Origin of the sequence: Xenorhabdus sp. PB30.3 (genome assembly GCF_963895965.1) — a bacterium.
Classification (GTDB): Bacteria; Pseudomonadota; Gammaproteobacteria; order Enterobacterales; family Enterobacteriaceae; genus Xenorhabdus; species Xenorhabdus stockiae.
The window spans coordinates 1-57,671 of sequence record NZ_CAWQMW010000144.1 but is presented as its reverse complement, the minus strand read 5'-3'; the positions used below and the strand labels follow the sequence as shown (position 1 = coordinate 57,671).

At 44.8% G+C, this 57,671-nt stretch carries 17 protein-coding genes and 6 pseudogenes (1 of these 23 running past the window's edge); 17 read left to right on the top strand and 6 right to left on the bottom strand.

Annotated elements, in window-relative coordinates; genetic code table 11:
* Positions 1-788, top strand: partial view of an MFS transporter gene (locus tag AACX38_RS13785; protein WP_228863036.1) — the 3' portion only. Its footprint begins 421 nt before the window's first position; only the last 788 of its 1,209 coding nucleotides appear in the window; its start codon lies off the left edge, out of view; the stop codon is at positions 786-788.
* A gap of 175 nt (positions 789-963) precedes the next feature.
* Here the strand turns inward: AACX38_RS13785 and AACX38_RS13780 are convergent, their stop codons facing one another.
* A complete protein-coding gene (locus AACX38_RS13780; RefSeq protein ID WP_228863035.1) occupies positions 964-1,638 on the bottom strand; it encodes an FMN-dependent NADH-azoreductase in 675 nt (224 codons plus the stop codon).
* Positions 1,639-1,753: 115 nt separating this feature from the next.
* On the opposite strand from AACX38_RS13780, the gene AACX38_RS13775 reads away from it, so the two are divergent.
* From AACX38_RS13775 to AACX38_RS13745, 7 genes and pseudogenes are all read left to right on the top strand, one after another.
* The gene (locus tag AACX38_RS13775; RefSeq protein WP_228863034.1) at positions 1,754-2,641 is read left to right on the top strand and encodes a LysR substrate-binding domain-containing protein; all 888 of its coding nucleotides are present in this window, start codon (positions 1,754-1,756) and stop codon (positions 2,639-2,641) included.
* Between the two features lie 78 nt (positions 2,642-2,719).
* Positions 2,720-2,836, top strand: a pseudogene (locus tag AACX38_RS13770) (IS1 family transposase); the annotation flags it as partial.
* 673 nt (positions 2,837-3,509) lie between these two features.
* On the top strand, positions 3,510-7,958 hold the full coding sequence (locus AACX38_RS13765; protein ID WP_228863033.1) for a hypothetical protein: 4,449 nt from the start codon (positions 3,510-3,512) through the stop codon (positions 7,956-7,958).
* Positions 7,951-9,213, top strand: a complete 1,263-nt coding sequence (locus tag AACX38_RS13760) for a hypothetical protein (RefSeq protein WP_228863032.1) — start codon at positions 7,951-7,953, stop codon at positions 9,211-9,213. Before AACX38_RS13765 ends, AACX38_RS13760 begins: the two co-directional genes overlap by 8 nt.
* A gap of 15 nt (positions 9,214-9,228) precedes the next feature.
* Positions 9,229-9,885, top strand: coding sequence for a hypothetical protein (locus AACX38_RS13755; protein ID WP_228863056.1), 657 nt, complete (start codon positions 9,229-9,231; stop codon positions 9,883-9,885).
* 4 nt (positions 9,886-9,889) lie between these two features.
* Positions 9,890-12,364 (top strand): pentapeptide repeat-containing protein, encoded by a 2,475-nt coding sequence (locus tag AACX38_RS13750; protein ID WP_228863031.1) that lies wholly within the window; start codon positions 9,890-9,892, stop codon positions 12,362-12,364.
* A gap of 64 nt (positions 12,365-12,428) precedes the next feature.
* Positions 12,429-17,555, top strand: coding sequence for a type I polyketide synthase (locus AACX38_RS13745; protein ID WP_228863030.1), 5,127 nt, complete (start codon positions 12,429-12,431; stop codon positions 17,553-17,555).
* 241 nt (positions 17,556-17,796) lie between these two features.
* Here the strand turns inward: AACX38_RS13745 and AACX38_RS20790 are convergent.
* A pseudogene (locus AACX38_RS20790) lies at positions 17,797-17,880 on the bottom strand (IS1 family transposase); the annotation flags it as partial.
* A gap of 409 nt (positions 17,881-18,289) precedes the next feature.
* Here AACX38_RS20790 and AACX38_RS13740 point away from each other — a divergent pair.
* Both AACX38_RS13740 and AACX38_RS13735 read left to right on the top strand, forming a co-directional pair.
* Positions 18,290-18,544, top strand: a pseudogene (locus tag AACX38_RS13740) (transposase); the annotation flags it as partial.
* A 216-nt stretch (positions 18,545-18,760) separates the two neighbouring features.
* The gene (locus AACX38_RS13735) at positions 18,761-41,173 is read left to right on the top strand and encodes a non-ribosomal peptide synthase/polyketide synthase (protein ID WP_339385683.1); all 22,413 of its coding nucleotides are present in this window, start codon (positions 18,761-18,763) and stop codon (positions 41,171-41,173) included.
* A gap of 192 nt (positions 41,174-41,365) precedes the next feature.
* On the opposite strand, the pseudogene AACX38_RS13730 reads toward AACX38_RS13735, so the two are convergent.
* Positions 41,366-41,754: pseudogene (locus AACX38_RS13730) on the bottom strand (transposase); the annotation flags it as partial.
* On the opposite strand from AACX38_RS13730, the pseudogene AACX38_RS20785 reads away from it, so the two are divergent.
* The 4 genes and pseudogenes from AACX38_RS20785 to AACX38_RS13715 form a co-directional block, all read left to right on the top strand.
* Positions 41,754-41,950 (top strand): annotated as a pseudogene (locus tag AACX38_RS20785) (IS1-like element transposase); the annotation flags it as partial. The pseudogenes AACX38_RS13730 and AACX38_RS20785 sit on opposite strands and share 1 nt — an antisense overlap.
* Positions 41,951-42,032: 82 nt before the next feature.
* Positions 42,033-43,067, top strand: a complete 1,035-nt coding sequence (locus AACX38_RS13725) for an IS110 family transposase (protein WP_228863028.1) — start codon at positions 42,033-42,035, stop codon at positions 43,065-43,067.
* 231 nt (positions 43,068-43,298) lie between these two features.
* Positions 43,299-43,376 (top strand): annotated as a pseudogene (locus tag AACX38_RS13720) (IS1 family transposase); the annotation flags it as partial.
* 365 nt (positions 43,377-43,741) lie between these two features.
* A complete protein-coding gene (locus AACX38_RS13715) occupies positions 43,742-44,740 on the top strand; it encodes a tyrosine-type recombinase/integrase (protein ID WP_370630591.1) in 999 nt (332 codons plus the stop codon).
* A 128-nt stretch (positions 44,741-44,868) separates the two neighbouring features.
* Here the strand turns inward: AACX38_RS13715 and AACX38_RS13710 are convergent, their stop codons facing one another.
* Positions 44,869-45,969, bottom strand: a complete 1,101-nt coding sequence (locus AACX38_RS13710; RefSeq protein WP_228863027.1) for a hypothetical protein — start codon at positions 45,967-45,969, stop codon at positions 44,869-44,871.
* A 726-nt stretch (positions 45,970-46,695) separates the two neighbouring features.
* On the opposite strand from AACX38_RS13710, the gene AACX38_RS13705 reads away from it, so the two are divergent.
* The gene (locus AACX38_RS13705; protein ID WP_228863026.1) at positions 46,696-51,756 is read left to right on the top strand and encodes an RHS repeat domain-containing protein; all 5,061 of its coding nucleotides are present in this window, start codon (positions 46,696-46,698) and stop codon (positions 51,754-51,756) included.
* A 140-nt stretch (positions 51,757-51,896) separates the two neighbouring features.
* Here AACX38_RS13705 and uspE read toward each other — a convergent pair whose 3' ends face one another.
* Both uspE and AACX38_RS13695 read right to left on the bottom strand, forming a co-directional pair.
* Positions 51,897-52,841 carry a universal stress protein UspE gene (gene uspE, locus AACX38_RS13700; RefSeq protein WP_228863025.1) on the bottom strand — a complete coding sequence of 315 codons (945 nt, stop codon included), beginning with the start codon at positions 52,839-52,841 and terminating at the stop codon, positions 51,897-51,899.
* 124 nt (positions 52,842-52,965) lie between these two features.
* Positions 52,966-53,721 (bottom strand): FNR family transcription factor, encoded by a 756-nt coding sequence (locus AACX38_RS13695; RefSeq protein WP_228863024.1) that lies wholly within the window; start codon positions 53,719-53,721, stop codon positions 52,966-52,968.
* Positions 53,722-54,087: 366 nt separating this feature from the next.
* Between AACX38_RS13695 and AACX38_RS13690 the strand changes: the two genes are divergently transcribed.
* Together AACX38_RS13690 and AACX38_RS13685 are read left to right on the top strand one after the other, a co-directional pair.
* Entirely contained in the window at positions 54,088-54,984 is an 897-nt protein-coding gene (locus AACX38_RS13690; protein WP_228863023.1) for a dimethyl sulfoxide reductase anchor subunit family protein, read from the top strand.
* A gap of 307 nt (positions 54,985-55,291) precedes the next feature.
* Positions 55,292-57,256, top strand: coding sequence for a pyridoxal phosphate-dependent decarboxylase family protein (locus AACX38_RS13685; RefSeq protein WP_228863022.1), 1,965 nt, complete (start codon positions 55,292-55,294; stop codon positions 57,254-57,256).
* Positions 57,257-57,671: the final 415 nt, after the last annotated feature.

Sequence of the window (57,671 nt, the reverse complement as noted above, 5' to 3'; positions counted from 1 at the left end):
CAGTGCATCTCCAGGGTAGAGCACTGGCTATCGTAGGAGTGGGTCAACCTATTGCTCTCTGTTTCGGAGTACCTTTGGGGACATGGTTAGGAAGCCTATTTGATTGGCGCGGCGTGTTTTGGGTTATGTCAGCCCTCGCGTTAATATTAATAGGTTGGGTGAGTACAACACTTCCGAATTTTTCAGGACAAAAATCCACCAATCGCCAGTCGGTGAGGAAAATATTCCTGCTTCCCGGTATTCGTTCGGTATTGTGGGTTATCTTTTTGTGGATATTGGCGCACAATATTCTTTATACTTTTATTTCTCCCTATCTGGGGTCAGTTGGTCTCGGAAATTATGTAGACATGGTTCTGCTATTGTTTGGTATTTCATCAACTTTTGGGATTCTGATCACCGGTGTTTGGATAGATCAAGCATTACGCTTACTGACAATGTTTAGTCTGACTGGCTTCGCTTGTGCCGCTATTTTGCTTATTGCAGGAAATACTCACGTCTGGATAGTTCTTTTAGGTATTACGCTTTGGGGCATAACTTTTGGTGGTGCTCCAACATTGTTACAGACAGCAATCGCTGATGCTGCTGGTGATGATGCAGATGTTGCCCAATCGATGTTAGTGACAGTTTTTAATCTTGCTGTTGCTAGTGGAGGGTTAATCGGAGGAGGGTTACTTCAACAGATAGGACCTTCATCATTTGCAATCACTATGTTTGCTTTGGTAATACTGAGTATTTTAGTCGTTTTTCAGGCTAAACCTTATGGATTTAAACCCGGACCTCGGGTTTAAGACTAAAACGGAACACGAATGTAAGCCGTAACCGAACCTCCATTACATCTGAATAACGGCGATGCTCTGCATACCTAAAGCATCGCCGGACTAGATATTTCACTGTGCGAAAACTGGGATATGGATACTAATCCCTTGAGATGGATATTTGAATAATAAAAAATTTAAATTGGAGTTAAACACAATTTCCTAACATCGAAACAAGGTTATCTACAGTATTTTCTGCCAGTTTGATAGAATCGGTCAGTCTATGATCTGCAAACTCGTCATACTCAATGGCCGCTTCATGAACATCAGTCACTCCAATGTATGCAAAAGCAGTACGTACTGATGCTTCTACGTGATTATGATTAGCGAGGCGGCCGTCCTGCTGATACCCATAATCACCACGTGAGGAGAGAATCACCAGGCGTTTTCCTGAATTTGCTAACAGTGGCCAATAAGGTTCGCCACTTCGGTTTCGATCAAATCCGAATGTGCGTCCTACTCGCACAATATTGTCAATATATGCCTTGAATTGTGCGGGAGGTCCAAAGTTATACATCGGAATGCCAGCTACAATGAGATCAGCACGTAATACCTCGTTGATCAATACATCACTCATTCGAAGCTCTTCTTTCATCCACTCCTCACGGGCATGTTCGGGAGTGAAAGCTGCATGTATCCATTTACCGGTGACTGGCGGTGGTGCTTCCTGACCCACATCTCGGTAAAGCACTTTAGTTTCGGGATGTAAGCTCAACCATTGTTGTACGAAACGAGCGGTCAAGCGACGAGTATGCGATCCGTGAGAAGTTTTGTCAGAACATCCGTAGCGTGCACTTGCATCAATGTGTAATAGTGTGGTCATGTGAGTTCAAGCCTTTACAAATGATATTTATTCAAGTATCACTAGCTTCTACTCAATCGTATTGACTGACAAACGATATATCTTCAACCAATAGATGATATAATATCACCCATATATGACTATGCGACTTCCTTCTTTAACATCACTTCGTGCCTTTGAGGCTGCAGCGCGTTTACGTAGTTTCAAGAAGGCGGCTGAGGAATTATCTGTCACTGCGACGGCGATCAGCCACCGAATCCGGGTCTTGGAAGAATATCTCGAATGTCCCTTATTCCTGCGCAAAGTGCGAGCGGTTGAATTAACACCAAATGGACTGACACTATTTACTGCGGTGAATAGTGGTTTTGAAACCATCTCCACAGCGATTAAGCATATACAAAAACCTCGTCGGCAATCAGTCATGTTATCGACGACACCTGCATTTGCCACTAAATGGCTAATACCTCGACTATCATTGTTTCAGAGTGCACATCCTGACATTGATCTACATATTCATACATCCAACACGCCTGTAGATCTCAATGCCAGTACAGTAGATTTGGCGATTAGGTATGGTCTTGGTCAGCATGTTGGTGTAGTCGGTACATTGCTTCTTGAGGATCATTTTGCACCTGTCGCTAATCCAGCACTTCTTGAGACGATAAATCAAGATATTTCACAATGGCCTTTAATTCACTTCGATTGGCATCATTCTTTACCAATAGAGCTAACATGGATTGCCTGGGCTCAAGCCACCGGGCTTAAACCATCTGATTTATCCACCGGTATTCGGTATTACGAGGAAAGTCATGCTATACAAGCAGCTATCGCAGGTCAGGGTGTGGCACTGTTAAGTTTATTATTAATAGAAGAAGAGCTAAGACTAGGGGTACTGCAGATTGTTGCCGAACCTTCTCTAAAGGGGATGGCTTATCATGTTCTCAAAAGCAATCACTATCCAGTATCTGAGGCTGCTACTATCGTGGAAGATTGGTTGCTACGCGTGGCTCACCAGACACTGTAAACCCATTGTTCAGAAAAAGCCTGCAAAGCCATTTCTTCTGTTGGAGCCTGATAAATCTAATGGGGTAAAGGGGGAGTCGGTCACCAACGCTATCGCTGTTTCTCTTGTAACCGAACCTGTCAACTTGAATATGCCTACCGCGCGTGCCAAGCGGGTATCAAAAAACAAATTATTGATCTGGCCATGTCTAAGTCACCGGAAATACATAATAAAATCATCGGCACTTTCATTGAAAGTGAATACTACATTTAACACAAATCAACAGATTGAATATACGACCTTTAAAGGGCGTTTGGATAATGTGATAACGTTGTAACCGCTAAATTAACGTGATACAGAATTCTGAACGCCCTCTTAATTTATGAGGCTAATTTATTTAAATACCTTCTTAATTTATGAGATTGATTTATTTAAATACCCTTTTAATTTATTTGAGGGGTTTATTTAAAGGTTTGTTTTATTATTGAAGATAGGTTTTATAATTTTAGAGGATTATTTTTATTCTTAATTTAATTCATACTAATAACGTCGAATAATAAAGATTTAAAATTGAAACCATTAATTGGCTAGAATTGAAAGTTGGCTATACGTCACATAAATGTCGTCTTTAACTGATGAAAAAAGGGTGAAGTCGCATTAATGTTATTAATTGCGTAGCTTAAATGTCACATTCAATTGATTTTTGTAAAGTAGATAAATCTTTTTCTACTTAGTTTCAGGTGCTTATCATTTTAAAAAATATGTCTATAGGAGGATGTATTCATTCTCATGGGGATTGTTTTTTCGGGATTTTTTGCCGAATTATTTATACGGTTATTGAGTGTTTATTGTAATAACGAAAATAGTCATTTAGAGAGATGAAATACAAATGAAAACGCATATTCTACATTTTGACCTAGCTCAAAACCATTTACGTACCCAATCCAGTCAATTAAATCTTTGGGTTGGTGAATATAATATACCGTTGCAAGAACATGATGAGTCAAGTTTAGCCAGAGCAGCTGGAGAAAATCCTGCAATAGATATGGTTCTGCGTTACGGTTCACACAATATCAGCCATTTCGCGGAGATACCTGAACACTATTTTTTACCTCATCACGTTACGCTAATTAAAGTGGTTGGTGATAAATCCGGGCCTTATCGTTCTTCATTACCGGTTCTTTATCATCTTTCTTATCATATTCCCAATGCTCATTTACATCGTTATGCCAAACGTAACAGAGAAAAACTGGCAGTAAATAATATAGAGATGGCTTTGCCGGGTAAACTTAGTGCTCTCGGTGTTAATAGCCAACATGTAGCGCGAAATTCTATTCATTACGCCGATTTGTGGGTTGCGACTAATGAAATTAAAACACCGTGGGATATTGCTTGCTCTATTGTATTTTCCCATCCGGAATTGTCTAACAGTCAGGCTTATGCAGCATCAATTGTCACTCATGCACATATTGCCCCACCACAGGCAATAGACCCACTGCAATATAACCGAGTTTATGAACTGGCTATATCAATATCGAGTCAGGGACCTGCGACAGAGACAGGCGGTTTTGCCACTTATGGCCAATTGGTTGCCCCTGATGGCAGTGCAATGTTTTACGAATTTGACTGGGTAGGTCAAGACGGACAGGTGATTTTCGCCGAAGGTGATCCGGTGATGCAATATAACCTATCGGATGAAACGGAGAATTATTCTGGCTCGCCAGCATCTAATGCGCTGAAAACTTCTCATAATGATGGTCGTCTGCAAAATCATAATTGGAGTGTCAGCCAAAGTGCGTCTCTGGACGTCGCTGAATTCAAAGATCAGGCAGCAGCATTGACGATTAAGCGGGGCACCAACCAAATTTGGACTGCCACTAATCGTACTCCTAATCACGGTATGGATGTGTATGCCGACAGCATCCGTTACGATAGCAGCCAAAGTCATTTTTCCATTGATTTTAAGAACAAATACTTACGTCAGCTAGGTGTCTATATTCAGTTCTTTAAAGACACTAAGATGGAACAGCCGATCGATAATCCAAAGGTTGACGGTAATTGGCCGTTTTATTTCCCTCAAGAGCTGGCGGCATTATTTGAAACGCCATCACAAAAAGCCCTTGGTGTGTTGGCTAATGTCAATACGATCATGGGGATTCCGATGCCCACTGATCCCACTAACTTTGGCTTGCCTTGGCCAGCTGAAGCTCAGGCGGCTAAATTTTTGTTTGGTGGTTTGGGAACTTCCCGCTGGGAAGACCCGATTATCTGGCCGGGTGTGATTTTAACTGGCATGTTCCAGTACGGTATTCCGGCCCTGATGATGTTGGCTGGTGCCGCAGTAACTAACACTCAGTGGTATAAAAATTTTATTTCCGATAAGGATAGTGTTGCTGCATTAGCCGCTGTTGCCTTCCCGTTGATTGGTGGTGGGGCAGCTGTCGGAGCAGCGTTATTCAATACCAAGAAAGTGCTAACCAGTTTAGCCAGTATTGCCATTGGTATTTTGGCCAAAAAAGGGATGGAAGCATTAGCCACTTATGTTACCGCCCAGATAGCAGCCAGTGCAGCCGCTCAGGCGGTTCCTGTGGTGGGTTGGGCGTTTCGGCTCGCTTCAATTGCGCTAGATTTTGCGCAGATTGCAGTGACGACGGGGGAGTTGCTTTCCACACCAGCTACCCTGGAAGTGGATATCAAGCGCCAGATGACTTTGGCTTTTACCCTGCATCCCGATCCTGCTCATGGTGAAGCGGGCCGCCCGGAAACTGCAATCTGGCCGCCGGTGGCAGTACAGTGTCAGGTAACCGTTGAATATACCAACGGCACCTACTATACCCAGACTATTCCATTACCCGCGACAGGTTCCAATACACCACTATCTTTTAATTTCAATTCGGTTGGCTGGGGTGGAACACTCAAAATCAAGGCTAATGTCTATTCAGCCACTGGCTGGTTAGCGGGGAGCTACACCAGTGATCTGCTGAATGCGCAGCCAGATGACCCTAATGAAGGCATCATGCGCGTCAGCGGTAATATAAAAGAGATGTTGGTACCGCTGACTCAGGTGACTCAATACGAATATTGGGAACAGTTGTCTTACGATAGCGGTAAAAAAGAGTACCAGTGGATTGAAGGCAGCGTACCGTTGGAAACCCAGTCTTCAACTAATTGTAGCAATGTAGGTAATAACATCTGCAAGCTGGTCAATATGACAATCCTGAATTCAGATTATCAGGTTGGTTATTGTTATCAGGCTTCTGGGCAGGATATTCCACTGGAAGATCCATTAAGTCCACCCAATAGCGGCCAGATGTACGTGTTGCAAAACATTTCCACTTTGGGCAACGACTCGTTGAATAAACGTCTGAAATTATCTGCGGTAGGTTTCAAAGTACAACCACTGATCAGTTATAACAGTTTTGGCGAAGGACCAGACGAAAAAACCATCACGCCTTATAACTTTATTATTGATTCACGGTTTGGTGAATATCACTTACGTCGGGTGGACCTGCGTGATGGCAGCCATAATTTTGGTCTGACGGATAATCCGCTTTCGTGGGGGACTTTCACCATTCCACATCTTGATGCAATGGTGGTTCACCCGAGCGGCTATGTCATTGCTGTCAGTTGGCAATATAGCAAGATGCAGATCCTGACGCTGGGTGATCAGGGCTATCCGGATGATCAGGCTCCAGCGGCACAAATTGTCTCTGGAGAAGGGGTTCGGCAAGGGCTAACTCATGGGCCAATTGCCCTGACCGTAACGCCAGATGGCCGCATACTATTATTGGAGACAATCAATACCCGTATTCAGGCGTTTGATACTAAAGGGAACCCATTCGCGAGTTTTGCGGGTGCAACACTGTTTCAACTTGCTACCGCTGATTATCAGGCAACACTGGATGCTCAGAAGTTTTCCCCGGCATTACAACAAGCATTTCGTGAGCAGGGGCTGACATTTCTGTTCAGTGACAGTGATCCAAACTTTATACGTTTGCTGAATGCTGGAGTACTGGACGAGCAGATTATTAACACCTTTGCACATGATGGGATCTATCTAAGTTATAACCAGACCGCAGACGGTAATATTGACCCAGTTGGCAGCACAACAGTTGACGTGATACAGCAAGGGCAGAGCTGGTTGGTATATGATCCGCAGAAACCCGCGACTTACACGCTGACCGCTCAGGGACAAACGGTATCTGTATATAACGATTTGAGTAATGTACGGGTTATCGCTATCGGTCAAGGTGTCAAATGGCAAATTGATGATCTTAGCAGCGCTCGATCCTGGCTGTTAACCCTTAATGCAACGAATCCTGCTCAGATTACGGTAGCGGATTATCTGTCCTATATGTCACTGAATAAGCCAGCCGGGATTACGTATCTGGATGTTGCGGTTGAGGAGAAGGGATATATTTATGTCTTGTCATACCGTAACGAAGGGCGGGACCCAACGGATTATATCCTTGATATCTATAATCCTGACGGTACTTTCCTGGTAACTGTCCCTGATTCGACCTTAGTGCCTGATCCAGCTAAACGCCAGCATATTGTTGCCGGACATCTGGCGATAGATTCGTTCCGTACTCTGGTAGCGATGAATTACGGCAAATTCCTGGGTGAAAATCAACGTACCCAACCACAGATCAGCCAGTGGAAGCCAACTACACCAATATTCGATCTGGGTATCGATCAATTACCGATATTCCAGCAACACGATATGGATAAAATCCGCGCAGTTTTTGCTGACAACAAACACCCTCTTAGTAACAAGGCAACGATCGAAACTATCAATGAAAATGGTTATTTCATCATTACTGATGTTAGTACCCGTTACCCAGTTATTTGCACCGTGGATGGCGATAATCAGCAGATTATTTCTGTTTACAGTTTCTCGGAGAGAACTATGCCATTAAAAATTTATAACTCAGGATTTAAAGCGGTTTTGCAATTATTAGGTATCCCAGAGATCGATGTAACGGAGAAAGTCGTTGTTGTATCTTCGTCGCAAGGCTCTTTACGGCCTGACGACCCACTGTCACTGGCTCCTTCTTATACGGCAGAAGTATCGTCAGCATCGGAGCTATTAACCCTTTCTGGTATCCCCCCTGTTGAAGCGCCGATATCCTTTCCGGCAACCGTTGATGTTTTTGCGATTGCTGAACTGGAGATTGCTGATGACGGGGTTCTGAACATTAGCAATCCGACTTCAAGACCGATAGTGGTGGTGGTTGACACTTTGGTGCTTAAGCAAGGTGGGCAACTGATATGTGACGCCTCTGTGATTCTAAACGTACAAACTTATACCCAAACTCAGGAGAACTCCCATGAATAAAATGAAAACGGTTAACGAAACTTTGGCTGAATTGCGTGAGCATTATCATTTGACCAGTACCGAGCGGCAGCCGAAGCAATTGAACACTTCGGACTTTGACGGGCCGGTGATATTTTCTAACGATCCGAAAATAGCCACTGTGCCACCCGCATTCTTTACCGTACAAACCATACAAGAATTGAAGGAACTGGGGGGTGTGCCTGACAGTGAGTATGGACCAGGCGGAATGGAACCCCATCATCCGCTACCTGAACCCTATTCTGCTGAACGGTTGGCAAATGTCACCGGTAATCATGCTGATATATGTAAAGCTTTCCGCGCTTATATCTATGGTTATTCTCCTTTGGTCAAAGATTATGAAGATATTCTGAACGCTAAACGTTTCCCGATGAAAGTCGCGTTATACAGTGGTGAAGATATCGTTGTTACTGCCAGTAATCCATTGATTGTTGGAAGTAAAGATAGTCACGGAGAACCTGTTAACTTAAGTTTTAATAAGATAACGATTCAACCTGGCGGTAAAGTTATTTATCTCACCAATGGCACGGTTCAGGCGAACGAAGTAATCATAGTTAGTACCTTAGGAGGTACAGATAATGATGGCCCGAGCATTGAAAATATTGGAGGGAACGGAGGCAATGGCGGGAGCGGAAACAGTGGCTCCAATGGGAAAGACGGCAGTAATGGTAACTCCGGTAAAGATAATAAAAACTCCTGTGCAATACAGGCTACGTCAGGTACTGCGGGTGGCAATGGTACTGATGGCGCCAGAGGAAGTGACGGCGAGAAAGGAGGAGATGCAGCGGATGTCAATTTTAAAACCGGTACCATCACAGGCTTTGTGAATATGCTGACACAAGGCGGTAATGGTGGTAATGGCGGTAATGGTGGTAACGGTGGTAGTGGCGGGAGAGGAGGGAATGGCGGTGGCTCTACCAGCGAATGTAGGGCTGGAAACGGCGGTAATGGCGGTAGTGGAGGCGATGGTGGTGCCAGCGGTAATGGTGGTAACGCCGGTAACGGCGGTAACATCTATTTTACTTACAACGAAGGGGGGAGCGCATCCTTTAAGGCCAGGGCAATTGCTGGCAATGGTGGTTCTGGTGGCAATGGTGGTTCTGGTGGTGTCGGCGGCGGCGGCGGTACTGGTTATTCCAGTGGTAGCTCAGGTAAAAATGGTATATCTGGGAGCTCAGGAATTGCCGGAAAAGCAGGTACCGTAGGCTCAGTTTATGTCAACGGCAAAAAACAATAACGGCAAGGAGGAGTCATGGTCGCAGATATTCAAATTTTGGGTACTAATGGCGTGAAAGGTGCCGATGGAGCCAATGGCGCTGATGGTCTACGGGGGGTTGATGGTCAGAATGCTGCTCGTCGTAAGCCAGCCACTGCCGGTAGCAATGGTGGAAATGGTGGAAATGGTCAGAGTGGCCAGGATGGTCAATCAGGTTCTGGCTGGTGGTTTGCCCTGCGTTGTACCCGTTTTGACGTACAGGATGTAGTGCGTATTAGCAATAATGGCGGTAACGGTGGTGATGGTGGCATAGCGGGTTACGGTGGTAATGGGGGTGATGGCGGCAATGGTGGCCGTGGTAATTCATCATCGTCAGGGAAACTCGGTGGTGTTGGTGGTAACGGTGGCAATGGGGGAAATGGCGGCAATGGGGGAAATGGCGGCAATGGAGGTAATGTTTGGGTCAGATATATCCAGACTAGCTTACCAAAACCGGTAGCTGCCACCTCTAATGGCGGGAGTGGAGGGTTCGGGCAACCCGGAGGTGCTGGGGGGATTGCCGGGCGCGGTGGGGTAAATGGTGACGGTTCACATGCAGCCGATGGAAAATATGGTATTGGAGGGATTAGCGCCAGCGGTGGTCAGGCTGGGAGAGCTGGGAAGGTTTCTGTAAATCAATTGCTGCAAGGATAATGACATGAGCGAATCTAGATCTTTTGCTGGCAAATGGCAATTTGCTGCGGCTTCTGGCCAACTGATTACTGTTCAGGACGATGGTACGCTTCTCCTGTCAGCCAAGCAATCAGGGGCGATGAATCAAATGATTAATGCTTATGGCATGACTAGCTTTTGGTTACAGGCTGGCAATGGTCAATATCTGGCCGCGAGCGGCAATACTCCTCAAGCTAATCAACCGCGCACTGGTACGGTTGCTGAGATCCGGTTGGAAGAGGTTGGAGGATCTGGATTTCGCCTGCGTCGTATCAGTAGCAGTGGTGACAGTTATTTGGTGGCACAACAATCTGGGCTGATTTGGCAGACAGTCACTGGCAGTCCGCCTCTGTCAGCCCAATTTACTCGTACTATTGTGACAAAGGACCTGGAATTCCTCAAAGAATGGGGGGCAATGGGAGCCGATCTGCGTTTTGCTTATCTCGCTAAAGAGAATTTGAATGAAATGGTGATGATGGCCGTCGATTTGTCCAATGCTGACCTGCATGGTTCGACATTGCTTGACGCTGATTTAACTAATATCAAAGTTGATGATTGTAATTTTAATGGTTGTGACTTAAGCAAGACTGATCTAACGCATATTCATGGTAAAAATGCGCTTTTTGAAAAGTGTATCGTCGGTAGTGATACCAATATGCCTGACGCTGAGCTACCGAACGCCATTTTCCGTGGCTGTAAGAGCAGCGGTGGTCAGCCGATATTGAATCGTCTAAAAGCGCCCGGTGCGGATTTCTCTGGAGCGTTGTTACCTTCGGTAATAATGGAGAATGCTGATTTATCTCAGGCGAATCTGGTTAATGTTGATCTCAGCGGAGCCAGTCTGGCTTCCTGCAATTTTACCGCGGCGATCATGACGTTGGTGAATTTGCAGAATACCACTTTGCAAACCTCGAATTTTAGTCAAGCCACGTTAGTGGGGACGGATTTTACCGGGGCGAATATCAATCATGTTAATTTCAGTGGCGCAAATCTGACCAACGCACGATTATCGTTAACCACCGGTTATAGCCAGCTTAACCTCAGCGACAGTACCTTATTAGCGACGGTGCTGACAAAGATGAACTTGGTTGATGCCACGATTACCGCTAAAACAGATTTTACTCAGGCGCAGATGGATGGCGTTAATCTGAGCCGCCAGAAGCTGGACCAAGTCATATTCCTGATGGCATCGATGAAAAAGGCAAATCTGGATTTTACGTCACTGAATGGCGCAGTTCTGGTCGGTGCTAATCTGGCCGGCGCCACTGTTCTGGGGAATGTCTCTTTAGTTGGCGCGAATTTATCTAATGCGAGTCTGGAGAATGTTGATTTAACTGGTGCTCAATTTGGTGCTTTATCCACAGTGACACATTTGGATAAAGCCGATGCTCAGACACTGGATAATCAGCAACTGCCTGAACGGTTACGTCAAATGTTGTATCAGGGAAAGATATTGGTTAATGGTCAGGCAGAGGTGTTAGTTCGTCATCCGGGCCAGAACTGGCTGGTGGAACATGATGGTAAACCGTTATTTATTCACTATCAGGATGGGCAATTAAACGTTGCGCAAGATAATGGCGGTAATGCGGCAATTCTTGCCAACACATTTATGCCTAATGCTATCCTGACTGGCGCTAATCTGTACGCAGTTGATATGTCTGGCGCTCATTGGTACGGCAGTAACGCCAGAGCCGATAACGCCAATTTGGAACAGGTCAATTTGTCGAATGCTAACTTAGCGACAATGAATTTCACTCAGGCTCGATTGTTTGGTGCGAATTTGTCCTATGCTAGTCTGGTGAATACTGATTTCAGCAAGGCAATGTTAGAACCCACCGAAGGTCTTAAGCCGGCATCTCTGGCCTTTGCTTCAATTCAAGGCACTATCTTTACGGAAGCTAAATTGACCGGCGCTAATCTGACCAATGGCGCGGTGGCTTTACCGTTTGAGGAAACAGGCAATAAGTTAACAGGTGTACCTTTATTCAGTGCGGCGCTTGAGCTGATGAGTTCATTAAATAGTGGCACAGTCTCAAAAGAGTTGCGTCAGATATTCACTGATAACGGCTACAGCCTGTTATCTAATGCCAAAATCATTGAAAAGCAAAGTGATCAATATTGGATTATCTCCAACCAGCCGCCAGACACCGATCTGAATTATCGAGGATATTGTAACTTTATGGTGATTCGGGTGAGTGAAGTTGGTAATAACCATCTGCAAGTTTGTGGTGGAGCGCCATTACGTATCATCCGTACTGCGGCTGACAATACATTGCAACCGGTTAATGTCGCTTTTGGGGTGACAATTGATATCACTCAGGCAATGGATGGAGCCACCACCTGCCCAAGTGGTTTGCGTTATCAGTTACTCAATACGGGCATCAGCTATCAGTCATTGATGACACCGGGGTTACCACCTCATCCGCCAAAATGTATTCCCAGTCCGACGACTTGGTGTTGATAAGTAAACACGATGATCTGGCAAACAACTAATCGGAGCAAAGAATACCATTATGGATATTAATATGATGAGAAGCGATAATATGCCGGTTGCCATTATCGGTATGAGTTGCCGTTTCCCGGGAGGTGTTAGCTCTCCAGAGGAATTCTGGCAGCTGTTGTGTGGTTCAAGTGACGCAATTACCCCAGTCCCTCCTGAACGCTGGTCAACTCAGGCTTATAGTTCCCGAGATCGCAATTTGCCGGGGAAAATGGTGGCGCGAGAAGGCGGATTTATCACTGATGTTACCGGTTTCGATGCGGCGGTGTTTGATATCAGTAATACAGAAGCGCCTTTTATCGATCCACAGCATCGTTTGATGTTGCAGGTGACATGGGAAACGCTGGAACGGGCGAGAATAGCGCCAAAATCGTTGGCGGGTCAGGCGGTTGGTGTCTATATCGGTGCTTTCACTCATGATTATATGCACCTGCAATTTACTGATTTGCGTCAGGCTACCGGTTATACCTCAACCGGTGCAATGGGAACCATGTTATCAAACCGGATATCCCATGCGTTTGATTTTCAAGGACCATCCTTGACTATTGATAGCGCCTGTTCATCGTCCCTGTTAGCGGTCCATTTGGCTTGTGAAAGTTTGCGGCGCGGAGAATCACAACTGGCGCTAGCGGGTGGCAGCCAGTTAATGTTGATGCCTGATTTTTCGATAGTAGAAAGCCGTACTGGTTTTCTATCATTAACCAACCGCTGTCATAGCTTTTCAGCTAACGCTGATGGTTATGTGCGTAGTGAAGGCGTCGGTGCTGTTTTGCTGAAACCTTTGAATGCGGCTTTACAGGATGGCGATCCCGTTTTGGCGGTGATCCACGGTTCAGCTGCCAATCAAGATGGCCGCACTCCCACGATTACTCAGCCAAGTAGCACCGCACAACAACGAGTGATTCGGATGGCCTGTGCTCAGGCGGGGATTTCCCCGGAAGAGATTGATTATATTGAGGCTCATGGTACTGGGACTGGGGTGGGTGATCCGATAGAAGCAGAAGCACTGGGGCTGGTCTGTCGGCCCGAACCGACAGACCGCCCATTGTTGATTGGGGCGTGTAAATCCGTAATTGGTCATACGGAAGCTGCGGCGGGCATTGCTGGATTAATTAAAGCGGTATTGTGTTTACAACGAGGACAGGTACCGGGCAATTTACATGCCGAGCCACCTAACCGCCACATTCGTTTTACTGAGTTGGGATTGCAAGTTCCACAGCAGTTAACTCCATTGCCTGAAGGAAAAGTAATAGCAGGGGTGAATTCCTTTGGTTTTGGCGGAACGAATGTCCATGTGGTGTTAAGTAATAATGCAGAATCTTCCGTACAACTTCGAACGACGCAAGGGCAAGCTTTCATACTGCCATTGTCTGCGCAGTCTGAGTTTTCTCTGAAGCAACAAGCTCAGAGCATTGCTGATTTGCTGCAACAGCAGCCAGATATTGCCCTTGATGATTTGTGCTATAGCTTGGCGACGACTCGTCACCGCTTTCTGTTACGTAAGGGGATCGCATTCAGTAACCGAGAACAGTTGCGACAGCGGTTGACTAATCTGAATGTGTCGTCGGAGCATAACAATAAAAAAGTTGATCGTCTGGCTTGGATATTTGCGGGTATTGGCAGCGAAGATTGGCAAGATTCTATCGCTTGGTTTCAGCAATTTCCCGAATTTACAGCACAATTCGAACGTTGTGAGGCAATTTGGACGGGATTTTCTGCACCTTCCTTATATGCGGCATTGATCTCTGCCGATGAACTGATAGAGCCGCCAATGCAGTTTGCTGTACAAATTTCAATGGCTGCGCAGTTGCAGAAGTGGGGGTTCAAACCAGCGGCGTTACTTGGTCATAGTTCCGGTGAAATGGCGGCTTGTTATCTGGCGGGAATTTATGATCTGACGCAGGCACTGACACTGTTACATCAGCGTTATCATTATCTGGAACGTGTGTTGAATAAAGGCGGCGGATTATTAATCGTGGCGGCAACAGTTGATCAGATATTGCCTCATTTGTCTGCCCCCGGTGCCGAGCCTGCCGTGGTGATAGCAGGGCGTAATAGCATCAATCGTTGCTTACTGTCTGGGCCTATAAGTGAATTAACCGCGGTTGCTGAGCGCTTAAAGCAGCAGCGTATTGCCAGTAGTTGGCTTAATTATAGAATTGCTTCTCATTCCCATTATATAGAGTCAATCAGGGCTGGGTTGACTGCGGATGCGGCAACCGTTCCCGCGGCAGAACCTTTGTTGCCAGTGTTTTCATCAGTCACCGGGGAGTTGATTAATGGAAAGTTGAGTCCCGAGCATTGGGCTGACAATGTCGTCTCGTCACTCCGTTTTGACGATGCGGTAGAAAACATGCTCAAAGCGGGTTTCCACCATTTTCTGGAAGTTTCACCTAAATCACTACTGAGTGCAGGATTAAAGGATTGGAGCCAGCCTTATCGAGGGCAGGTGTTTGCCTGTCGCTCAGGGCAGAACTGGCCACAACTGTTAGGACAGCTGTTTGAAGCTGGGGTTGAACCGGACTGGCGGACTCTGATGCCTACCGCTTGCCCAATTGATCTACCCACTTACTCCTGGCATCAGCAATCTTATTGGCATGAACCAGAGATTAGCCGTCGCCGCCGATTACGTATATTGAGCGGTGTATTATTGGGCGAAGCTCAGCCGGGTAGCGAGAGTTGGCAATCTGAGTTAGCTGTAGAACAAGTGCCTTGGTTACTCGATCATGTTGTCATGGGAAATGCAATGTTTCCGGCTGCGGGCTATATTGAAACAATGTTGGCGGCGGCTCGTATCTGTTTTCCTGACGTTGGATTAGCGCTTGATAATATTGTGTTGCAATCGGCTTTACTGCTAGTGCCAGGCATACAATTCAGGTTAAAGACACAGCTAGATCGCCAGCGAATGGAAGTGCAAGTACACATTACCCGTAATCTGGATGAGAGTGTACATTACCAACTTGCAGCCAGTGCACAGGTGAACATCGTTGTACCGGGGGCTACTGCTTGTGCTATTCCTCCATTAGCGGTAAATGATCGCTATCCTTGCATGTGGAACCAAGAGATGTTGTATCAGGCATTTCAACATCTACATTTCAGTTATAGTGGTGTTTTTTGTACTCTGCGCCATGCGCTTATTGGTAAAGAAGAAACAATCTGTGAGATTGAATTACCACCTGCACCGGAGGGAATGAATTTTCACCCAGCGGCTTTGGATGGCATCTTCCAATCATTGTTGGCGATTCAGTCTGCTGATGTTCACGCGCCAATTCCTGCCAACGAGTTCCGTATCCCGGTCAGTATTCAGCATTTGCGTATCAATGGTAAATTGTCAGGTCGGGTTCATGCCCATGCCCGAAATACTAAGCAGACGCAACAACAATGGATTGGTGATATTGACGTCTATACTGATAGCGGTATGTTACTTTGCCAGATCAGCGGTTTTTGCGTTCAGCTTGTTGGTAATAGAAAAAACAGCTTGTCTGCCAAACTGCACAATCTGGTTGTCGGCCAACCACAGTGGCGTAAACTGCCAGCTCAGCCATCAACAGAGTCTGTGACGCAATGGGCTATCCTTGGGGGTGAAAACGCTCTGGCAGAAGAGTTAGTTGATGAGTTGCAACGCCGTGGTGGATGTGCCTCGTTATATTCTGGTCTGCCTGACAGTTATCAGAAAACTCAAGAATTAGTTGATACTCTTCCTGTTGAAACCGAAAGGATCCTAATCCTCTGGCCGTTGCAGGCTCCGCAGATGGCTTATCATTCGTTGATACATTTGTGTGCAGCGCTGGCCGAGCGGTCGATAAAACCACGTTTGTGGATAGTGACTCAATGTGCTCATCAAATTACCGAGCAGGATCAGCCCGATCCATTTGCCGCTGCATTATGGGGAATGATGCGCGTTATTGGTCAACAAGAAGCAACCGCATTATGGGGGGGGTTACTGGATATTGACAGTATCACGGCTCCAGCCAAATGGTGGGACGCGCTATTGATAGGTGATGGCGAGGATCAATTAGCTCTGCGCCATGACCAGCGTTATGTGCTACGCCTTGTGCCATTACCTGAAATACCCGCGCTACCACCAGTGCGTTTTCGTCCAGATGGCTGCTATCTGCTGACTGGTGCTTTTGGTGATATTGGGCGTCAATTGATTCCCTGGATGGTACAACATGGTGCTCAACATTTGTTATTGATTGGGCGTCGTCTTGCCCTTGATGCGGCTGATCGAAAGTTATTGGAAATGCTACATCAACAAGGGATAGAGGCTAATTATCTGTCGGTTGATCTCAGTGATGTGGAAAGGACCCGCATTTGTTTGGCTGAGTATCGACAACAAGCCAGCCAGCCGCTGCGTGGGGTGATTCATTGTGCTGCACATGTTGAAGATCAGGGATATCGTGAACTCAGCCCCGAGGCGTTTGATAGAGTATTTGCCACTAAAGCATTAGGTGCCTGGACATTACATCAGGCGTTGGCTGATGCACCTTTAGAGCATTTTGTTATGTTTTCCTCGTTGGGGGCATTATTGGCTTTGCCGGGTATGGCATCTTATGCAGCGGCTAACGCTATGTTGGATAGTCTGGCCTGTTTACGGCGTCAGCAAGGTTTACCTGCGTTAAGCCTTAATTGGGGGCCATGGGAAGCGGGGATCGCTTTGCGGGATAGTCGAACGCTGCCAATATTGGAAAATAGTGGCTTACAGCCATTTGGCTCAGAGGAGGGATTAGCTGTTTTAGAGCGCTTGTTTGCTCGGATTGAGCCGCAACTGGTGCCATTCTTGACGAATTGGTCAAATTTACTGTCCAGCCAGATGCGTCACCTACCGCTATTGCGTGATGTTCAGCAAGAAAATGTGGTTCAGACTTTACCCATAGAAGCGTCGCTTGCAGTGAGTGATCTGGACGATGTTGTTAGCTTGCTACAAACCTTTTGTGGTGAGATTGTTGGGACGTCAACAGAAGTATTCCATCCCGATCTGCCTTTGACTAACAACGGTATTGATTCATTGAATGGTTTAATGTTGGTACAAAAAATCAATAATCAATTACGTTTGGATATTCCGCTGGAATTGTTGTTAAGTGATAAGCCGCTGGCTGAACTTGCATCATTGATTACATATCGATTGCAAGTTAAGGCAATTACGAAGTAGGAACAACCTTCGGATTGTTTAAGAATAGCTAACTCAGAGACACGTAGTTGTGATTTGGTTTCAATAGGAAACTTATCGGACTACGGTGTCTCTAATGTTCTATTCGGGAAGATTTTTTAATCTAATTGAATATAAATCCCATTTGTTTTTTTCGTCACACCGTCATGGTTGAAGAGGGGGCTACACTGGCAAACATCTTCTTTGCGGTAGAGCCGGGTCATGCTCCCAATAGTTAGATCTCTTATGAAATAGAGTATTCACGCTCAATGAACGTACCGACCACTTTGTCATGCATCTCTTCGGATTTGGAATAACCGCATGACCGACAAAAGAGAGTTAGTTGTACCAATGTGATTACCAAATAAGACTTAATCTGACACTATTGATGATGAGTGAGATCTAACCAGACAGGCGGCTTTGTGCCAGAAGCAAACGTATTACCTTTTGTGTCGCTTCCCTCACCACAGGCTAAAACCTCCTATAACAACTAGTTACATATCCAATAATCAAGTATGAGTATATTTCAGAACAATTCGCGGACTGCGTGTATACATTTTGTCGGAAGTCATTTGCAGCCCAAGCTTCAATATCCATTGAAAAACCGGTATAACGACGTTAAGTTGCTATGAGTCAAAATCGCCAAATAAGGTGGTTTTGTGGCTTATGTCTGGTCACGTTGGCACTGTGGCTGGCATGACAAAATGGCTTCATCGTCAGAGTTTCAGCTATAAGAAAAAGATATCGCTAGAGTTTTCAACATTGAATTGCATTATTTGCCGCCTTACAGCCCGAATATCAATCCCATAGAACGATTATGGAAGTATGCCAATGAACAGGTACGAAACTATGTCTATTTCCCGGATGCAAAAACGATTCGTGAAACACTCGCCGTTTTTTGCATATTACCTTGCCAGAAAAAGCGAAAGCACTGACCGCCAGAATAACTAACTGATAAATTTAATATTTTAAAACCTGCATCTTCAAGTTAAGTGAGTATAGTTTTTTGAAGACAAAAACTAACAATTAAACAATAACTATCTTTCATGAGGATGAGTGTTGAAAGGTTGCAAGATTATTTGTAAGGGCATCATGAGAAATTATGCTGCGTTCTAACGTGGAGGTTAAGGCTAGTAAAATCACCAGCCTTATTCATTTTGTACTATCAACTATGATTAACTTGTAATCGGAATACACTCATATAATTAATGATGAGAAAAGCGGCAGATCATGTTAGTCCAGATTTCTATCCCCTCCATCCTGCTCAGGAAAATGTGTTTTACGAACAAATTCTTTATGAAAATAGCGCGATACATACCCTAAATTGGTATACATTAATAGAGGAAAATGTTGATATCACCCTGTTACAAAAAACATGGAATTTGCTATATCAGCATATCGATACTTTACGTTTACGTATATTTATTAATATTGACAATGAAGCGGTTCAATACATTCAGGAACAAAGCACGCCTGTGTTAATCAATGAATACGATGTTTCAAGGCTGCCTGATCCTGAAAATAGCGCGCTTCAGTGGATGAAGCAACAAACCAATACCCCTATAGATTACTTAAATGAAATACCCTACCAATTCACATTAATCCGCCTGAACAATGAAAAAAATTACTTTTTCACAATATTCCACCATATTTTTATTGATGGTGTCGGATTATACCGATTTCACGAATATGTTTATAAGTTGTATAGATGCCTTAAGAATGGAACATCTACAACGTGGTTATCTGAAATTCCGAAATATCTTACGACAGTAAAAAAAACAAGAGAGTATTTGAGTAATTTTAATTATGAATCTGACAAAAATTATTGGCTGGATTTTTTAAAGAAAAATGAAATATACCAATTAAAACCTTATTACCAGAAAACAGGCACTGATCATAAAACACTAACATTTCCCCTCTCAGTTAAAAATGAATTACGCGCTTTTTGTCATGAAAATAACATAAGCATATCTGGCGTTTTTTATAGCCTTATCTCTATTATCATGGCTAAATTAACAGGGCAACAAGAGCTGGTTTTCAATACAACAACACACGGAAGAACAACAAAATCTGAGAAATATATTGTCGGGATGCAGGCAAATATGTATCCGATACATTGCCTTATTTCACAAGATTCTCTTATTGTTGAACAAGTTAAGAAGATCGAATCAGCACTTAAAAGTAGTCATCGCCACGGGAAGTTCCCCAGTTCACATTTCACCCGTCTTGCGAAACAGTATGGTTTTTCTTTACCCAATATCCTTATTTTATATGACCGTTTTTCAGCATCAGCTACTGCAACTAACCAAATTCAGCATTTTCATGTAGATATTTTAAATATTAATCCCATCGTATTTCGACTGAAAGATCATGGCTATGATCAGGAACTAAAAATCACTGTCCAATATTTACACGCTTATTTTAGTGATTCAGATATCAATAATATCCTTGAACGGTTAAATAACCTGCTAACGGTTATTATTGATAAGCCTGCTATTTTAGTCAGTGAATTACCTATCTTATTAGAGCAGGAACGCGATACCTTATTAAATATCTGGAATCAGACCAATGCTCCTTATCCGCAGGATAAAACCCTACCACAGTTGTTTGAAGCGCAGGCAGTTCAACGCCCGGATGTGACTGCGATCATCTTTGAAGACCAAAGCATCAGTTATGGTGAACTCAATCGGCGAGCCAACCAGCTGGCCCATCATCTGATTGCACTAGGCGTCAGGCCGGATGATCGGGTTGCCATTTGCCTTGAGCGCAGCCCGGATATGGTGGTCGGGATACTGGCCATTCTTAAGGCGGGCGGGGCTTATCTGTCACTCGATCCGGCTTATCCGGTGGAACGATTGACCTATATGCTGGAAGATGCGGCACCGGTAGTCTTACTGACGCAAACCACACTGGCAGATAAACTAACGACTTCAGTCCCTACAGTGTGGCTGGATAACCCGACGCTGGATTTTGGTACGCAGCCGGATACCAATCCGAAGACACAGGCACGGGGGCTGACTTCTCGTCATCTGGCCTACGTCATCTATACTTCTGGCTCCACCGGACAACCCAAAGGGGTGATGGTTGAACACCGCAATGTCCTGCGTCTGATTATCAACAATGGTTTTGCGGATATCGGCCCGGATGACTGCGTTGCCCATTGTGCCAATCCTGCATTCGATGCTGCCACCTGGGAAATCTGGTCGGCCCTACTGAATGGCAGTTGTCTGCATATCGTGCCTCAGGCGGTATTACTCGAACCCACCAGTTTCCGTGAGGCGCTGCGCAAGGGGAAAGTGACCGCGTTATGCTTAACCGTCGGGTTGTTTAATGAATATCTTGATACGTTGCAACCGGTGTTTGGGCAGCTCCGCTACCTGTTGGTCGGGGGGGATGTCCTTAATCCGCAGAAGATAAAACAGGTGCTGTCGGCAGACCATCCGCCTGTTCACCTGCTTAACGGCTATGGCCCCACTGAATCGACTACGTTTGCAATAACCTATGAGATCACGGCTCCGGTTGATGTCACTCAGTCTATCCCGATCGGCCGCCCTATCGCTAATACCCGGATTTACCTGCTTGACGCCGATCAACAGCCTGTACCAATGGGCGCTCTGGGGGAAATTTATATCGGTGGCGATGGCGTGGCGCGAGGTTATCTGAACCAGCCCGAAATGACCGCCGAACGTTTCCTCACCGATCCGTTTTCCCCGGTGCTGGGGGCAAGAATGTATAAAACGGGGGATCTGGGGCGCTACTTACCGGACGGCAATATCGACTATCTGGGGCGCAATGATTTTCAGGTCAAAATCCGTGGCTTCCGGATTGAACTGGGGGAAATTGAAAGTGCCCTGACGGCGCATCCCCAGATCAAACAGGCCGTGGTGATTGATCGTGAACATCAGAGTCATAAAGTTTTGGTCGCCTATCTGGTTGCCGAAGATGCTATATCCGATGAGATGTTACTGACGCACTTATCTGATCGCCTGCCGGACTATATGTTGCCCGCCAGCTTCACTTTTATCGAGGCTATTCCCCTGACGCTGAACGGCAAAGTGGATCGCAGAGCCTTATCAGAACCGGTTTTCGGTGACATAGAGAATTATGCTGCGCCCCGTAATGCCTTAGAAACCCAGCTTTGTGAGATTTGGCAGGCGGTTTTAGGATTGGAACAGGTGAGTATCCACGATAACTTCTTCCGCATTGGTGGAGATTCGATTGTCAGCATCCAGTTAGTATCTAAACTGCGTCAGGCCGGTTTTTCGCTTCAGGTGAAAACCTTTTTTGAGTCCCCGACAGTGGCACAATTGGCTCAATTGCTAATGCAGACCACTTCCACCAGCAAATCTGAAATCATTGCCGAGCAGGGATTATTAAATGGGGAGTTTGCGTTATTGCCGATTCAGCAAACCTTCTTTGACTGGCAGTTAGCGCATCCACATCACTGGAATCAGGCCTTTATGGTACAGATCCCCGGCCATCTCCAAGCGGCACAGCTTGAACACGCTCTGATCGCATTAGCTGAGCGACACGATATATTACGCGCCTATTTTATTGCCACGGAGCAGGGATATCGTCAGTGTTATTCTGCGCAGGTTTCAGCTTCACTACCACGGTTAAAACTCGCGGATGTCCGTCAGTGTGAGCCGGAGGCACTGCGTCAACAACTCACTCAGTGGCAAAGTGGGTTTGATTACCACAACGGGCCACTCTGGCAGGCCGCTCATCTGACCGGCTACGCCGATGATAGCGCCCGGTTATTTTTTGCCTGCCATCATCTGATTATTGATGCGGTGTCCTGGCGGATTATTGCCGAAGATATGCGTTTGCTCTTGCAGGGAATGACCTTACCGGCAAAAACCAGCAGTTATCGCCAATGGGTAGCCGCTGTTCAGGAATATGCCCGACAGCATCAACATGAAGTGCCTTACTGGCAACAGGTGCTGGCAGGCCATCACAACAAACCTGCATTAGACAACCTCACACACCATCAGTTGGGCATTTCGGCGGAAATGACCGATATTCTGCTGCATGAAGCGAATAAGGGTTATCACACCGAAATTAATGACTTGCTGTTGAGTGCGCTGACCGTAGCCTTACAGGAAACATTCGACCAATCAGCCAATCACATCGTTCTGGAAGGCCACGGGCGGGAATCGATTGATAACACCATCGATGTCTCGGAAACCGTCGGTTGGTTTACAACGCTTTATCCAGTTCGTCTCGAAAACCAGGCGGATATGGCCGACACTATCATTCATACCAAAGAGATGCTGCGCACTGTGCCGAACAAAGGCATGGGTTACGGCACATTACAGCAGGCGGGCTATCTGGTGGGGAATTTGCCGGGGGTGAGCTTCAACTATCTGGGGCAATTAGCCAGTGCCAGCCATCAGGACTGGTCAATCACTGACGATGATTGCGGAACGATGATAGCCAGCGAAAACGACAGTCATTTGTTGCTGGGCATTAATGGTGCCGTTCAAACCGGAAGACTACGGTTTTATGTTGATTCCCGCCTGCCTCAGCCTAAGACAGCCCTGTTTATCCGGGCATTCGGGCAGGTACTCCATGACGTTATCTCTGTGGCACAAAAACAGGCGCAGGCGGGGGGGATCAAAACCGCCAGTGACTACGGTATCAAGGGACTTTCCGTCACACACCTGCGCCAGCTTCAGCAGCACTATCAGATTGAAGCACTGTACCCTGCCACCAGCTTACAACAAGGATTTGTTTACCATCATCTGGCTCAGCCACAGGATGATGCCTATCGTGTGCAACTACTATTGGATTATCACACCTCCATTGATGTTGCGGCCTATCAACAGGCCTGGACGCTGGCTTCTCTGCGTTTCCCTATTCTAAGAACCGCCTTTAACTGGACTGAAGACGTCTTACAAATCGTCACAACCGATGCCAGTATTGGAGCGGCAAACTTTGATACGAAAGATATCAGTCAGTTACCCGAGGAAATGTGGAACGAGGCGATTGATACTCTTCAGCAATCTGATCGCACTTTGCCATTTGATTTAAGCCGGCCCGGATTAGCGCGTTTTACCCTGATTAAACAACACCAGCAACTGGTTACGGTGCTTATCACACTGCATCACAGCATTATTGATGGCTGGAGCTACCCGATTTTATTGCAAACTGTTCATAACTACTACAACGCACTCGCACAAGGATACACGCCTGAAATCGTCGTGGATAACGCTTATCTGGCGACCCAGCAATATTACCGGGATCATCAGGCCGATACTGACCTTTATTGGTCTGAACGCAAAGCACAATGGCAGGGTGCGAATGATTTATCGGCGTTGCTAAGCCATCGGGTTGACTTAACCCAGATAAAAACAGTGGAAAAACCGGCAGAACAGCAACTCACTGTGCAGGGTAACGCATATGAGCAGTTGAAAAACACCTGCCGGGCACAAGGGATAACGCTGAATGTCGCCCTGCAATTTGCCTGGCATAAACTGTTGCACATTTACACTGGCGATGAGCAGACGATTGTCGGCACTACTGTCTCCGGTCGTGATATTCCCGTTGCAGGGATCGAATCCAGTGTCGGTCTGTATATCAATACATTGCCGTTGGCTGTGCAATGGGGAGAATCAGATAACATAGCTACCATTTTACAAAACATCCAAAACGATATCGCTGACCTCAACAGCTACAGTGCCGTCTCTCTCTCTGGCCTGCAATCTGACGGAGAACGGTTATTTCAGAGCCTGCTGGTGTTTGAAAACTACCCGGCACCGGTAGCAGACGGAAACCAGACCGGCATCGAACAGACACTGACATTTCGCCGTGTGGTGGAAAAAGTGGATTATCCGTTGTCGTTGATCGCCTATGAGCAAGGTAACCAGTTCATCATCAGATTTAATTACGGTGAAGACTGGCTGACTGATGAGCAGGCTCAACGATTACTGAACCAGCTTGAACGCATTCTGCATGCGGTGGCCTGTCATCCGGAACAGCCTCATGCCACCATCACCTGTCTCAGTGAGGCAGAGCGTCATACGCTGCTGCACGGCTGGAACCAGACCGCTGCCCCTTATCCGCAGGATAAAACCCTGCCACAGTTGCTTGAGGAACAGGTCGAGAGAACACCTAATGCTATTGCCCTGAAATTTGCCGATCAGATACTGAGTTATACGCAAGTAAATCAAAATGCCAATCAACTGGCGCATTATCTCCGTACGGCGTTTCAGATTGCTCCTGATACGCTGATCGGGGTGTGCATGGAGCGTAGTACTGAAATGGTCGTGGCACTACTGGCTATATTAAAAGCAGGAGGAGCCTATGTTCCGCTTGATCCTAACTATCCAAAGGAACGACTTGATGACATTCTGTATGATGCTGCTCCCCGTGCATTGTTGTGTCACCGCGAGATTTCAGATGAAGTCCGTACTCTGCTGACAGACTATGCAACCAATGCCAGCTCCTGTGTTGTTGACCTGAACGCAGATATCGGTAAATGGTCGTGCCTGAGCCACAACACCCCATCAACAGACACTATTGCTCTGACATCATCCCATCTGGCCTATGTGATTTACACTTCAGGTTCGACTGGAAAACCAAAAGGGGTGATGAATGAACACCGTGGTGTGGTTAATCGTCTTGTGTGGATGCAGAAAGCCTATCCGCTAACCGCCGATGATGTAGTATTACAAAAAACCCCATTTAGTTTTGATGTTTCCGTCTGGGAGTTTTTCTGGCCGTTGATGTACGGCGCCTGTTTGGTGGTAGCCAAACCGGAGGGCCATAAAGACCCTCTCTATTTGAACCAGCTAATTTGTCAGCACAATATCACCACACTTCATTTTGTTCCTTCCATGCTATCGTTGTTTCTGCAACAGGCATCCGCCAATGTTGGAAAGTTTGTCAGACGGGTGTTCTGTAGTGGGGAAGCACTCCCTGTCCACACGGTATTGCAATTTCGTGAACAGTTTGCTGACGTGGAACTACATAACTTGTATGGGCCGACCGAAGCCGCCATTGATGTGGCAGCATGGGATTGCAGTTTGAGGAAAACCGGCGAATTAACCAAGAATAGCGTGATCCCTATTGGTAAGCCGATTGATAATATTCAGCTCTATATTCTCGATAATGACACTCAACCGGTACCAATAGGCGTGGCAGGAGAACTGTATATTTCAGGTATAGGTGTCGCTCGAGGTTATCTGAACAAACCGGAATTGACAGCGGAAAAATTTATTCGTGATCCGTTTAGCCCGGACCCCAAGAAAAAAATGTATCGCACTGGGGATCTGGCTCGTTATTTATCAAACGGTAACATCGAATATCTGGGACGCAATGATTTTCAGGTCAAAATCCGTGGTCTCCGCATTGAACTGGGGGAAATTGAAGGTGTGCTTACTTCCCATCCACAGGTCAGACAGGCGATCGTGGTTGACCGAGAGCATAGTGACTATAAAGGATTGGCAGCTTATTTGGTTGCCGAGGATGCAATGTCCACAGGCATGCTGTTGGCGCACTTATCTGAGCGCCTGCCGGACTATATGCTACCCACCAGCTTTACCTTTATCGACGCTATTCCTCTGACGCAAAACGGCAAAGTGGATCGCAAAGCCTTACCGGAACCGGCTTTCGATAACAGAGATAATTATGTTGCGCCCCGTAATGCCCTAGAAACCCAACTTTGTACTATTTGGCAGACGGTGTTAGGGCTGGAGCAAGTCGGTATTGAAGATAACTTCTTCCGTGTCGGCGGCAACTCCCTGACCGCGATTAAGCTGATTGCTGCCATTCATCGTACTTTGTCTACGGATATTTCATTGGCACAATTGTTTGAACTGAAAACCATTGCGGGTTTAGTGACTCAGATAGAAGCTCAAATTTGTATCGTTATCCCACATCGAACACAAAAGCGTTATCCCTTATCGTTTGCGCAGGAGCGGATGCTGTTTATCGAGCAATATGAGCAGGGTTCCGATGTTTACCATATTCCGTATCTGGTTCAGTTGGCTCAGGAGGCTTCTCTGCCTTTACTGGAAACTACCATTAACCGATTAGCGGAACGCCATGCGGTGCTGAGAACCGTGTATCGTAGTGATGATCACGACCAGAGTTATCAGCAGGTATTGGAAACAGACTTGGTGTTCCAGTCTCAATCCTGTGACAACAGGGATAGCTTGCTGGCTAACGTCCGCACCGAGATAGCCACCCCCTTTGATTTGACCACCGAGCCGAGTCTGCGCCTGCGGCATTATCAGGTTGAGGACATCCATTACTTATTACTGTTATGGCACCATATTGCAATGGATGGCTGGTCCATTGATATCTTTATGGCGGAACTGGCGGCGGTTTACCACACGCAGCAAGCTGGCCGCGACAGCCAGCTCCCTGAGTTAGAGATTACCTACGGCGATTACGCGGTCTGGCAACGGGATTATTTACAGGGAGATGTTCGCGAACAACAATTGGCTTACTGGCGACAGGCACTGGCGGGTTATGAACCGCTGGCTCTCCCCACCGATCACCCCAGACCGGCACAGATCAATTATCAGGGACGGGATATTAATTTTGAGCTGGACACCCGACTATCTGAACAGCTACGGACACTGGCAAAAACGCAGGAAACCACGCTGTATACCGTGCTGCTCAGCGCTGTTTATGTCACGCTGGCGAAATTATCCGGGCAGGATGACATCGTTATCGGTACCCCGACAGATAACCGCCACCATGCGCAAACACTGCCACTACTAGGGATGTTCGTTAACTCATTGGCCTTAAGGGCACAGCTACAACATACCGACAGCGTAACCGCGTTGATTGCACAGGTACACAAACGGGTTAGCGGTGCCAAAGCCCATCAGGATATGCCGTTTGAACAGTTGGTTGAAGCGCTGAACATTGAACGGGATACCGCCCGTCATCCGCTATTTCAGGTAATGTTCAGTGTGCAGGCTTTCGGTGAACATAATGGCGGCGAAAATCCGTCAGCTAACCGACTGCCATTCAAGCCGGTGACGCTGGATGAACCCTTATACAGCCCCGCTAAGTTTGACCTGAGTCTGTTTTTATCTGATGGCAAAACAACGATTACCGGTTGCCTAAACTACGCCCTGAGCCTATTTAACGACACTAGCATTACCCGCATCGTGGAGAGTTACCAACGAGTTTTGAGGGCGTTTGTAGCAAACCAACAACAACCGTTGTCCAGCATTGATATTTTATCAGCACAGGAACGTCATACCTTATTGTACCGCTGGAATCAGACCGATGCTCCATATCCGCAGGATAAGACCCTGTCACAGTTGTTTGAAGTGCAGACGGCAAGGACACCGGATAATGTTGCACTGGTGTTTGAAGGCAAAACCCTGACCTATCGCCAACTTAGTGAAAGGGCAAACCAACTGGCGCGTGTGATCCGTGAACGTTATCAACAACAGCATTATATACCGATGCCTATGGAGACATTGATCGTACTCTATTTGGATCGCAGCCCGGAAATGGTTATCGCTATACTGGCGGTACTCAAAGCCGGCGGGGCTTATGTGCCAGTATCACCGGATTATCCGCCGGAGCGGGTTCAGTTTATGCTGGACGATACGCAATCACCCTGTGTGGTGACTCAGCAACAGTTTTTTCCCACATTGCAGGCTCATGCTCAGGCACTCGTGACGCAGCCCACCCTGATTGCCACAGATGACAGTCGTGTGACTGAACACTATTCAACAGACAATCTGGCGTTAGCCGGTCAAGCAATAGATTTAGCCTATGTTATTTATACCTCTGGCACGACCGGGAAACCTAAAGGGGTCTTGCAGACCCACCATAACGTCAATCGTTTATTTACCACCAGTCAAAAAGATTACCAGTTCGATCAACACGATGTCTGGGTACTTTTCCATGCGTATACGTTTGATTTTAGTGTGTGGGAATTATGGGGCGCTTTGCTCTATGGCGGACGTTTAATTATCCCAACGGTTGAGTGCACTAAGGATTTCAATCAATTAAGCCAATTATGTACCGAGCAGCAGGTGACGGTACTGAATCAAACTCCAGGGGCGTTTTATGCCTTTATCGACGAAGCCGTCAACAACTGCGCAGAATTCCCTCACCTTCGCTATGTGATCTTTGGCGGTGATAAATTAAATCCAGTGCAGTTAACACCCTGGTGGGATCGTTATGGCGATCTAAAACCGGTGCTCATCAATATGTATGGGATCACCGAAACCACTGTCCATGTGACTTATAAAAAATTAACGCAAGGCGATACCAGCGCGGTATCCTGCATTGGACGTCCTCTGAGTGACATGTCTGCCTATATACTGAATTCTGCCGGACAACTGGCACCGATAGGTGCCCCCGGCGAACTTTACATTGGCGGCGCAGGGCTGGCACGGGGCTATTTAAACCGACCGGAATTAACCGCTGAACGTTTTATTGAAAACCCGTTTGCCACCGATAAGCACAAAAAGTTAGGTTACACAAGTCTGTATAAAACCGGTGATTTAGCGCGCTGGTTACCCGATGGTGAATTGGAATATCTGGGACGCAATGATTTTCAGGTCAAAATTCGCGGCTACCGTATTGAGCTAGGCGAAATTGAAAGTACCTTGGTGGCACATCCACAGATTAAACAGGCGGTTGTTATCGATTGCGAGTATCAGGGCAATACCTTACTGAGCGCTTATCTGGTGATTGACGGTTTTTTAGCCGATGAAGCTCTGCTTGCACATTTATCAGCACATCTGCCGGACTATATGTTGCCCGCCAGCTTCACTTTTATCGAGGCTATTCCCCTGACGCTGAACGGCAAAGTGGATCGCAGAGCCTTATCAGAACCGGTTTTCGGTGACATAGAGAATTATGCTGCTCCCCGTAATGCCTTAGAAACCCAGCTTTGTGAGATTTGGCAGGCGGTTTTAGGATTGGAACAGGTGAGTATCCACGATAATTTCTTCCGCATTGGTGGAGATTCGATTGTCAGCATCCAGTTAGTATCTAAACTGCGTCAGGCTGGTTTTTCGCTTCAGGTGAAAACCTTTTTTGAGTCCCCGACAGTGGCACAATTGGCTCAATTGCTTATGCAGACCACTTCCACCAGCAAATCTGAAATCATTGCCGAGCAGGGATTATTAAACGGGGAGTTTGCGTTATTGCCGATTCAGCAAACCTTCTTTGACTGGCAGTTAGCGCAGCCACATCACTGGAATCAGGCCTTTATGGTTCAGATCCCCGGCCATCTCCAAGCGGCACAGCTTGAACACGCTCTGATCGCATTAGCTGAGCGACACGATATATTACGCGCCTATTTTATTGCCACGGAGCAGGGATATCGCCAGTGTTATTCTGCGGAGGTTTCAGCTTCGCTGCCTCGGTTAAAACACGCGGATGTCCGTCAGTGTGATCCAGAGGCACTGCGTCAACAACTCACTCAGTGGCAAAGTGGGTTCGATTACCACAACGGGCCACTCTGGCAGGCCGCTCATCTGACCGGCTACGCCGATGATAGCGCCCGGTTATTTTTTGCCTGCCACCATCTGATTATTGATGCCGTATCCTGGCGGATTATTGCCGAAGATATGCGTTTGCTCTTGCAGGGTATGACCTTATCGGCAAAAACCAGCAGTTATCGCCAATGGGTAGCCGCTGTTCAGGAGTATGCCCGACAGCATCAACATGAAGTGCCTTACTGGCAACAGGTGCTGGCAGACCATCACAGCAAACCGGCGCTGGACAGCCTCACACACCATCAGCTAGGTTTGTCGGCGGAAATGACCGATATTCTGCTGCATGAAGCGAATAAGGGTTATCACACGGAAATTAATGATCTGTTGCTGAGTGCGCTGACCGTAGCCTTACAGGAAACATTCGACCAATCCGCCAATCACATCATTCTGGAAAGCCATGGACGGGAATCGATTGATAACACCATCGATGTCTCGGAAACCGTCGGTTGGTTTACAACACTTTATCCGGTTCGTCTCGAAAACCAGACAGATATAGTCGATACCCTAATCCATACCAAAGAGATGCTTCGCGCAGTGCCGAACAAAGGCATGGGTTACGGGGCATTAGAGCAGGCGGGTTATCTGGACGGTGATTTACCGTCTATCAGTTTCAACTATCTGGGGCAGTTAGGCAGTACCAGCCGTCAAAACTGGTCAATCACTGACGATGATTGCGGAACGATGATAGCCAGCGAAAACGACAGTCATGTGTTGCTGGGCATTAATGGTGCCGTTCAAACCGGAAGGCTACGGTTTTATGTTGATTCCCGTCTGCCTCAGCCTAAGACAGCCCTGTTTATCCGGGCATTCGGGCAGGCACTCCATGACGTCATCATGGTAGCACAAAAACAGGCGCAGGCGGGGGGGATCAAAACAGCCAGTGACTACGGTATCAAGGGGCTTTCCGTCACACACCTGCGCCAGCTTCAGCAGCACTATCAGCTTGAAGCACTGTACCCCGCCACCAGCTTACAACAAGGATTTATTTACCATCATCTGGCTCAGCCGCAGGATGATGCCTATCGCGTACAACTGCTGTTGGATTACCACACTGCCATTAATGTTGACGCCTATCAACAAGCCTGGACGCTGGCTTCTCTGCGTTTCCCTATTCTAAGAACCGCCTTTGACTGGGCTGAAGACCTCTTACAAATCGTCATAATGGGTGCCAGCATTAATGCGGCAAATTTCCAACACGAAGACATTACCCAGTTACCAGAAGAAGAAAAAAACAGGGCGATTGATACGCTTCAACAACATGATCTCACCCTACCATTTGATTTACGTCAGCCTGGGTTAGCGCGCTTTATCCTGATTAAACAACATCAACAGTTGGTTACCGTGGTTATCACCCTACACCACAGCATCATTGATGGCTGGAGCTATCCGATTTTATTGCAAACCGTCCATGACTATTACAACGCACTCGTACAGGGTCGCACGCCTGAAATCGTTGTAGATAATGCTTATCTGGCGACCCAGCAATATTACCGGGATCACCTGACCGAAACGGACCTTTATTGGTCTGAACGCAAAACGCAATGGCAGGGCGCGAATGATTTATCGGCGCTGTTAAGCCACCGGGTTGACTTAACCCGGATAAAAACGGTTAATAAAACAGCATGTCAGCAACTCATTGTGCAGGATAACGCGTATGAACAGCTGAAAAACACCTGTCGGGCACAAGGGATAACGCTGAATGTCGCTCTGCAATTTGCCTGGCATAAACTGTTGCACATTTATACCAGTGATGAACAGACGATAGTCGGCACTACTGTCTCTGGACGGGATATTCCCGTTACAGGGATCGAGTCCAGTGTCGGTCTGTATATCAATACGTTGCCGTTGGTTGTGCAGTGGAAACCAACCAGCAGCGTGGTCACTATTTTACAACATATCCAAAAAACTATCGCTGACCTCAATAGCTACAGTGCCGTCTCTCTCTCTGGCCTGCAATCTGACGGAAAACGGTTATTCCAGAGCCTGCTGGTGTTTGAAAACTATCCTGTGCCGGTAGCAGACGAAAACCAGACCGGCATCGAACAGACACTGACATTCCGCCGTGTGGTGGAAAAAGTGGATTATCCGTTGTCGTTGATCGCCTATGAGCAAGGTAACCAGTTCATCATCAGATTTAATTACGGTGAAGACTGGTTGACTGGTGAACAGGCTCAACGATTACTGAGCCAGCTTGAACGTATTCTGCATGCGCTGGCCTGTCATCCAGAACAACTTCATACCACCATCACCTGTCTCAGTGAGGCAGAGCGCCATACTTTGCTACACAGCTGGAACCAGACCGATGCGCCTTATCCGCAGGATAAAACCCTGCCACAGTTGTTTGAAGCGCAGGCAGCCCAACACCCTGATGCCATTGCCGTGGAATTTGAAGAACAGGTATTGAGCTATGGGGAGCTTAACTGCCGCGCCAATCGTTTGGCTCATTACCTGATGACGCAGGGGGTAGGCCCTGACGAACGTGTTGCCATTTGTGTTGAACGCAGCCCGGAAATGGTAGTGGGCTTACTCGCCATTCTTAAAGCGGGCGGCGCTTATGTGCCACTCGATCCCGCCCATCCAGATGAGCGGTTGGCTCACATGCTGGAAGATTCGGCCCCCGTGGTTTTACTCACCCAATCGACTCTCGCACATGTTTTTGATGCTGCGCTACCCTCTGTCAGCTATATGACGGTATTACTCGATAAACAGGCTGTTTATCTCACCGAACAGCCGGATCATAACCCGGATGTACAAGCACTGGCACCACACCATCTGGCCTATGTGATCTACACCTCCGGCTCAACCGGGTTACCCAAAGGGGTGGAAATGCCACAGTCAGCCTTATCAAACCTGCTGCACTGGCATCACTATGCGCCTGAACATCCCACGACAACAGGTAAAACCCTGCAATTTGCAGCACTGGGATTTGATGTCGCTTTTCAGGAAATCTTTACCACGCTGTGTGAAGGCGGTTGTCTGGTGCTGATTAATGAAGCCCTACGCCGGGAGCCGCAACAGATTCTTAAACTGGTTCAGCAAAAACAGATTGAGCGAGTCTTTCTGCCTTATGTTGCTCTTCAGCATTTTGCCGAGGCCGTTAACCTCAATGCAGAAGATGATCTTTCCTGCCTGAAGCATATTATTACCGCCGGTGAACAATTGCGTATCACCCCCGCCATTCAGCATCTGATGCAACGTGCTGGTCATTGCCGGTTACATAACCACTACGGTCCGACAGAAAGCCACGCTGCGACGTCATACACGCTGGACAACGAGACAGAGTACTGGCCGACATTACCGCCGATCGGGCGCCCGATCGCCAATACGCAAATCTATATTCTTGATCCGTATGGTCGTCTGGTGCCTTTCGGTGTCGCAGGCGAAATTTATATCGCGGGTCAAGGCGTTGCCCGTGGCTATCTCAATCGTCCTGAATTAACGGCTGAACGTTTTCTAAATTGCCCGTTTTCTGCCGAGCCGGGCGCTCGCATGTACAAAACCGGTGATTTAGGGCGTTGGCTGCCGGACGGCAATATTGACTATCTGGGGCGCAATGATTTTCAAGTTAAAATTCGGGGTTTCCGTATTGAACTGGGCGAAATTGAGAATGCGTTAGCGACACATCCTCAGGTCAAACAGGCCGTCGTGATTGACCGTGAGCATAGCGGGCATAAAGTCTTAGCCGCCTATCTGGTTGTTGAGGATGCGGTATCCGATGACATGCTGCTGGCGCACTTATCTGATCGCCTGCCGGACTATATGCTGCCTGCCAGTTTTACTTTTATGGACGCTATTCCGCTCACACTAAACGGTAAAGTCAACCGCAGAGCCTTGCCCGAGCCGGTTTTCGGTAACAGAGACAGCTATGTCGCGCCCCGCAATACACTGGAAACCCAGCTTTGCGCAATTTGGCAGGATGTGTTAGCACTGGAATGGGTCGGGATTGACGATAATTTCTTCCGTATCGGAGGCAACTCCCTGACCGCCATTAAGCTGATTGCCGCTATTCGCCGTACCCTGTCTACGGATATTTCACTGACACAACTGTTTGAACGGAAAACTATCGCCGGGTTAGCGACTCAGATGGAAGCGCAAATTTGCACGGTTATCCCGCCGCTGGCACAAGCGCGCTATCCCTTATCATTTGCGCAGGAGCGGATGCTGTTTATTGAGCAGTTTGAGCAGGGTTCGGATGTCTACCATATTCCGTATCTGGTTCAGTTAACTCAGGATACTTCGCTGTCTGTACTGGAAACCGCCATTAACCGATTAGCGGAACGTCATGCGGTGCTGAGAACCGTGTATCGCAGTGATGATCACGATCAGATGTATCAGCAGGCACTGGAGACGCATTTCGTGATCCCGTCTCAGGCCTGTGACGACAGGGAGAGGCTGCTGGCTAACGTCCGCACCGAAATCGCGACCCCCTTTGATTTAACCACCGAACCGAGCCTGCGCCTACGGCATTATCAGGTCGCAGACCGTCACTACTTATTACTGTTATGGCACCATATCGCGATGGATGGCTGGTCCACCGATATCTTTATGGCGGAACTGGCGGAGGTTTACCACGCGCTGCAAACAGGCCGTGACAGTCAGCTCCCTGAGTTAGAGATTACCTACGGCGATTACGCGGCATGGCAACGGGATTATTTGCAGGGGGATATCCGAGAGCAACAACTGACTTACTGGCAACACACGCTAGCGGGCTATGAATCGCTGGCGCTGCCCACCGATCACCCCCGGCCGGCACAGGTCAATTATCAGGGACGGGATGTCCACTTTGCGCTGGATGCCCAACTGTCTGAACAGCTACGGACACTGGCAAGAACGCAGGAAACCACCCTGTATACCGTGCTGCTCAGTGCGTTTTATGTCACGCTGGCAAAATTATCCGGACAAGACGATATCGTTATCGGCACCCCGACCGATAACCGCCACCATGCACAAACGCTGCCCCTGTTAGGCATGTTTGTTAATTCACTGGCGTTAAGGACACAGCTACAACATACCGACGGCGTGACCGCGCTGATTGCACAGGTACACAAACTGGTTAGCGGTGCTAAAGCCCATCAGGATATGCCGTTTGAGCAACTGATTGAGGCCCTGAACATTGAGCGGGATACCGCCCGTCATCCGCTCTTTCAGGTGATGTTCAGTGTGCAAGCTTTCGGTGAAAACCCGTCAGACGGCAATCTGCCGTTTAGCCCGGTCGCACTGGATGAAACGTTATACAGCCCGGCCAAATTTGATCTGAGCCTGTCTTTGTCCGATGGCAAAACGGCAATTACCGGTTGCCTGAACTACGCCGTGAGCCTGTTTAACAACATCAGCATTACCCGTATCGCAGAGAGTTACCAACGGGTATTGAGCGCGTTTGTGGCCGATCAGCAACAACCGTTATCCAGTATTGATATTTTATCAGCGCAGGAACGTCATACCTTATTGCACCGCTGGAACCAGACGAATGCGCCTTATCCGCAGGATAAAACCCTGCCCCAGTTGTTTGAAACGCAGGCGGTTCAACGTCCGGATGCGATTGCAATCACCTTTGAAAATCAAAGCATCAGCTATGGCGAACTCAACCGGCGCGCCAACCAGCTGGCGCATCATCTGATTGCACTGGGCGTCAAACCTGATGATCGGGTTGGCATTTGCCTTGAACGCAGTATGGATATGGTGGTCGGGATACTGGCTATTCTCAAGGCGGGCGGGGCATATCTGCCACTCGATCCGGCTTACCCCGCCGAACGATTGAGCTATATGCTGGATGATGCAACACCGGTGGCCTTACTGACGCAAACCGCACTGGCAGATAAACTAACCTGCTCAGTGCCCACGGTATTGCTCGACAATCCTACTCTGCACCTTGAGGCTCAGCCGGACACTAATCCGGATACACAAGCGCTGGGACTGACTTCAAATCATCTGGCTTACGTGATTTACACCTCCGGCTCCACCGGACAACCCAAAGGCGTGATGGTCGAGCACCGTAATGTTCTGCGTCTGATCATCAACAATGGTTTTGCGGATATCGGCCCGGATGACTGCGTTGCCCATTGTGCCAATCCTGCCTTTGATGCCGCCACGTGGGAAATCTGGTCAGCCCTGTTAAACGGCAGTTGTCTGCATATTGTGCCTCAGGCGGTAGTACTCGAGCCTGCCGGTTTCCGTGAGGCACTGATCAGGGGAAAAGTGACCGCGTTATGGTTAACCGCCGGTTTGTTTAATGAATACCTTGATACATTACAGCCTGTGTTCGGGCAGCTCCGCTACCTGCTGGTCGGGGGCGATGCCCTCAACCCGCAGAAGATAAAACAGGTGTTGTCGGCAGACCATCCGCCTGCTCATTTAATTAACGGCTATGGCCCGACGGAATCCACCACATTTGCCACGACCTATGCGATCACCGCGCCGGTTGATAGCATGCAGTCGATCCCGATTGGCCGTCCTATCGCCAATACCCGGATTTACCTGCTTGATGCCCATCAACAACCCGTACCGATGGGGACACCGGGTGAAATTTATATCAGTGGCGAGGGTGTGGCGCGAGGTTATCTGAACCAATCGGAACTAACCACCGAACGTTTCCTCACCGATCCGTTCTCTGCCGAGCAGGGCACTCGCATGTACAAAACCGGTGATTTAGGTCGCTGGCTGCCCGATGGCAATATCGACTATCTGGGGCGTAATGACTCTCAGGTTAAAATTCGCGGCTTCCGTATTGAGTTGGGCGAAATTGAGAATGCGTTAGCGGCACATTCGCAGGTCAAACAGGCCGTCGTGATTGATCGTGATCATCACGGACAGAAAGTGCTGGCGGCCTATCTGGTCATTGAGGGTCTCTTAGCTGATGAAGATCTACTCACGCATTTATCCGCGCGCCTGCCGGACTATATGCTGCCCGCCAGTTTTACCTTTATCGACGCTATTCCGCTCACACTAAACGGTAAAGTCAACCGCAGAGCCTTGCCCGAACCGGTTTTCGATAACAGAGACAGTTATGTCGCGCCCCGTAATACGCTGGAAACCCAGCTTTGCGCTATCTGGCAGGATGTGTTAGCGCTGGAGCGGGTCGGGATTGACGATAATTTCTTCCGTATCGGCGGTAATTCCCTGACCGCCATTAAGCTGATTGCTGCCATTCGCCGTACCCTGTCTACGGATATTTCACTGACACAACTGTTTGAACTGAAAACTATCGCCGGGTTAGCGACTCAGATGGAAGCGCAAATTTGCACGGTTATCCCGCCGCTGGCACAAGCGCGCTATCCCTTATCATTTGCGCAGGAGAGGATGCTGTTTATTGAGCAGTTTGAGCAGGGCTCTGATGTCTACCATATCCCGTATCTGGCTCAATTAACTCAGGATACTTCCCTGCCTTTGCTGGAAACCGCCATTAACCGATTAGCGGAACGTCATGCGGTGCTGAGAACCGTGTATCGCAGTGATGATCAAGACCTGATGTATCAGCAGATATTGGAGACGCATTTCGTGATCCCGTCTCAGGCCTGTGACGACAGGGCGACGTTACTGGCTAAAGTCAGCACCGAAATCGCGACCCCCTTTGATTTAGCCACCGAACCGAGCCTGCGCCTGCGGCATTATCAGGTCGCAAACAACTATTATCTCTTACTGTTATGGCACCATATCGCGATGGATGGCTGGTCCACCGATATCTTTATGGCGGAACTGGCGGAGGTTTACCACGCGCTGCAAGCAGGCCGTGACAGTCAGCTCCCTGAGCTAGAAATTACCTACGGGGATTACGCGGCATGGCAACGGGATTATTTACAGGGGGACGTCCGGGAGCAACAACTGGCTTACTGGCAACAGACGCTGACGGGCTATGAATCGCTGGCCCTGCCCACCGATCACCCCCGGCCGGCACAGGTCAATTATCAGGGACGGGACGTCCACTTTGAACTGAACACCCAGTTGTCTGAACAGCTACGGACACTGGCAAAAACACAGGAAACCACCCTGTATACCGTGCTGCTCAGTGCGTTTTACGTCACGCTGGCAAAATTATCCGGACAGGATGATATCGTTATCGGCACGCCGACCGATAACCGCCACCATGCGCAAACGCTGCCCCTGTTAGGCATGTTTGTTAACTCACTGGCGTTAAGGGCACAGCTACAACACACTGATGGCGTGACTGCGTTGATTGCACAGGTACACAAACTGATTACCGGCGCCAAAGCCCATCAGGATATGCCGTTTGAGCAACTGATTGAAGCCCTGAACATTGAACGGGATACCGCCCGTCATCCGCTCTTTCAGGTGATGTTCAGTGTGCAGGCTTTCGGTGAAAATCCGTCAGACGGCAATCTGCCGTTTAGCCCGGTCGCACTGGATGAAACGTTATACAGCCCGGCCAAATTTGACCTGAGCCTGTTTTTATCCGATGGCAAAACAGCAATTACCGGTTGCCTGAACTACGCTCTTAGCCTGTTTAATGACACCAGCATCACCCGTATCGCAGAGAGTTATCAACGGGTATTGCGCGCGTTTGTGGCCGACCAGCAACAACCGTTATCCAGTATTGATATTTTATCGGCGCAGGAACGTCATACCCTATTGCACCGCTGGAACCAGACGGATGCGCCTTATCCACAGGATAAAACCCTGCCCCAGTTGTTTGAAGCGCAGGCGGCTCAGCGCCCGGATGCGATTGCAATCACCTTTGAAAATCAAAGCATCAGTTATAGCGAACTCAACCGCCGCGCCAACCGGCTGGCCCATCATCTGATTGCACTGGGCGTCAGACCGGATGATCGAGTTGGCATTTGCCTTGAGCGCAGTTTGGATATGGTGGTCGGAATACTGGCCATTCTCAAGGCGGGTGGGGCGTATCTGCCACTCGATCCGGCTTACCCCGCCGAGCGATTAAGCTATATGCTGGATGATGCAACACCGGTGGTCTTACTGACGCAAACCACACTGGCAGATAAACTGGCCTCGTCAGTCCCCACCGTGTGGCTGGATAACCCGGCTCAGGATTTTGACACGCAACCGGATACCAATCCGGATACACAGGCACTGGGGCTGACTGCCCGTCATCTGGCTTACGTGATTTACACCTCCGGCTCCACCGGACAACCCAAAGGCGTGATGGTCGAGCACCGTAATGTTCTGCGTCTGATCATCAACAATGGTTTTGCGGATATCGGCCTGGATGACTGCGTTGCCCATTGTGCCAATCCCGCCTTCGATGCCGCCACCTGGGAAATTTGGTCGGGATTAATTCATGGTGGCTGTATTCTACTCATTCCGGAAAAAACGCTGTTACATCCTGACCGGTTTAGCCAATGCCTGTCATCAGAAGGCGTCAGCGCTCTGTTTCTAACTACCGCGTTATTTAATCAATATGCAGATCTAATCGCTCCTGTATTATCAGGGTTACGTTATGTTTTGTTCGGCGGTGAACTGAGTAATAGTCGGGCAGCCATTCATCTCAGAGCCACACATGCTCCTACACACCTGCTACATGTTTATGGGCCAACAGAAACGACCACGTTCGCAACCGCCTACGATATCCCTTTGACTGAGAATGAAGAAGAAAAACTCCCTATCGGGCGGCCAATTAGTAATACTCAAATCTATATTTTGAACAAATACGGCCAACCTGTTCCACGAGGGGCCGTGGGCGAGATTTATATTGGCGGTGACGGCGTGGCGCGGGGTTATCTTAATCAGCCGGAACTGACAGCGGAACGTTTCCTCGCTGATCCGTTCTCCTCAGAGCCGGGGGCCAAAATGTATAAAACGGGGGATCTGGGGCGCTGGCTGCCGGACGGCAATATCGACTATCTGGGTCGTAATGATTTTCAGGTTAAAATTCGAGGATTCCGTATTGAGCTGGGCGAAATTGAGAATGCGTTAGCGGCACATCCCCATGTCAAACAGGCCGTAGTGATTGACCTTGAGCATAGCGGGCATAAAGTCTTAGCCGCCTATCTGGTTGTTGAGGATGCGGTATCTGATGAAATGCTGCTGGCGCACTTATCTGAGCGCCTGCCGGATTATATGCTGCCTGTCAGCTTTACCTTTATGGAGGCTATTCCGTTGACTCTAAACGGCAAGGTAAATCGTCAGGCATTACCAGAACCTGTTTTCGGTAACAGAGAAAGTTATGTTGCACCCCGTAATCTCCTAGAAACTCAGTTCTGTACTATTTGGCAGGATGTTTTAAAGTTGGAACGGGTGGGTATTGAAGATAATTTCTTCCATATTGGCGGAAATTCTTTGCTGGCGATTAAACTCACTTCCGCAATAAGCCATCAAATAGCCATTGATATTCCGTTAAATATCTTATTTAGCTGCAAGTGTATTGCTTTATTATCCCAGTGGCTGGCAACGGATAATAAAAAAAACAGTTTACTTAATTTTCTAACACCAGAATCAGTAGCAATAGATAAATTATTTATGATTCATCCAGCTAATGGCGGTAGTGAACCCTATATCTCTCTGGCAAATATGTTAGCAGATAACTATAACTGCATTGGCATCGATAATTACAATCTCAGTACAGATAACAAAATAGATTCATTGCAACGATTAGCTCATATTTATATGGAGTTAATTCTAACTGAAATCTCTATTGATAAAACTATCCGTATCTTAGGTTGGTCATTAGGCGGACAGTTAGCGATGGAAATTGCCTATCAATTAGAACAGCTTGGTGCACAAAAAATCCAATTATTCTTATTAGATACAGTAATTAACAATGCTGAAATAAAGATGCTTAAAGATAATATTGATATATCAAATTCAAACCTATTAATCACTAATGAATTACAGAAAATGGGGGCCAGTGATACCTATATCAATAAAGTGTTAGAGACTGCGTCATTGGAACTTGAAATATCTAATTGCAACTTAAGTGGAACATTAAAAAATACAAATGTTACGCTATTTAAAGCAGGTGAGATCAATCCTATTCATAATGATCATTCGCAAATGGAATTGGTTAAATTAGTCATAAAGTTGACAGATAACAATATTTCTCAATGGGTAACCAAACCATTGAAAATTAAATTATTGAATTATCATCACAATAACATTCTTGAATGCACTTCTATTATTAGCATGGAAATAATTAATGAATCAGAATTTACGGAAGAGGTTTAATATAAATAAATTTTATAATGATTAATGGGTTATGTGCCCAATGATTAGGGCGTGTTAGCGCTTACTCGAAGGGAATGGAACGGCATGATAATTTGGCCTCTTATTTTCGCCAAAAAACTGGTCACCCGAACTATCATGCCATGACCTATGTTATCAGAAGGTCATGCTCCCAATAATTAACCCCAATTCCGTTTAAGCCATTGCTGAAATACCTCCTTCTGAGTAGAAAACCTTCAGTGATGGCTTCTTCTCCTGAAGGCAGTAAGCAATCAATCCGGTTAAAACAGTTAACAAAAATCCAGTCATACTTCGGTGACGAGAATGTTTTATTTGAGCGATATTTTTTAACTGCCCATTAATCGTTTCAATAATAAAACGTTTTTAAGCATGATCTTATTCCACTCAGCCAATGCACGTGCTTTCATGTTACGGCGATTTTTCGTGATAAAGGTGATATCCGTTTTAGCTAAATCATCCGCTAATTCTTGACTCAGATATCCTTTGTGTCCGTAAAGAGAACCCGTTAAAACTTTTGATAATTCGCGAACAGGCTGCCGATCATTCACATTACCCGGGGTCACAAGCCTGTACACTCGGAGTGAAAGAACAAATCTTTGATATGGAAGAGAATAATGGTGGTATCAGAGACACCGCTCGCGTCCTGAAGGTCGGTATCAACACCGTTCTTCGCACGTTAAAAAACTTGAACCAAGACAAGTAACGACACGGCCTCTGGCGGGAAGTGACATCCATATTATCTGTGAAATCGACGAACAGTGATGTGATGGACGTCCCCCTTTTCCCGCTATAAACAGGGTCATCCTGTTATCCGGTGCACTGAGTTTCGGGAGAACACATCATGAATACGATCAAAGTCGTTGGCATTGACCTCGCCAAAAACGTTTTTCAGATCTGCGTCTGGATGGCAGACGGTTCCGTTGCCTCTAACAGAAAGATTTCACGGCAAAAATTTCTTGATGCAGTACGGGCTTTCCCTCCGGCAACGCTTATTGCCATAGAAGCGTGTGCGACTTCTCATCATTGGGGTAGGACACTGCAGGCAATGGGATATACCGTCAGGCTCATTCCCACGCAGCATGTCAAAGCCTTTAGCCACCATCAAAAGAACGATGCGAATGATGCACTCGCTATCTGTGAGGCAGCTTGTCGTCCGGGTATCCATTTTGTCCCGATCAAAACCGTGGAACAGCAAGATATCAAAGCACTGCGTAGCGCCCGACAGCTTATGGTGGAACAACGGACTGCACTTGCCAATCAGATACGGGCTTTTCTGGCTGAATTGGGACTGATTATTCCTGTGGGTATCCAGCAGCTGAGACAACATCTGCCTGATATTCTAGAAGATGAAAGCAACGTTTTGTCTTTCGCCCTACGGCATCTACTGCATACCTTGTGGGAAACCCTGTGCACGCTGAATAAACACATTCATGATATGGAGAAAGAAACGGAAGCTTTGTCCTGCCAGCAAGTGGGCTATCACTCCCTGCTGACCATTCCCGGTGTGGGACCTCTCATTGCGGCTGCCTTCGTGAGTGAAGTCAGTATCGCCCAGTTTGCTAATGGCCGACAACTTTCTGCCTGGTGCGGGCTGGTTCCCCGGCAACATAGTTCGGGTGGAAAAAACCGTCTGTCTTCCCTGAGCAAAAATGGTAACCGTCATCTCCGAACGTTAATGATCCACGGAGCCCGTGCCGTGATGCGCTGTGCCCCAAAACGGAATGACCGCTTAGGCGAGTGGCTGAGAGCACTGATTACTCGATGTGGGGTTTTGAAAACAACAGTCGCCTTAGCCAACAAGCTGACTCGGATTATCTGGCGTATTCTGAAAGATAATGTGGAATTCAATATGAAGAAGGCTTTTTCTATCAATTAATTGAATAAATTGAAACAGACGCTTTAACTGAGTTTGCAAACACTGATGAAAAAACGGCTACCGTCCCTGTCATAGCCTGAGAATGACCAAGGCAATAACATGCCCGAGCAGTGATAAGGAAGCAGGGTGCGGATGACATCATGGCGCGAACAAGTGAGTTCATTATGACGCCGGATATATGGCAGCAAACCGTATCGACTCAATGCTTGCATAACCGGGGGCGTCCATATATGGTCATTTGTCGGTCACAAGAAGAATCCGCGCTGGCTTTGGTATGCCTGGGAGCCAAAGAAGAAGCAAGTAGTAGCGTTGTCTCAATGACTGAAGGGGCAATGCTGCATCCTGAATATATTGAGCGGGCGATACAATGTATGTGATGCAAGGACTCCCAATCATACTTCTCGCCAAAATTCCAAGCATCTTAAAGTTAGTTGCTATAGTAGAAGACATTTCATTCAAACATTGATCTAGCAGTTTTTGATAATCTGATGTCAATAATATCAAAAGGTTATGTGTAATAAGCTATTCCTTATGTACAAATTTCTGCTTCTTGATTCGTCTACTTATTAAAATATACATTTGAAAAAGTAAGGTTCGAGCAATAAAATGGTGTGGGTCATTAGCCCCACTTTTTACGTAGAGCAATCAATAAATATTGGGATCAGGAAGCAGTTATGCACAATGAAGATGAAAAAAATACAGAGAAACAATCATTGATTGTGCTTTCCAGTGAGCAAAAAAAACAGGGAATGGGTATGTCAATATCGGTACCTGATAATCAGGTATATGACAATCCGGCTATTGCCTATCTTGTCAGTTTGGGATCAAAACGAAGCCGACAGACAATGAAATCATTCCTTAATATTGTGGCAAAAATGTTGGGGTATCAGAATGTGCGGGATTGTTCATGGAGTGATTTGCGGCGGCATCATATACAGGCTGTAATGGAAATGCTCTCTGATTCCGGAAAAGCTCCAGCAACAATTAATACTTATCTTTCAGCTCTGAAAGGTGTTGCTTTAGAAGCATGGACAATGAAACAACTTGATACCGATAGTTTTCAGCACATCAAACAAGTACGGTCTGTCAGGGGAAATCGTTTACCGAAAGGGCGGGCACTTGAGCGACATGAAATTAAAAATTTATTTTATGCCTGTGAAGATGATATCAGTACAAAAGGTTTACGTGATGCAGCCATTATTGGCATTCTGGTGGGGTGCGGTCTGCGCCGATCAGAAATTGTTTCATTAGATATGAAAAGTATTATTTATCGCGAGCAGGCATTAAGGGTAATGGGAAAAGGTAATAAAGAACGTTTATCTTATATGCCGGAAGGAACATGGAGACGATTAAATCGTTGGATAAATGAAGTCCGCGGTGATCATGCCGGTCCATTATTTACTCGTATCCGGCGTCATGATGATGTAACTGATAGTCGTCTTTCAGATCAGGCTATTTATCATATATTGGAAAATCGCAGAGTTGAAAGCGGGATAGAAAAATTTGCTCCGCATGATCTACGCAGAACTTTTGCTTCAGCCATGCTGGATAATGGCGAAGATATTGTCACAGTCAAAGATGCGATGGGGCACTCAAGTATCACAACAACTCAAAAATATGATCGACGTGGAGATGAGCGTTTGAAAAATGCAGCCAGAAATCTGAATTTCTGACGGGTGATGAAAATGTAAAATTAGCTACATTTTATTTACTATTATCAGAGAGTAATGGAGACACAGTATGCTCAAAAAACTGTGTCTCTTGTTGTAAAGCTGTAGCTTCTAAGAGTCTAATTTTATATTCAAATATTATTTTCAAATGTAATAATTTGCTGGCCATCCTCTATTTTTATTTCAACTCGCAGAGTTCTAGACTCATTTCCATATTCATCGTGAAATTTTAAATTTGCTGTATTTTCTTTTTCAGGCGTTTCCTTCCATAATTCTTTCATATTTGCTTCGAACCATAATTCACTGAAGCTAATCAAACCCTTAGCCTCATCGTTTGTCGTAGTAATTTCTGCTTGTGGTCTAGTTGTATATGTTGTTGTTCTCATCCCATTCCCAAGGGGTTCTTCATATTTATAAGTAGAATCTATAATATCTCCGGCCGTTCTTTCATCTTGAAAATCCCCCCAGAGAAACCAGATATGAAGGTTAGCATAATACTTAAGGTGGGCCATTTTATGGTACTCGGGACTTTCCTTGTTTTTATCCTCCCGTGTATTCCATATAGTTATATCATGTATTAAGTATTTAATCCTGTAATAATGATTGGTTTGATTCCATGGAAAATAAAAATCCTTGTCGGACGTTTCGTGACCATTAATGGTCCTTTTATCCACGTGTTCATGAATTTTATATTTTCCTGACTTTATTGATGTTTCTGAGTACTTATAAATATCCTCCTTGGAATAGATAATAGGTCTTTCAGCTTTAATTAAAATGCCTTTAGGTGACTTAAATGTTTTTTTATTCAGTATGAATTTGGCTCCTATTGTTAATTCTGCAATTTGTTTAGATGTGACCCAATAGATTTTTTTTTGATCTAGGTCAGTGTATTGAGGTAGTGAATTAGAAAATTGTGAACTTTGTTCTAAATAAGGGGAAGGATAAAGATGAGTGTAATCATTTTCGACATCACTGTATGACCATTCACCTGATAATTTTTCACCTGTAGCCATGTTAATCAATTCGATGCTATCTAATTCCTCATCAGTTAATTTAACTATACGATTATTATCGTCAGTAGCTAGTATGATAATCTTAAGACCACATTGCATTTTCCCGTTAGCAAATATTTTTCCTGCTGGTGTTCCTGAATATGTTTGCAAATGAAATTTTGATAAATTACTAGGCAAAAGTTTTTCGGATTTATTATTGTATTCATTCTTCTTGTTCATTTTGATTTTCCTTATTTTTAATAAATATTATTTAATGGAATTTATAATTATGTCTAGGTTGATAATAATAAATTAATTTATTTAATAATTAGAGTGTTTTTGGAACCACTTATACGAAAGCGAAAACTTAGTAAGTTTCTATTCTATTATAGTTGCTATTCGTACTTATGAGACATACAGGAGAGAAATTATATTTAACCTCTGAAATATTTATGAATCCTATTGCTTTAATCCATTGTTAATGCTTGGGATTTAAAATTTTATCCACTTGATTTTGAAGTATTAAATAGATTATTGGTTGTATTAATTCAAAGAGTAGGATTGAAAGGATAACTAATCAGTTGGTTGAATTAATTTAAAATAAATATTTTATACTTTTAATTAATTGCTATATGGAGTTTTTGTTCTATACTTAATTGGTAACTTGTATCCATATCATTGGGTATCATTTCAAAAACGACAGAACACCAACTAGGCTGTATTCGTTAAAAAATACCATGTATATATACTCTTCATTTTTTTAATGATTAGTTTTTAGTTATTAGTTTTCCTTATTGTTAAGATATAGAGAGGAAAGTGTTTTTTTTAAATTCTGATATGTTCTTTAAGTTATCTTAAGCTTGTTAATGAAATTTAATTAATATTAAATTTTCATAAAAATGTTCTATTTATTTTTATGAATTCTTTCTATATTAATTTTTTTGTAGTTAATCCATGGGGAATTTTATGAGTGATATTAAAAAAAGAAATCCATCTTCATTGGGTTCTGAGGCTAATTTTTTTTCGAATGCTAACAATTTCCAAAGTGCTGTCATGGGGAAAGTTGATCCAAGGACAGGTTTATTTAACTATCTAATGCCAATTATTAATTTGATAGGAAATAACCAACTAGGGCCAGAACAATCAATTACACTTTATTACAATCCGCTTAATGTTGCTGACATTGGTTTCGGTAAGGGATTTTCCCTCGGATTTACCCAGTATGATGTAAAAAACAGGGTTTTGGTATTATCAACAGGTGAGCGTTATAAGGTGGATGAATCTGACAAGGCGGTTCTTCTCCGACAATACAAGCAGGATGTGGTGCGATTTGAAAAGGATGTGGTTCAGGACGTTTATCGAGTGATCCATAAATCCGGGTTGGTTGAAATATTGACTGGCCCTCTTGATGCTTCTGATGTTAAAGTTCCTAAGAAATTAGTTAATTCTTTCGGACATTATTTAACATTTGACTGGTTATATGAGATGGATGAAGCGCCTCATCTCGCGTCCATTTCAGACGAAACGAGTAAATTATTAAATATTAATTATAAGAAGGATATTTGCACTGAAATTACTGTCTGGCCTGGCTCATCTGAGGCGTATAATATTGAGCTAATCTTTTATAATAATAAGATTAGTCAGATAAAAAACAGGACACCAAACCAAATATTGAGTTGGGAGTTGGATTATGACCCAGATAGTGAGTTTTTATGTCAGGTTTCAACGCCAACAGGATTAACGGAATGGGTTATGTATAATCCTAACGGACATCAATTTCCGCAGGGTGCCTATTTGCCCTCTTTACCCTACGTTACGCAATATATGCAATATACTAAGGACGGGGTGGTAATAGTCCGGGATTATGAGTATACGGATTTAAATTTTCTGGGTTATGGAGCTAAAGAGGGAAGTCATGATGATTGGGACAGTGATGACGACTATCTTTATAATGTTCTGAGTGATTATCTGTATGGCTCAAAAGAAATCTGCCATGAGGGGCAAACCCAGCGCGTAATTACCCGCCGCTATAATAATTACCACCTGCTGGTTTCTGAAACCATTGAACAGGATGGGTGTATACGCGAGCATCAGACGGAATATTATGCGCAAAGGTGGGAGCGTTTTAATAAGCAACCCCCTCAGTTCCAGATGCCAAAATCGGCGATAGTCCGCTTTATTTCAGATAACGGCCAGCGGGAGGAGATGCTTCAGACAGAGTTCGATGCGGCAGGAAATCCAACTATGCAGATTGCCCCGGATGGTACCCGCACGGACTGGGTTTATTATCCGGTAGACGGGGAGTTGGTGCCTTTGGGTAAAGATTGCTACGGCTGTCCGGCTGACCCCTACGGATTTGTCCGTTATGTGAAATCTATGACCATCACCCCAGGTAAAGCATCTCTGGAAGGAGCCTATAATGATGCCCCTGTCCATAAAGTAGATTATGGTTATGAGCAATTGCCCATACTTCCCGATATATCTATACCTTATAACATAGTGTCCCCACCATATGCTGTAGTGCGTACCCGCCAGAGGTGGTCTAGTTCAGATCAGCGATTACATGAAATTCAGACTAATTATGTGAAAGACGTTAATTCTCCGAATCATGGGCGTATTGATAGCATTGATGAGACTGTGTATACACTTCCGGATAAAACGGGGGTTAATTCGACTGTGGAAGAATCATGGACTCGCCAGCAAATTTTTTCTTACAATATCAAAGGCGAAGCCTTTACTAAACATATAGAGTTAACTGGACATGACGGTCATAGTTTAAGTTCTTCTAAAACACAATCACGCTTTAGTGGGAAACTATGGTATGAAACGGATGCTCAAGGACGCACAACCCAATATATTTATGATGATCGTGGACGAATCCTTAAATGTATCAATAATGCTAATACTGACTATTTTCGTGAAGAAACTTATACTTATTCCATTGAGGACAATGGTTTTCTGACAATCACTAAAACTGATATATGGGGTAACCAGCGCCGAACCCGTTTTGATGGACTTGGGCGTGTTTACCAGCAAGAGATTCTGGAAAAAGGTCAAGAGGAACAAGGATGGCGGTTGATTCAGGAAAATCAGTATGACGGTTTCAGCCGAATAGTGTTGGAAACTAATTATGACTGGTTACCTGTGGGACAAAAAAATACCAAATTAACAAAAATCGCTTCTCAGAAATATTTTGAATATGATGATTGGGGACAGCAGTGTCGGGTAACTTTTAATACAGGTAATAATACAAGTAAGAGTTTTCTACAAAATTATGATCCTGTAACCCGTACTACACAGAGCACCACACAGGCTGACGGATTAAATTTTAGCCATAAAATTGTGGAGTATGATCAAAATAATCGACCAATCACTGTCAAATTATATGACAGCCAGCACAAACTCTATAATCAACAGACTTATCATTATGATGGCCTCGGTCGTTTGCGGGCTACTTTTGATGTTTTGGGAAAAGAAACTAAATACACCTATGACTTATTTGATCGGGTTTCGTCCATTAAATATAGTGATGGCTCAGTAATCAGAAAAACTTATGCTCCATTCAGTCTCGATAAATTAGTCACGCAAATTGAAATAGATGAACATATCTTGGGCACTCGTAGCTTTGACAGTCTACAACGTGTACATTCAACCACTAGTGGAGAACGTACATATAGATATAATTATCAGGGAAATTGTCCTTATCCTTACCAAACGACTGACCCATTAGGGCAAATTGTAACTCGTGAATATGAGCCATTGTTAATTAATGCATTAATGCATGTTAGCGCTGGCGAAATACAGCAAAATTTCACTTACGATAAAAAAACAGGTGTTCTGACTCAGGTTACTGCGGAAAATACTGTAACTAATGAAATGCGTTATACTCCTTCAGGTCATCTATATCAAAAAATTAGCCATTTTGATGATTCTGAAGTATCACGTATAGCAGAGTATACTTATTCTCCCATCGGTCAGTTGACGAGTTATCGGGATATCACTGGCAAAATTTGTCAGATGCAATTTGATAAATTTGGTCGCTTTATAGCAATTCAAGACACTGATGTAGAGATTACACAATCCTATGATGCGGCCAGCCGGGTTAATTATTGGAAAGTATATGATAAACAGCATGATAGAAACTTGATTACAACCCTAACCTTTGATGATTTTGGGCGTGAAGTAACCCGATGTATTAAAAGTGGAACAGAAACACTAATCCTGCAACAAAACTATACCATCAGTGGACAAATAGCCTCTCGCACCACTTATTCTCAGCAGTCTGGTCTGTTACGGAAGGAAATGTATACCTATGATCCAGACCGTCATTGGCTTACAGAGTATAAGTGCAATGGTTCAGAATTGCCGCGTGATGCTTACGGCTTAACTATTAACAGTCAGAGATTTTGTTATGATCAATTGGGAAATATATTAACCTGTACAACTTTCCTCTCCGATGGGAGCAAAGATACTGCTACTTTTACCTACAATAAAAATGATATTTGCCAGCTAGAAACAATCAACCATACACATCCTGCTTATCCAGCTACCATCAAATTGTCTTATGATTGCGCAGGGCGTTTAATTCAAGATGAATCCGGACGTCATTTGACCTATGATGCGCTAGGACGTTTAGCCTCTGTGAGTATCAATAATCAGATCAGCGATTATCTTTATGACGGCATTGACCGTTTAGTGTTACAACGAATTGGTTTTGATAAAACCCATGAAATTTATTATCAAGGTGTAACTCGTGTGGCCGAAGTTGTACGTGAGAGTAATGACGCCATGCGTTTCTTACGGGCACATGGCGAATCAGTTGCAACTGTAACAGCCAATGATACGCATTTATTGGGTTGTGATGGAAGTAGTAGTGTACTGTTAAGTTGTCAAGGAGATGGTAGTCAAACTCATTATCGTTATTCTCCGTATGGGCAACAGGCACCGGATGAACGTAACCCAGAATTGCCTTCTTATAATGGTGAACGTATTGATCCAATATGGGGAACATATCATTTAGGTAATGGTTATCGTACCTATAGTCCTGTATTGATGCGATTTACTGCACCAGACAGTCTTAGTCCATTCAGTGTTGGTGGTATTAATGCTTATGCTTATTGTCTGGGAGATCCTATTAATCGGAGTGACCCAAGTGGGCATGTAAGTATAGCTGGAATTATAGGGCTTATTTTGGGAGCTATTGGTGTAGTAGTCAGTGTAGCAACAGCTATTGCTAGTGGAGGGCTGTCTCTAGTTGGAATAGGGGCTATTGCTGCTGAGGTTACCAGTTTTGGATTGGGAGCTGGTAGTGAAGTTACAGAAAACAGTCATCCTATACTTTCTGGAATACTTGGTGGGCTTTCTATTCTTGCTGGAATTATCGGTATAGGAATAAGTGTAGCAGTAGCAAGAGGAATGCTGAAGGTAGGGAACAAGGTTATAATCAGATTTAATAGAGGACTGGAGCAATCTGAAAACTCTCTCAGAACAGCAGGTTCAGCTAATATCGCTGAACACAATAGTTGGCTACAAGATTATAATAATGTAAGGATGAATGGCGCAATTAGCAAAGTAGAAGGCACTGAAAATTTAGAGGCAGATATTAGCCTGATACGAGAAAAAAATTGGAACATGATGGTTAAGTTAGGTTTTAATATAAAAAGGAAGAACAATACTAGCCTATTATTTAATAATATAGTGAAAATTGAGGGGGAATCGGGTAGCCGCTCTTATACTTTAGGGGTAAATGAAACAATATTTGAAAATTTATATGTGCAATATATTGGGAAAGGATCTATAAGCAATGCATCTTCTGTCATTAATGAATTAAGACTTATAACACATGGTCTTGTTGAGAATGTTGAGGCTGAGCTCAACGGAGCTGAACTTATGAAGTATATGTCAGGTTTATGGGATAAAGGGAAATTCACAGGAAATTTTGAAGATTGGTTGCGTTCGGCTCTTAACTCAAACTGGACTACACATGATATGCCAGAAATATTTAAATTTTATAATCGATTGATTTAAGTCTAGCTTATTAACTCATGTTATGATCGCCTAGCCTGAATACTATTTTTTGATCGAAAGATAAAGAAAAGCATGCTGAAATTTAAGATATTTTTTATGTTTTTCATAAATAGATTTCCCGCCGCAAGCGGCGGGATTGTCTATTCTTCATCCACATTAATCGGGCAAACAAAACCTTCGGGTTTAATTGCCAACAAATCACATTTCAATCGGCCAATCACATGTTCGGCAGTATTACCAAGAAATGCGGCAGATAAACCAGTACGGCCAAGAATACCTAAAACGACCACGCCTGCATTGAGTTCATCACAAATTTCGGGAATGACGTTTTCCGGTAAACCTTCCTGAACGTGAGTTTGATCTTCACTAATACAAAATTTTTGTCTTAGCTCTTTCATTGCGACTAAATGCTGACCACGTAATGCTCGGTTATATACATTGGGATCAAAGTCAGGAAGTTCTGTTGCGATGTTTAAAGGAGCCGCAGGGTAGGCGCTGACCAGATGAATCCGGGGTTCTTTCACAATTCTGTTGGCAAGATCCTGTGTTTCATGAACTAATTTCAGATTGAGTTCGTTATGATAGGATTCTTCATTTGATAAATTGACGGCAACAACAGCAGAACCTTTCTCCGGCCATATCTGATCTTTTACCATCCAGACAGGGCAAGGACATTTACGCAACAAATGCCAGTCAAGTGGTGTAAAGATCATCGATTCCAGCAGAGAATGTTGATGTGCCATCTTTAATAACAAATCATGCTTTCCGGAGATAACTTCCTGAATAATCGCTTCATAGAAACGATTATGCCAGACTACTTTGATTTCAATATCAATCCCGGATTCAAGATAGTAGTGCGCCTGTTGTTTTATCCAGGCGATCCGTTGACCAATAACACCTTTACGCATCGCGTTTCTTTCTTCAGGAGAAAGTAACGTGGTCATATCGTATGAAAGATCATAAATGGGTAAGAAAGCTTTAATCCGGCCACCATTACGTTGCACGATATATACCGCGCGTCTTAACGCTGGCTGATCATCCTGATTCGGATCAATTGCAACTAAGAGGTTTTGATAGTTTGCCATATTAATCCCTCGCAGAGGCTGGATGTAATTTTTGTACGGAAGATAAACTATAGACAACTATAACAGGGGATAGGGTAGCCAGATCAGTAAAATATAGTGATCTGGCTTAAATTTTGAAACAACGCTACGTTACATTTGTATGGGCTTTGCCTGCAAGTTCAGTCAATTTTTCCATATTTTCGACAGCGATATACTTACCTTTAACGCTTAAAATACCATTTTTCTGGAATCGTCCAAGCAGGCGGCTGATTGTTTCAACGGTCAAACCGAGATAATTACCGATATCACCGCGGGTCATGGTCAGACGGAATTCGCGGGGAGAAAAACCGCGTTGGGCAAAACGACGGGACAAATTATAAACAAACGCTGCCAGCCTTTCTTCTGCGTTCTTTTTGGATAGCAAAAGGATCATGTCCTGATCACCTTTGATTTCACCACTCATCAAACGCATCATCTGTTGGCGAAGATTTGGCATTTTTCCGGAAAGATCATCCAGTGTCTCAAACGGGATTTCACATACCATTGAAGTTTCCAGAGCCTGAGCAAAGCTGGGGTGTTCAGTATTTATAATGGCATCGAACCCGACTAAATCACCAGCAAGATGAAAGCCTGTGATCTGCTCATCACCTTCTTCGGTGATAGTATAGCTTTTAATAGTCCCAGAACGGATAGCGTAAAGCGATTTTAGTGCATCACCAGCTTTAAAAAGCGTTTGCCCTTTTTGGATTGGTTTTTTACGCTCAATAATATTATCAAGCTGATCGAGTTCATGTTCGTTTAAAGTGAAAGGAATGCATAGTTGGTTAATACTGCAATCCTGACAGTGGATTGCACAACCACCTGATTGAATTCGCCTGATAATACGTTTTTCCGGGACCATAGGAAGCGCTCGTTAGAAATTATTGATGCCTGTCAATTTAACATATTTCGGCTGCTCTGATAAGAGCTTGCTTTTTATGTTAATCACTCACAGTTATTATCGAAGAAGAAAAAAATGAAATTTTGCTGCGATTCATGCATAACTTGCGTAAAATCTTGCATACTCGATATAACATTTCAATTAAACTTAAATTACATTAATAATATATACCCTTGGTCTTTCAAGTTGCTATTTTGTTGGCTGAACTCAATCAAATTGCTGACTATGCACCCGGAACACTCTTTTTTAGCCGCGATGCATCTTGAAATCCATTGAGTATAATACGTTGTAATAGCGGTGGTTTTACAAATAAATGGATGGATTAGCATGAGTGAATGGCTGTTGATTGCATTTACAATGATAGTGCAAAGTTCTATTGGTCTGGTATTGATGAGTGCACTTTATACTCATTTTTTTAATCGAAAAGCAGGGCCAGGGCAGAAACCAGAAGCTGTACCTGTTCGCAGAATTTTAGTCATCAGCAGTATTCTAGCCGGAATAGGGCTGCTCTCTTCTTTGGATATCATAGGATACCCATTCAGCGTATATCAGTTATTACAATTACATAACATAATGCAAGAGTGGATAAATACAGAAACAGCACTGGCTGCTATCTATTTTATTACTCTGAGTTTATATACGCTCTTTGTCCTGCTTACCAAGCAGAGCCATGCATATATTATGGCGGGAATTAGCGTTATTGGATTAGTTGATATTCACTACATGGTCAATATTTACTCTAATAGTGACATAATTACCTGGACAAATGTTAACACTTATTTTCTGTTTTATGGTGCAGTCTTTACTCTGGGGCCGGCACTGTCATTATCACTTATTGGTCAGTCTGGCAGGCAATTCATACGGGAAAAAATTCCGACTAAATTGCTCATGGCAGCACTAATCATTGTCTTTATCAGTGTGACAACGCGCTTAATTGAACAGCCGGCATACATGGGTTGGTTAGTAGAGGCAGTCACTGATGGTGAAACTGAAAATATCATTTTTCCCCACCAACCCGAAATTAACCTGAAAAGCGCATTTGGCTTCAGGATGATAACTTGGTGTTTATATATTCTTGCCATGACGATATGGGCCTATACATTGTGGAAAAGCAGAAATAAAACACTCATTCGCACAAGTTGTCCCATCTTATCAGGAACAATGATCATGCTGGTGGCTGAAATAATTAACCAATATATCTTCTTTGCCATGAGTAACGTCTAATTATTACTCAATTAATGAGTGCATACCCTCCATTTATTCCATTCTGCACAATAAAAAATGTAACACCAATACTTATTTTTATGTGCAGAAATACACCTTTTATCCATAAAGTCATATAAGTAGATAATTTCAGCTACTAATCTCTTTTTTCATTCATTTCTTTGTTTCCGTGCACAAATTCAAAGTATTTGTTAATTTCTTATTAAAGTTTTCGCTCGTATGTTTTATATCTGTATCCGTAGTTTGATTCATATAATGAATGGTTAATAAATAACAAAAAATAATAATCAGTGAGGATATTGTAATTATGCCTAAGCTATTTAATCCTAACTTAAATATTGATGCTCTGTTTTTAGGCCCAAAGTCAGAGAATGCTGTGTTCTTCAAAGAAATGATAGATTATGCAGTCAGTGAACACATGCACTGGCGTTCGGGGTTTCACCCTGAAGACGCGGCATTAGTAACATCTGTTGATCGCTATGAGCATAACTACAGAGAAACACTGTATCGAACTGAAGGAATACTTAATCAGTTGTCAGCAAAACTAAAAAATTCCTCTATCCCTTTCTTTTCTCCCCGTTATCTTGGTCATATCAACGCTGATACTCTGATGGTTTCTAACCTCGCTTATGTCATGGCGATGATGTACAACCCGAATAATTGTTCTTATGAAGTATCACCAACAACCACTGAACTTGAGATCGAATCAGGTTTAGATCTCTGCCGCATGTTTGGCTACGATCCACAACGAGCCTGGGGGCACATTACTTCAGGGGGTACAGTAGCAAACTACGAAGGCCTTTGGGTTGCCAGAAATTTGAAAACACTGCCTTTTGCTATTTCTCAACATCCTGAAACTAAAAATTTGCTCAGTCACAAATCCCCAAAACAGTTAATGAATATGCCCACAACAGAAGTGCTTGATTTAATCAGTGAGTTAAAAGAACAGGGGATATTTAATGAAATCCGTGATCTGACGTGTCGTGGTTCAGGAGTTAAACCGGAAGTTATAGGTAAGCTACTTGTTCCACAATCGAAACATTATTCCTGGGTCAAAGCAGCGGATATCTTCGGTATCGGTCAGGAGAATATTATTCCTCTACCTGTGAATGCAGAGTATCAGACTGATGTTGCCAAAATGCGCGAAATTACACTTTCCCTTATTGAGAAAGGAGAAGCCATTTTAGCTATGATTGCAATGGTAGGGACAACAGAAGTCGGTGCTATTGATTGTATTGATGAAGTCATTACGTTAAGAAAAGAGTGTGAAGAACGTTATGGCGCATCATTTTATATTCATGTTGATGCTGCCTATGCCGGATATGCCTGCTCTTTGCTGCTGGATGAGCAGGGGAAATTTATGGAATATGATGAGTTGGTTAAGAAGCATCAGGAACTTGGTTTGACTCCTGAAAATATTATTTGGCCTAAACCGGCAGTCTACCGGAGTTTCAAGGCATTGAAACATGTTGATTCGATTACAGTTGATCCCCATAAAATGGGTTTCATCCAATATTCTGCCGGTGCTATCTGTATGAAGGATAAGCGAATTCTTGATTTAATTTCCTCTCGTGCAGCTTATGTTTTTCAGGATAATTCCCCTCAAAGCGATTCATTAATCAATAACTTATCAAACAATAATAAGAATATATTAGGCTCTTCCATTATGGAAGGCTCGAAATCAGGGGCGACGGCCGCTGCATTATGGGCAGCTCATAGATTATTGCCTCTAAATATCAGTGGATATGGCAAAGTCATAGCTGCAGGGATAGTCACCGCAAATTGGTTATTAAATAACATAAAGAATATGCAACCTATAAAGGTTGGAAAATACCAATTTGAAATACATATCATGCCATCTCCTGATTTTCATATGATTAACTTTTCTTTTAAGGAAATCGGAAATGATAGCCTGCTGAATCACAATGCTCTCAATAAACGGCTCTATGAACTCTGTTCATATTCCACCGAGCGTGCTTATACCAACGACTTCATCACATCATCGACAATGTTGGGTTATAAAGATTACGGAGATACTCCTCGGCATTATGCTGAACAGTGTGGTTTTAGCCAGAGCGAATGGGAAAAAATACATCATATATATGTATTACGGGCAGCAGTAATGACACATTGTTTACGTGATCAGGAACACTTCGAAGAATATTGGGAGCAATTAAAATCCATTTTTGTGAAAAAATTAATTCAGCTTGTTGATGAACAAGAAAAATCATTATATCAAAAATCAGATTTCAACATTTCATTTCTTAGCTGATACGTGAAGAGAATACACCTAGTAAAATTTCAAGTTGTATCTCAGAAGTGAGGACACTGCAAACTCAGTTGACCCGGTCAAAGTCGGGTCTTCTATGACAGGATATGTGAGCAGAGCCAACAAAGGGGCAACTTGAAATCCATTGTGTATATATCCTTTGTCAGTTAGAGATAGTTCGATAGATTTGCTATTCGCTGAAATATACTGCTATTTCACTATTAAAACCTTACTTTTTCATAATTTAATATATTGATTTTTAATCATAATAATCAAAAAAATACCAGTATTGAGTCTTTGGTACAAAATAGACCATAATTCTGGTTTTTATTTATTGTGCTAAATTATTGTGATCCAGATAGCTGTTCTGGTTAAATATTTTTTAACACGATATTGACAGGGTAATAATGATTATTAC

Coding starts and splice junctions, on each gene's coding strand:
- AACX38_RS13745 (WP_228863030.1), top strand. CDS start 12,429: ATGATGAGAAGCGATAATATGCCGGTTGCCATTATCGGTATGAGTTGC.
- AACX38_RS13735 (WP_339385683.1), top strand. CDS start 18,761: ATGATGAGAAAAGCGGCAGATCATGTTAGTCCAGATTTCTATCCCCTC.
- AACX38_RS13685 (WP_228863022.1), top strand. CDS start 55,292: ATGCCTAAGCTATTTAATCCTAACTTAAATATTGATGCTCTGTTTTTA.
- AACX38_RS13705 (WP_228863026.1), top strand. CDS start 46,696: ATGAGTGATATTAAAAAAAGAAATCCATCTTCATTGGGTTCTGAGGCT.
- AACX38_RS13750 (WP_228863031.1), top strand. CDS start 9,890: ATGAGCGAATCTAGATCTTTTGCTGGCAAATGGCAATTTGCTGCGGCT.
- AACX38_RS13690 (WP_228863023.1), top strand. CDS start 54,088: ATGAGTGAATGGCTGTTGATTGCATTTACAATGATAGTGCAAAGTTCT.
- AACX38_RS13765 (WP_228863033.1), top strand. CDS start 3,510: ATGAAAACGCATATTCTACATTTTGACCTAGCTCAAAACCATTTACGT.
- AACX38_RS13695 (WP_228863024.1), bottom strand. CDS start 53,721: ATGGTCCCGGAAAAACGTATTATCAGGCGAATTCAATCAGGTGGTTGT.
- AACX38_RS13780 (WP_228863035.1), bottom strand. CDS start 1,638: ATGACCACACTATTACACATTGATGCAAGTGCACGCTACGGATGTTCT.
- AACX38_RS13760 (WP_228863032.1), top strand. CDS start 7,951: ATGAATAAAATGAAAACGGTTAACGAAACTTTGGCTGAATTGCGTGAG.
- AACX38_RS13715 (WP_370630591.1), top strand. CDS start 43,742: ATGCACAATGAAGATGAAAAAAATACAGAGAAACAATCATTGATTGTG.
- AACX38_RS13775 (WP_228863034.1), top strand. CDS start 1,754: ATGACTATGCGACTTCCTTCTTTAACATCACTTCGTGCCTTTGAGGCT.
- uspE (WP_228863025.1), bottom strand. CDS start 52,841: ATGGCAAACTATCAAAACCTCTTAGTTGCAATTGATCCGAATCAGGAT.
- AACX38_RS13755 (WP_228863056.1), top strand. CDS start 9,229: ATGGTCGCAGATATTCAAATTTTGGGTACTAATGGCGTGAAAGGTGCC.
- AACX38_RS13710 (WP_228863027.1), bottom strand. CDS start 45,969: ATGAACAAGAAGAATGAATACAATAATAAATCCGAAAAACTTTTGCCT.
- AACX38_RS13725 (WP_228863028.1), top strand. CDS start 42,033: ATGAATACGATCAAAGTCGTTGGCATTGACCTCGCCAAAAACGTTTTT.